Source organism: Streptosporangium subroseum (assembly GCF_900188345.1).
Classification (GTDB): Bacteria; Actinomycetota; Actinomycetes; order Streptosporangiales; family Streptosporangiaceae; genus Streptosporangium; species Streptosporangium subroseum.
Genome location: NZ_FZOD01000015.1, coordinates 115,343 through 173,013, shown reverse-complemented (window position 1 = coordinate 173,013; position 57,671 = coordinate 115,343). Strand labels below are relative to the sequence as shown.

The following is a 57,671-nucleotide window of genomic DNA, read 5'->3' as shown; positions in this document are numbered from 1 at the left end:
CGAAGGGTTGTTGACGCGGGTGATCAGCTCGACGGCGACGTCATGAACGTCTACTACGTGGCACGCAAGAACCGCTTGCAGGCTTCCGGCCAACGGTGAGGCGTCGCCGCGATACGGAAGGGCCTGCGACCATGTCGCACGTAGGCCCGATGCCTCCTTCGCCGCCGGCGGCGGCGCCGCACTCACCTCGGCGCGGCCGGTGCGCTGCGGAGCTGTGGGCCGGGCCGCCTGCGTCTGCTCGGGGATTCTGTTGATCACGCTGGACCAGCCCGGCGGCACATTGTGAGGCCTCGCGAACTTCTTGGAGCCTCGACGGTCGTAGCCTCAGCCGACGTCGGTCGAGTTGTGGTGTTCACTCATTCAGTCAAAGGACGGTTTGCTGTTCCGGCTCCGCTTGAGCTCGAAGAAGCCTTCCGTCCCGGCGACCATGACCAGGCCGTCCCAGAGTCGTCCGGCGGCTTCACCGCGGGGGGCCGGCGTGATCACGGGGCCGAACAGGGCCGTGCCGCCGATACGGAGAACGGGCGTTCCGACATCGAGGCCGACCTCGTTGAACGCCTCGTCGTGTGAGTCCCTGATGAGCTGATCGAACTCCGTGCTTGTGGCGGCTGCGGCCAGCGAATCGGGCAGGCCCGCCTCGGCGAGAGCTTCGGTGATAACGGTGGGATCGTCGCGACGTCCTTGGTTGTGAAGCCGGGTGCCGATGGCGGTGTACAGCGGTCCGAGGACGTCGCGGCCACCGTGCTCAGCGGCTGCCGCGCAGACCCGCACCGGACCCCATGCCTTCGTCATCCGGTCCAGGTAGTCCTCGCTGAGCCCCTTGCCCTCGTGCTGGACGAGGTTCAGGTAAGCCAGCGACATGATCCGCCAGTCGGCGCGCACCGGCCGAACCTGCTCGACCTCCAGGAGCCAGCGCGAGGTGATCCACGCCCAGGGGCACAGCGGATCGAACCAGAACGGGACCTCGTCGCGGTTCGGCTGTTCCTTGATCATCAAAATGAGCACCGTCCTATCTCAGACTGGTTTTGCCTATGCCCTCTCCCGCCGGGAGGCTAAACGTCGAACAATCCGCCTTGGGCGGGCATGTTGCATTTGGCCATGCGTCCCGCGATTTTCACCAGAGCCGCGAGATCGCTGAGCTGAGCATCCTCGTCCGCGGCGCTGACGAGCCGGAAGAACACCTGCGCGGTGACCTCGACGTCGGCGGAGGCCCTGTGGCGATCCGCCGGGTAGCCCGTGGGGCCGTCCGACGTGAAACATGACCGGGACCCCCTGACGCTTTCGTGTCGCGGCCGACTGGCATCTCCCGCCGCAGCCACTGACAATTCGGTCGCTGCTCACTGACGTTCTCAGGCTCGCACGTGGTGGTGCTCCCGGAGAGGGGCGTTGACATCGGCCTGGATCTTCGACACGCTCCTATTTAGAACTTTATTCTAAAATTGGGAGGTCGCATGAGCGGCATCGTGTCGGGGCGGGTGGTCATCGTCACCGGGGCGGCCCGGGGCATCGGGCGCGGCCACGCCCTGGAGTTCGCCCGGCAGGGCGCCAGGGTCGTCGTCAACGACCTCGGCGCGAAGGTGGACGGCACGGGCTCGTCGGAGGGACCCGCCGGAGAGGTCGTCGACGAGATCCGGGCGATGGGCGGGGAGGCCATCGCCAATGGCGAGGACGTCTCCGACTTCGACGGTGCCGGACGGCTCGTCCAGGCGGCGATCGACCACTACGGCGAGCTGGACGTCCTGGTCAACAACGCCGGCATCCTGCGTGACCGGATGCTGGTGAACATGACGATCGACGAGTGGGACGCGGTGATCCGGGTCCATCTGCGCGGCACCTTCGCCCCGATGCGGCACGCCGCCGCCTACTGGCGCGAGCGGTTCAAGAGCGGGGCGGACGTCGACGCGCGGATCATCAACACCACCTCCTCCTCGGGCATCTACGGCAATCCGGGGCAGGGCAACTACGGCGCGGCCAAGGCGGGCATCGCCTCGCTCACCGTCATCGCCTCCCAGGAGTTGGCCAGGTACGGCGTGACCGTCAACGCGCTCGCCCCCACCGCGCTCACCCGGATGACCGAGAACCTGATGTCCGGCAGGCCCCGGCCCGTCTCCACCGACTTCAACGCCTTCCAGGCCGACAACGTGGCACCGCTGGCCGTCTGGCTGGCCAGCGAGGAGGCCAGGGAGATCACCGGCAGGGTCTTCAACGTCAGGGGCGGTGTGATCAGTGTGGCGGAGGGCTGGCAGGCGGGACCGGAGGTCGACAAGGGATCCCGCTGGGATCCCGCCGAGCTCGGCCAGGTGATCCCCGATCTGGTCGGGAAGGCGGCGCCCAACGCGCTGCAGAACGGCAGGCGGCCGTCGCAGGCCACCTGAGGGCCGCTGGGGGCCGCTGAGGGCTACTGCGGCTGCGACGACTCTAGATCGAAACGGTCCGGCCCGCGTTACAGAAGAACGGCCTGGTCCGCGTTCCAGATGGATGACGCGGTCCGCGTTTCAGAAGCAGGACGTGGTCCGCGTTTCAGAAGGAGGACGCGGTGGCCGCTGTCACCCTTGGCTCGGGGCGGGCTCCGAGGCGTTCCCGGCCTGGTTTCGTCGGCTCTGGGCGGGTTCCGAGGCGTTCCCGGGCTGGTTCCGTGGGTCTCGGGGCGGGTGAGGGAGGTCGCGGAGCGGGTCCAGGCGGCGGATGAGCTCGATCGCCGCCTCGGTGATCTGCTCGGCGTCTTCCCTGCTGTCGGAGGTGGCGACCTCACGGCCCGCCTCGCCGATGACCGTCGTCAGGACGGCGACGGTCAGGCGGTCGAGGGGGGAGACCCCGGCTCCCAGCAGGATCGCGTTCTGCCCGACCCACGTGCGGCCCCGAGTGCGGCGCATCAGCTCGAACCCCGGTGGCGCGTCGCCGTCCATGAACAGCCGGGCGAGGTCCCGGCGCTCCCACGCACCCTCAAGGAAGGCGCGGGCGCCGGCGACGAACAGCTCAAGAGGGTCCTGGACGCCCGACTGGCGGGCCTTGGACACGGCCCCGGCCGCGTTCTCCTCGTACTCGGTCTGGTGGTTCTCCCACAGCGCGAGGAACAACTCGGTCTTGCCCCCGAAGTGGTGGTAGAGACTGCCGATGCTCAGGCCCGCGCGTTCGACGACGTCGGCCACCCCCGCGTCGGCGAAGCCGTGCTCGGTGAAGACCTCTCGGGCGGCCTGGAGCATGCTCTTGCGGGTCTGTGCCGTACGGCTCCACTCCCAGGCGCCGGGCTTGCGTGTCATCGCATCCTCTCGGGATGGGTTGTTGTCCCAGTCGCCCTAAGAGTAGACGCATGATTCTAGAATTCTGTTTTAGATGGGTTTTCGATGGATGAACTGCTCTACTTTTGGGAAAAGCTTTCCAGTTTTTGTGATTGGAGCTTTCTGCGAAGCTCGCCGACCCTGACGAGGGTGAACTCGTAGGCGTCACGGCCGAACGACAGCCGGGATGGCGGGTTGTCGGCGTCGGCGGCCCTGATGATCATCATGGCCGCGCGCTGGGGGTCGTCGCACTCCTCGCCGGTGTCCTCGCGGACGGCCGCCCGCCGTGCATCCATCGGGGGCACCTGGTCGGCGATCTCGTCCGCCGGCGTGATCGCCTGCGAACGGCAGATCTTGCCGATGTAGAACTCGCTGGGTTCGATGAGCAGGGCCCTGTCCGACAACCCGAAGACGTTCGGCTCCGCCCCGAGGGGGGCCTGATCGTCGGCGCTCTGTTCGACCGCGGCGAAACAGCCGATGCCGGAGTTGTTGACCAGCACATCGATGTCGCCGAAGGTCTCCACGATCCGGTCGATCGTGGAGATCACCTGCTCGTGGTCGGTGACGTCGAGCTTCAGTGCCAGCGCGCGCCGGCCGCCTTCCTGTGCGATGTCGACGACCTGCTCGGGGTCACGGGCGGCGACGACGACTCTGTGGCCGTGAGCCAGTACGGCCTGGGCGAGTTGACGGCCGAAACCGGTGGAGCAACCGGTGATGAACCAGGTTTTCACTGTGTTCTCCCTGTTGGATGTTCTCCTGATCGATCGCACTGGGCTCTGCTGATCCGGAGTATCCGGCGGTTGTCGTCGCCATGGGCATCCGACGGCCTCGGACCGTCGGCGACCGGCGGTCAGGATGACGGCGAGCCCGTCCATGAGCACGAGGACGCCGGCGGCGACGATCCCGATCAGGCGCGGTCAACGCCCGCTCCAGCTCGGACAGGTTCGACCGCCATCGGTGATGCCGGCCAGAGATCCGGGCCCGGCCGCAGGCATATCGGGGAGGGTGAGCGCCGGGTGGTCCCATGAGATGGTCACGGCTCTCATGGGGTTACGCATCGTTTTGCGGAGAACGACCGTTGTGACCAGTCCATATACCTAGTAACACCGGTTCTGACGTCTTTCGAAGCCCGGGTGGGAGCCCAGTTTGGCCTAGGAGGTAGATGCCTAGGTGTGATACACCCCCCCGGGCGAACCGGACCGGAGAGGGGCGGAGCACCATGGAATGATGACCCAAAACGCTGAACTCGGAGAGTTCCTGCGTAACCGGCGGGCTCAGATCAAGCCCGAGTCGGTCGGGCTGCCCGCGACCTCGCCGTATCGGCGGGTTCCCGGCCTGCGCCGGGAGGAGTTGGCGCATCTGGCAGGGGTGAGCGCGGACTACTACACCCGTCTGGAACAGGGCCGGAGCATCACTCCGTCCGAATCCGTGCTGGAGGCCGTGGCCGCGGCGTTGCGGCTGAACTTCGCCGAGCGGGCGCATCTGTTCGACCTGGCTCGGCCACAGCCCGTGTGCGCCCGCCGGCGGGTGGCCGAGGGACAGCGCGTCCGCAGCGGCATCTACCAGCTCATGAACGCTCTGCCGGGGCAACCCGCATTCGTTCTGGACCGCCGGATGGACGTGCTGGCCTGCAACGGTGTGGGGCGGGTGCTGCTGACCGACTTCGACGCCCTGCCGCCCGCGCATCGCAACCTGGTGCGCTGGATCATCCTGGATGAGTCCGCGCGTGTGCTGTATCGCGACTGGGACGACGTCGCCCGCCAACTCGTTGGAATAATGCGGTTGTGCGCGGGCCGCCACCCCCGTGACAGTCGTATCGTCGAAGTGGTGAGCGAGCTGAGGGCGAAGAGCGAGGACTTCCGCCGCCTGTGGGCCGATCACCACGTCGTCGAGCGCGCCTTCGGCACCAAACGATTCCATCACCCCCTCGTCGGGGATATGGAGCTCGACTACGAAGTGCTGTTGACGGCCATCGACCCCGAGCAGGTGCTGCTCATCTACACGGCCAAGCCCGGCTCTCCCTCGCAGGAGGCCATGAACCTGCTGGCGAGCTGGGCCGTACCGGCTCAAACGCCCCTGGACGCGGCCGGTACGGCGGCCGCCGACGCGGCCAGGCCCCACCAGAGCGGCTGAGCCGGCGCCTTGGGCCGGCTCGGGAACAGCGCGGGTGAAGACAGCGCGGGTGAAGACAGCGCGGGCGGGAGGCGCAGGGCCTCCGGTGTCGCTCCGGATCCGGATCAGGCGGGGCTGGGGATTCCGTTGCCCCGGCGGCCCCTGCCCGCCAGGACGGCGTCGAGGGAGGGGACGGGCTCGGCGTCGCGCGGGCCGGGCTGGGCGAGCTGGATCAGTACGCCGTGAGCCTCCTTGGGGTGCAGGAACACCTCACGCCACCTCGGGTCGCCGAGGTTGAGGCCGTGCAGGCGATAACCGCGCTCGGTGAGGAGGGACACCGCCAGATCGATGTCGTCCACGTGGAAGTTGAGGTGGTGCACGCCGCCCCGGCCGCGGGTGAGCTCGAAGAAGCTGTCGAAGAAGGTGGATCCGGCGAGCGGCTCCATCAGCTCGACCTTGCTGCCGCCCGGGTAGGTGAGCTGCATGGCACGGAATCCGCCGAGCTGGTTGTCGCCGCCGCCGCGGAAGACGCCGCCCAGCAGGTCATGGTAGATCGGCAGGAGATCCCTGATCCGCGGTGCCGCGACGGCGGTGTGGTCGAAGACGGCGCCGAGTTCCCGAAGGTTCGGGAGTCCTGGGAGTTCCGGTGAGGCGTGCACGTGGGCTCCTTGCGCTCCGGACCGGTGAACCGGCCAATCTTAGAATGACATTCTAGGAGCATTGGGACATTATCTGGATCGCGGGGCAACGAATCGTGAATTCAGCTTTTCACCCGTGTCCGGTACACCGGGTTCCCGAAGCCGATCAACGCGGTTAACGTGACGGGACAGGGCTTCGAGCAGAGGGGTGTGGCGTGAGATGCCGACGATCTGCCTGATAGGGACGCTGGACACGAAGGGACAGGAGTACGCCTGGCTCCGTGAGCGCCTGCGCGACCTCGGCTGCGAGGTCGTTCTGGTCGACGCGGGGGTGGGTGAGCCGCGGGTGGCGGCCGACATCGACAACGGCAGGGTCGCCAAGGCCGGGGGAGCCGACATCGAGGCGCTGCGCGCGGCCGGCGACCGGGGCGCGGCGGTCACGGCGATGGGGGAGGGCGCCGCGGCGGTCCTGGCCGAGCTGTACGCCGAGGGTCGTCTCGACGCCGTACTCGCGGTGGGCGGCAGCGGCGGGTCCTCGATCGCGGGGCGAGCCGTCAGGGACCTGCCGATCGGCCTGCCCAAGGTCATCGTGTCGACCATGGCCTCCGGCGACGTCTCCCCCTACGTGGGGGCCAAGGACGTGACGCTGATGTACAGCGTCGTCGACATCGCGGGCATCAACCGGGTCTCCGGGCGCATCCTCGGCAACGCCGCGGCCGCCGTGGCGGGCATGGCGCACGTCGCGGTCCCGGCCGACGCCGACGACCGCCCGCTCGTCGCCGCGTCGATGTTCGGCGTGACCACGCTCGCGGTCGACGCCGCCAGGGAGCGCCTGGAGGAGCTCGGATACGAGGTTCTCGTCTTCCACGCCACCGGATCCGGCGGGCAGGCGCTGGAGGCGCTGGTCGACAGCGGGCTGATCGCGGGAGTGCTCGACCTCACCATCACCGAACTGGCCGACGACCTGGTCGGCGGCGTGCTGTCGGCGGGTCCCGGGAGGCTGACCGCGGCGGGCGCGAGCGGCGTGCCCCAGGTGGTCGCCCCCGGAGCGCTGGACATGGTCAACTTCGGTCCGCGGAACACCGTGCCAGAGCGCTTCGAGGGGCGGCTGTTCCACATCCACAATCCGACCGTGACGCTGATGCGCACCACGGAGGAGGAGATGGGAGAGCTCGGCCGCCGGGTGGCCGGGAAGCTGTGCGGCGCGACCGGCCCGACCACGCTCTTCCTCCCGCGCGGCGGAGTCTCCGCGCTGGATTCCCCCGGACTCGCGTTCCACGACCCGGAGGCCGACCAGGCCTGCTTCGAGGCCGTGTGCGAGGGCCTGCGAGGCTCCGCCGTTCAGGTGGAGGAGCTCGACCTGCACATCAACGACCCCGGCTTCGGCCGGGCGATGGCCGACCGGCTGCACCAGATGATCTCCTCTGGAGCCGCGGGATGAACCGCGCAGTCCTCTCCGCCCGGATGATCCCCTCAGGAGGCGCCCGATGAATCGCGACGACGTTCTTGCCAGGCTCCGCCGTACCGTCGCCGAGGGCAGACCGGTCATCGGGGCGGGCGCCGGCACCGGCCTGTCCGCCAAGTGCGCCGAGGCCGGCGGCGTGGATCTGATCATCATCTACAACTCGGGCCGCTACCGGATGGCGGGCCGCGGCTCGCTCGCCGGGATGCTGCCGTACGGCGACGCCAACCAGATCGTCGTCGAGATGGCGGGGGAGGTGCTTCCCGTCGTCCGCGACACCCCGGTCCTCGCCGGGGTGTGCGGCACCGACCCGTTCCGGCTGATGCCCAGGTTCCTCGACCAGCTGGCCGACATGGGCTTCGCCGGTGTGCAGAACTTCCCGACCGTCGGCCTGTACGACGGGGTCTTCCGCCAGAACCTGGAGGAGACCGGCATGGGCTACGACCTGGAGGTCGAGATGGTACGGCTCGCGCACGAGCGCGACCTGGTCACCGCGCCCTACGTCTTCGACCCCGGCCAGGCGCGGGACATGGCGGAGGCGGGCGCCGACGTCCTGGTCCCGCACGTCGGGCTGACCACCGCGGGCAGCATCGGCGCGGGTACCGCCCTGACCCTGGACGAGGCCGTCGAACGGGTCCAGGCGATGCGCGACGCCGCGGTGGCCGTCCGGCCCGACATCCTCGTCCTCTGCCACGGCGGCCCGATCGCCGAGCCGCCGGACGCGAGCTACGTCCTGGAACACACCGAGGGCGTCGTGGGCTTCTTCGGGGCGTCGTCGGTCGAGCGGCTGCCGACGGAGCGCGCGATCACCGAGCAGGTCAGGGCCTTCAAGTCACTGAAGTTCTAGATCACCGATCCCCCGACCCCGGGGATCCGAACCGTGAAGCTCCGAGGAGATGTCGTGCATGTGAGCCCGGACGCCGTACCCACGATGGCCTTCGACTGGGGGTTCATCAAGTGGTTCGTCACCCCGTCCACCGTCGAGGGAGCGGGCAGCACCTTCGGCGAGGTCATCGTCAACCCGGGCCGCGGGCACGCCCGGCACAATCACCCGGACGCGGAGGAGATCCTCTATGTGATCTCCGGCGAGGCCGTGCAGACGGTCGCCGACGGCGAGCCGTTCGCGATCAAGGAAGGCGACACCGTGCACATTCCCGCGGGCGCCTACCACTCGACCTTCAACGCGACCTGGCGTCCGCTGCGCCTGATCGTCACCTACACCCCCGGTGGTGAGGAGAAGGCGCTGGAGGGCGCACCCGACCTGCGCGTGCATGAGGCCGGCACCGTGGCGGAGTGGCGCCAGGCCTGATCGCTCTTGTTGGCGGGCAGACGGGCGATCAGAATGGGGGAGACGATCGCCCGTTTCGTCCTCGGGGACGGATGACCGGATTCGGCTCGGCCATCCGCGGAGGCCGGGACCGGGCGACCGGACCCGGTGCGGCCATCTGAGGAGAAGAGCATTGGACGTCGAAGTCGTCGGACGCGTGCTGTCGACCCTGCCGCAGGACGACGACCATCCCTACCGCACCGGGCCGTGGCGACCGCAGACCACCGAGTGGCGCGCCGAGGACCTGGAGGTGGTCGAGGGAGAGATACCGGCCGATCTCGACGGGGTCTACCTGCGCAACACCGAGAACCCGGTGCACCCCGCGCTCGAGCGCTACCATCCCTTCGACGGCGACGGCATGGTGCACGTCGTCGGCTTCCGGGACGGCAAGGCCTTCTACCGCAACCGTTTCATCCGCACCGACGGGCTGCTCGCCGAGCGGGAGGCGGGGAAACCGCTCTGGGCCGGGATCGCCGAGCGACCGGCCTCCTCGCCGCGCCAGGACGGCTGGGGCGCCCGGGGCCGGATGAAGGACGCCTCCAGCACCGACGTCGTGGTTCACGCGGGCGTCGCGCTCACCAGCTTCTACCAGTGCGGGGACCTCTACCGGCTGGATCCGCTGACCCTGGACACGCTGGGCAAGGCGGAGTGGGGCGGGGCCTTCCCCTACGACTGCGGGGTCTCGGCGCACACGAAGACCGACCCGCGCACCGGCGAGCTTCTCTTCTTCAACTACGGCACCGACGAGCCCTACATGCACTACGGGGTCGTCGGCGCCGACGACCGGCTCAGCCACTACGTGGAGGTCCCGCTCCCAGGGCCGCGCCTGCCGCACGACATGGCCTTCACCGAGAACTACGCCATCCTCAACGACTGCCCCATGTTCTGGGATCCGGAGCTGATGACGAAGGGCCTGTACGCGGCGCGGTTCCACCCCGAGCTGCCGACCAGGCTGGCCGTCGTCCCCCGTCGCGGCGGCCGGCCGATCCAGTGGTTCGAGGCCGACGCCACCTACGTCCTGCACTGGGTCAACGCCTACGAGGAGGGCGACGAGATCGTCCTGGACGGGTTCTTCCAGGATTCCCCCGAGCCCAAGGACACCGGTGAGGGCGGCCTGTACCGGCGGATGTTCCGCTTCCTGGCGCTCGACCGCATGCAGACCCGGCTCCACCGCTGGCGGCTGAACCTGGTGACGGGGCGGTGCACGGAGGAGCGGCTGACCGACTCCATCACCGAGTTCGGCGTGCTCAACAACGCCTACGGCGGACGCCGCCACCGCTACACCTACGCGGCGACCGGGCTGGAGGGGTGGTTCCTGTTCGACGGGCTGGTCCGTCACGACCTGCTCACCGGGACCGAGGAGCGCTTCGGGCTGCCCACGGGCGTGTACGGCAGCGAGCCCGCGATGGCGCCGCGGGTGGGATCCTCCGCCGAGGACGACGGTTACCTCGTCACGCTGACCACCGACATGAACGACGATCGTTCCGAGTGCCTGATCTTCGACGCGGCCGGGGTGGCCGACGGTCCGCTGGCACGGCTCAGGCTTCCCGAGCGCATCTCCAGCGGCACCCACGCCACCTGGGCGGCGGGCGAGTCGATTCCCGGCTGGCGCGACGCCGAGTCACCCGCCCAGGCTCTAAGGCTGTGACGCGGTGCCTGGCCGGCACCCGGAGTTGTCACCCGGTGTTCGGAGCCGGTACGGAACTCGCCACACCGTCATGCCCGGGGCCCCGTCTCGATTCATGCGGGACGGAGCCGCCAGGCGGGTCCTTCGGCGTCCAGAGCCTCGTCTCGTTCACACGCGGCAGGGCTGCCAGGCGGGCCCCTCGGCACGGGGGTCGACCCGGCCGAAGATGACATCGGCGAAGTGGACGCCGAACCCGATGGTGCCGGGCTCCGCCATCTCGGCGATGAGGCGGCGCCGGGAGTCCTCCGACTGCTTCGGGTCGTAGTCGGGTGCGGCGGACCATTCGGGGTGGTCGATCTGGATCGGTGAGTGCATGGCGTCACCGAACGCGATCAGCCGCAGGTCACCCGAGCCGATGACGTAGGCGGTGTGGCCGGGTGTGTGCCCGGGGGTGGGCATGACGTGCACGCCCGGGAAGATCTCCTCCCCCTCTCCGACCATACGGACGCGGGGTTCGAGGACGTCGAGGGCGCGCGGGGAGATGTGAGCCTTGACGAGGTGGCGTCCGGACCATTCCGGCTCGGCCACCAGGTAGCCGGCATCGGGGAAGGCGAGCCGGTCGGTGCCGGGTACGGGCTGCCAGGCCCAGCCGATGTGATCGGTGTGAAGGTGGGTGATGGCCACGGCCTCGACGTCCTCGGGCCGGCGGCCGAGCGCGGTCAGGTTGTCCAGAAGATCACCGCCGTGGATGGCGCCCAGCGGACGGCCCGCCTCGGCGGAAAGCGAGCAGGGTCCGAACCCGGCGTCTATCAGCAGGGACCGGCCGTCGTGCTCCACCAGGAGCCCGCCGATGCTCGCGACCATGTTTCCGGTGGTGTCGAGATACTCCGGATGGGCGGCCCAGACCTCGTCGGTGGTGGCCGGCAGCCACCGCGGTGTGAGCTGTGCGGCGCCGTCCGGTACGTACGTCACCGTCGTGTCGCCCATCTGGATCGACCGGACCGGCGACGTACGCCGCAGCCGCTCATCGAGACCCGATATCGACTTCGCCATTCTCCGTATCCGTTCTCTTCATGTCCGGGACGGAACCAGGCGCCCCGACCCCCTTCATGGCCGGGACGGAAATCGGGCCGTCTCCGGCCATCGCGGGCTCGCTCACCACGAAATCGGCACACATCGCGGGCGGGACGCCCTCCGGCGGCGCTTCGGCCGGAACGGCGACGAAGGCGGCCGACGACCGTGCCCCCGGTGGCGGACACCGGTTCGACGATCCGGCAACCGGGCCCGGGAGCCGCTCGATACGGCCTTGCATGCCCCGTATCGAAACCCTCACACCGATATGAAGGTCAAATGAATGAGGCGTGAGTCACCCTCGTACCGGGAGGGCACCCGGGGACGTCAGGCTGCGGTCCCGGCGGTCCCGGCGAGCTCGCGGGCGGGGGCCTGCTGGGTGGGACGGGTGGCGAGCTTGATCGCGACCACGAACACCGCCAGACCGGCGAGCGTCAGGGCGGCGCCGGCCCAGATCGTCGAGGCGTATCCGAGGCCGGCGGCGATGGTCAGACCGCCGAGCCAGGCGCCCAGGGCGTTGCCGATGTTGAAGGCGGCGATTGCCGAACTGGAGAGGGCGCTGCAGGCCGGTCACGGCCTGTCGGTGGTCGAATACACGGTTCTGGACGCGTTGTCGCGCCAGGACGGCTGGCACATGCGTATGCAGCAGCTGGCCCGGGCCGCGGCACTGTCCGGCAGCGCCACCACGCGGCTGGTCAACCGGCTCGAAGACCGGGGCCTGCTGACCCGGGTCCTCTGCCAGGACGACCGGCGCGGCATCTACACCGAGCTCACCGACAAGGGCTGGGGGCTGCTGACCCGGGCCCGTCCGACCTACGACGACGTCCTCGCCGACGCTCTGGCCGGAGCGGAGCGGACCCCGGAGCTCGCCCCCCTGGTCGACGCCCTGCACCACCTGCCCGCGAGCACGGGGTAAGCGGCCGTCCGGGGTGCGAAGACCCCATGAAGCCTTCGACGAGTTCGCCGTCGGCCACCCGGGCCGCATCAGGTAAAGCAAGAACGAACACAACGCGGGATCGTTTTTGCACGCCTGAACGTTTCAGGATCGGTTAACCGCCGATTTTCTGTATGCCGCCTGATTCCAGTATTTACAGTCAGGCCATTCTCAGCTTGGTTCTACGACGGCCTCATGAAGACGCATGGTTGGCTTTTTCGGCGATAGACCGGCGTATTTTCCGGCGAAGGCCAGGATATCCGCGGTCAGGTCGCGTTCTATGCTCGCGGGGGAGGCGGCGTGGGCGGTGTCGGGTTCTCGACGCATGAGGATCGGTCGGTCACTGCCGGTGGCGTGTTGGAGGGCCGCGCACATTTTGGTGACGTGTGCCTCTCCGGTCTGCAGATCGGTTACCGCGCCGGTGAGAAGGAATGCAGGATAAAGGGCTCCGGGCTTGATGTTGTGGTAGGGGGAGTATCCGAGTAGCCATTGCAGCTGTTCGGGTTGGGAGGCGGTACCGAATTCGTCCGTCCAGGTGCATCCCAGGCCGAAGTTTTCGTAGCGCACCATGTCACATAGCGGGCCTTCGGCGATGACCGCGGCGTACAGGTCCGGTCGCTGGGTGGCGGCGGCCGTGACCAGTAGCCCGCCGGCGGATTGGCCGAAGCTCACCAGCTGGTCGCGGGTGGTTCGGCCGGTGTTGATGAGCCAGGTCGCGGCGTCGTTGAAGTCGCTGATCGCGCGGTGTTTGTGCGGTCCACGGCCGGCGTCGTGCCAGCTCTGGCCTTCTTCGCCGCCTCCGCGTACACAGGCGACCGCGTAGGTGCCGCCGGCGCTGACCCATGCGGCTGCCGCGGGGAAGAACCAGGGGCGCATCGGCATGCCGAAGCTGCCGTAGCCGTAAAGGAGGGTGGGGCGGGGACCCTGCTGTTCTTCGGCCGGGGTGAACAGGAACAGCGTGATCTCGGTGCCGTCGCCGGCGGGATAGCGAACGCTGCTGCTGCGAATCTCTGGAGTATGTCCGGCTGTCGTGGCGCCGGTTTCCCGCTCCGTCTTCCCGCTGGTGGCGTCGTAGCGATAGATGGTGGGGGGTGTGGTCGCGTCGCAGTAGCTGAACCATGCGCGATGTCCGCGTGGGCTGTTTGCGCGCAGGGATGACACGACGCCCGCGCCGGGAAGGGGCAGATCGGTGAGCGGCCGGCCACTGGCCAGGTCGTGCAGTGTCAGGGTGGAGGTGCCGTGGCGGGAACGCGCCACCAGCAGGAGGGGCCGCGGAAGTGCCGGGTCGTCCAGGACCACACACTCGTCCAAGGGGGCCTGGGGGTCCTCGGCTACCAGCTCACGCCATGCGGCCGGATCGGTATCGTGCCGGTGCGCCATGCAGATGCGGCCGCACGGGGCCTGGTAGTCGGTGACCAGCAGCAGATCGTTGTCCGCGAGGAAGCGGGGAAGAACGCGGGCGCGTGTGGTGTGTCCATCCACGACCTTGATGAAATGCGGAGCTTCCGGATCGACGAGCTCGGCCACGTACACATCGTTGGGTGAGGCGATCCCAGCCATCGCGGTGACCGCCAGATAACGGCCGTCGGCGCTGACCGTGAGACCGTAATAGTGGTCTGGAGCATCGTCGCCGCCGAACACCACCGCGTCGCTCTGCCAGGGCGAACCGATCCGGTGCAACCTCACTCGCCGCTGCAGACGCGTGTCGCCGGGGGCCAGTTCCTCATCGGGAACACGGCTGACGTAGTAGAACGCGTCCCCTCCGGGCAGCCAGGCGAGTGAGGTGTTACGGGCGCGTGGCAACGGCCCGTCCACCGCTTCGCCGGTATGGACGTCCAGCACCAGGATGTCGCTGCCGGGCTGCTCGGCGACCTCCATCTGGACGGCCACACGCTCGCCCTCGCGCGATGGCCACCAGGCATACAGCCCGGTATGACCGGACGGATCGATCTCCACCGGATCGACCAGCACCCGCCTGTTTCCCTCCGCGTCAACGATGAGCAGGCGTCGTTGCTCATCCTCACGGAGCTGCTCGGCGAGGAACATGACCGAACCACGCGCCGTCGGAGGCTCCGACACACCGAAGGACGACACCTGATCCACCAAGGAAGCCCACGATTGCTTCTCACACCATCCGGCGCTGGACGCGCGGAAGAGACGATCCTGGGCAGCGGCCCAGTCCCGCACGCGCGCGTCATTGCCGTCTTCCAGCCAACGGTAGGGATCGGGAACCGGGAATTCGAACAGATCTTCTACCGCATCACTGCGCCAAGCGGCAGGGTAAAACAATCGCGCCATAAACGCCCCCCGAATGCATCGCCCCACCTGCCACAGCTCGAGGTACTGCGGCCTGTACACACCGCAGCACCTCGGCTCACTCAGTTACGACTCGCCGCGGAGAATGTCCGCCTGCCAGCCGCGTACGGCCCCAGTGCGGGCAGATGGGCCGGTTTCACGGTACGGTAGGTATCCGTTCATGTCAGCCTCCAGGATCCGTCGATTCGCCCGGAATGAGCGATTACGACAACAAATGTCCCCGCGCCTGCGATCGATAAACACGGGCATCACTCCCGACGGCGAGCGCCAATCCTCCTGGGTCTTCGGCACCTGCGGGCCGGAAAGCCGGCCGAGCATATTGGCTATCCTCCCGTTAAAATTTTATGCAAGAGAAGAATGCATACCAGAATTCCATATGAGGATTGATCTCGCGCAAAAACAATTCGGATCCTTTCGAGACGGACCCCAGGGCCGACAGAGTTCTCACATGGTGAGGCCGAGAGCGATCAACGGACTGCCGAAGTCGTCGCGGGCCCGCGGGTTCTCTCGGCGATGTCGGTGAAGTTGAGCAGCCGCAGCGCGCCGACCGCATAACTGCGCATGATCGCCGGGATCGCAGGTCAGATCCAGCCGCGCCGGGTGGCCTCCATGGCGATCTGGAACCGGGTCTGCGCCCCGACCCGGTCCATCAGCTTGGTGACGTGTCTCTGCACGGTCCGCTCGCTCCACCCCAGGGCGCGGCTGGCCGCCTTGTCGGTCGCTCCCGAGGCCAGCAGCGTCAGCAGCCTCGACTCCTCCTCGGACAATTCCTCCGTGCCGGAGTCGTCCACGCCGGGTGCGGTCAGCCGGACCGGGACGCTGCGCGCCCACACCGCCTCGAAGAGGGCGACCAGCGCGTCCAGGAGCGGTGAGGGATGGATCAGGTACGACGCCGTGACCGCGTCGTCGCCGAGCCGGAGCAGGGGGATGATGGCCATCCGGTCATCGGAGATCGCCAGCTTCATCGGCAGCTGGGCGGCGATCCTGGCCTGCTCTCCATGCTGCATTCCGGCCGTGACGTCGTCCAGCCAGCCGGGCAGCTCGATGGCGCTCTTGTCGTAGATGACCCGGTACTTCACGCCCCGCCTCAGCAGGGCGAGCTCGACGTGGTTCGGCTCCGTGTGCGCCTCCGGGGCGGCGTAGGGCGGGCAGTCGAACCCGCGGACCTGGGCGCGGGTGTTCTGCTGCATCTGCAGCCAGTGGTGGTTGACCTCGTCGCGTCCCGAGACCACCTCGATCAGCTCACCCGGATGGGCGAACCGGGTGCCCGCGCGATACATCTTCATCAACGTCCGGACATGCGAGCGGACATCGTGCAGCGCGGCTTCGCGCTCGCGCAGGATGGCCTCCAGCCCGCTGTCCGGCGAGACGGCGACGTAGCGGATGGGACGCCCCGTCGAGCGGGTGGCCAGGCCGAGCTCGACGAGCGACCGCAACGTCCGTCTGGCGGCCGCCGCCGGAAGATGGCAATCTCGGACGAGCTCGGACATCGTCGCCTGCGTTCTGCGGACGAGGGCGTCGTACACCGCCTCGTCCTGCTGGCTCAGTCCGATCACTTCAAGCACGCCTGCCTCCTCGCGGCCACGGCGATCGTCCGGCAGCGGGAACGGTGGCCGACCCGGGCTGTCGTATTCCTGTCACCTGACATGAACTCGCCGTCCACTTAGCTTGTCAGCCGACAAGGGCGGATGCCAGCGTTCAGGCGCACTACGCGCGCATATGAACGAAGGAGCCCCCTATGTCGCTGTCCGCCCATAGATCTCGCGGGCAACGCCTGTTACTTGCCACGCTGTTCGTTCTCGGATCGCTCACCGCGATCCTGCCCGCGAATCCGGCCATGGCGAAGGCACCCCCGGAGAAACCCGCCCAACGAGGGAAGATCGCCTCTGAGCTGATCGACCGGATGAAGACCGCCAGGGCGGGTGCCGACGACCGCGTCGAGGCGGTCGTCGTCCTGGGCGCTCGCCCGGACCCGGCGACGTCCTCGCCGAGCGTGGCGCGGACCACCCTGGCCGAGACGGCCCGGTCCGCGCAGACCCCTGTCGTCCAGTTGGTCGAGTCCCGCGGGGACCAGGTGGTCAATACCTTCTGGCTCAAGAACATGGTGCTCGTCCGAGTCAAGCCCGCCACCATGGACGCGCTGGCGGCACTCCCCATGGTCGACCGGGTCATTCCCAACTTCGAGCTCAAGGCCCCGCCCACGCCTCCCGCGTCGCCCGTCGCCTCGCTGCGGGCCGCGAAAGCCGGCGCGTCGACCTGGGGCGTCGAGAAGATCGGCGCCGACCGGGTGCAGAAGGAGCGCGGGCTCACCGGCGACGGCGTGCGCGTGGCGATCCTCGACACCGGTATCGACATCAGCCACCCCGACCTCACCGGGAAGCTCGTCACCGACGACGCGTCGGATCCGTCCCACCCCGGCGGCTGGATCGAGTTCTCGGCGGAGGGAAAGCCGGTCTTCTCCTCGCCGCACGACAGCGCCTTCCACGGCACGCACGTGGCGGGCACGGTCGCCGGTGGTAACGCGTCGGGCACGCAGATCGGCGTGGCGCCCGGCGCCGAGCTGATGGCCGGCCTGGTCATCCCAGGCGGCAGCGGATCCATCGCCCAGATCATCGCCGGCATGCAGTGGGCGGTGGCGCCGTACGCCGCCGACGGCAGCCCCGCGGGCAAGCCCGCCAACGTCGTCAGCATGTCGCTGGGCGGCGAGGGTTACACCGACGAGCTGATCGAGCCTGTCCGCAACCTCCGCCTGGCCGGCGCCTTTCCTGCCTTCGCCATCGGCAACGACTGTCTCCCTGGAGAGTCGAGCAGCCCCGGCAACGTGTACGAGGCCGTGGCCGTCGGCGCCACGAACCCCGATGACAGCGTGCCGGACTTCTCCTGTGGCGGTGTCGTCACCAGGAAGGACTGGTTCGACGCGCCCGCCGAGTGGCCCGACTCCTATGTCGTCCCGGACGTCTCGGCGCCAGGTACGGAGATCCTCTCGTCCGTGCCCGGCGGCGAGTACGGGACGTTGGACGGCACCTCGATGGCGACCCCGCACGTCTCCGGCACGGTCGCGCTGATGCTGCAGGCCCGCCCCGATCTCAGCGTCGACGAGGCCCTGACCATCCTCGAAGGCACGTCGTTCTTCGACAAGCGCTACGGCGAACGTCCCAACACCCGCTACGGCGCCGGCCGGATCGACGCGTACGCCGCCGTCGCCGAGGCGGCGCTGAAGAGCGGCATCCGGGGCACCGTCACCGACGACAAGACCCGTAAGCCGCTCGCCGGCGTGACCGTCACCCTGACGTCCACCGGCCGTACCTTCCAGACCGACGAGCAGGGCCGGTTCGAGATACGGATCGGCGCCGGCACGTACGACCTCAAGCTGGCCCGATTCGGCTACCGGAGTGAGTCGACCCGCGTCCGCGTCACGGCCGACCGCTTCTCCGACGTACGGCTCGCGCTGGAGCAGACCCGCTGGGGCAAGCTCTCCGGAAAGGTGGCGTACGGCCCGACCGGCTCGACGGTGCCGGGCGCGACGGTCACGGTGCTGGGCGTGCCCGACCACCTCACGGCCACGACCGACATCAACGGCGATTACGCGATCGACGACGTGCCCGAGGGCACCTATCAGGCGGTCGCGTCGGCCGTCGGCGTGTCGACCTCGGATCCCCAGCAGGTCGCCGTAAACGGGAAGAAGACGAACGGGAAGGCCGATTTCGCCCTCCCGCGGCCGTCGCCGACCAAGCGCGTCTCGCTGGCCGCCGACGGAGCGCAGGGCGACGACGACGCCTGGTGGCCGAGGCTCAGCGCGGACGGCAGCCTCGTGGCGTGGGCCAGCCCGGCGTCCAACCTCGTCCCGGACGACACCAACAACGACGTCGACGTCTTCGTGACCGACAGGCGCACCGGGGCGATCGAGCGGGTGTCGGTGGCCTCCGACGGCACACAGGCCGATGCCTTCTCGCTGCTCCCGGACATCAGCGCCGACGGCCGCTATGTCGGGTTCAGCAGCGGGGCCACCAACCTGGTGCCCGGGGACACCAACGAGCAGACCGACACGTTCGTCCGTGATCGGCAGACAGGGAAGACCGAGCGCATCTCGTTGGCCTCCGACGGTACCCAGGGGAACGGTCTGTCCACGCAGCCGCTGTTCAGCGTCGACAGCCGCTTCGCCGTCTTCCAGAGCGACGCCACCAACCTGGTGCCCGGGGACACCAACGGCCGGAGCGACGTCTTCGTCCGCGACCGGAGCACCGGGAAGACCGAGCGCGTCTCGGTCGCATCGGGCGCCGTCCAGGCGGACGGGAGCTCGCGCGACCCCTTCATCAGCGCCGACGGCCGCTTCGTCGCGTTCGACAGCGATGGCACCAATCTTGTCCCGGGTGACACCAACGGGCATGTCGACGTCTTCGTCCGGGACCGTCAGACCGGGACCACGGAGATGGTTCCCGCGCCGGAGGGGACGGAGGGCGTCACGCCGTCGATCAGCGCCGACGGGCGGATGGTGGTGTACCTGACGAGCGGCGGGCCGATGGGCTTCCAGATCTTCAGCTACGACCGGCAGACCCGTACGACCGCGCTGGTCTCCGCGGGGCCCGACGGAGGCATCGGCGACAACGCGTCCTACGGCCCGTCGATCGGCGCCGACGGGCGGACGGCGGTGTTCTACAGCTACGCGGGCAACCTCGCCGCCGGCGACACCAACGGGCAGCTGGACGTGTTCGTGCGCGACCTGAAGGCCGGCACCACGGTGCGGGTCTCCACGGGCACGAAGGGCGCGGAGGGCGACGGCATGAGCGAACTGCCGACGATCAGCGACGACGGGCGGTACGTCGCCTTCCAGAGCACCTCCGGCAACCTCGTGGATGACGACACCAACCGGCGCTCCGACATCTTCGTTCACGACCGGACCCCCGGTCCCGAGCCTCGCTTCGTCCTGGCCGACCTCGCCATCAGCCCCCTGGACACCCGCCCCGGCCGCCCCGTGCGGATCACCGCGTCGGTCAAGAACGTGGGGGAGAAGGTGGGCGCGTACGACGCCGTCCTGCGGGTCGACGGCGCGGTCGAACGGCGGCAGACCGTCCAGGTCCGCGCCGACAAGGCGGTGCGGCTCTCGTTCGACGTGCGCCGGAGCTCCTCGGGTACGTACACCGTGGACCTGGGCCCGCTCGCCGGGCGGTTCACGGTGAGCGGCCGCTGAGGGGCCACGGTGACCTGCCATGGCGTCGGCGGGGTGGTTCGGTGAATCCTCGGACGACCTTCGGGAAATCGCCGCCGATGCCGTGACCTAAGGCCGGTCGCCTGCCCGCCCAGCTGGGCGGGCAGGCGACCGGAGCGGTGCCGGTCAGGGTTTCGGCGCGGGCACCGGTGTCCACTGCCGGCACACGTCGCCGGCACACGTCCTCAGGGTCGTGAGACGGCGTCGGTGCGGGCGTGCGGGCGGCTCCTTCGGGGGCGGAGGGCATCGTTGAGCCTGCGAGAACGGGACCGTTCGGTGTGGTTCGGGAGGAGGACGGCGTCAGGCGCCGGAACGCCGGTGCGCTCAGCCGGTGGGACAGCGGGTGGCACCGGCTCGCATCAGATCGACGTACAACCGTCTCGCCAGAACGATCTCGGTCGGCATACAGAAAGCCAAGCATCTCCGGCGGATGCGAACAATACCCACTTAACAGGTAGATTTACATTGTTTTTCCACCTCTCCAGGGCGGCATGGCGCCCGGTCTGTGCGGGGCCTGGTCGGCCTGAAGGCCGTACTGGCGCGTTGACGGGTTCCCCCGGCACTGTCTCCACGGTGCGGGGGGAACCCGAGCCGGAGGGGCGGGCGCGGAGACCCTTCGAGAGGGTTTCCCCTGCAGGATGCGGGCGAGGTCACGTCGAGTGGTGACGCCGAGCTTGGTATAGATCTTCTGCAGATGGTTGTCGACGGTGCGCACCGACAGCACCAGGGTCTGGGCGATGTCCTTGCTGGGGGCGCCACCGGCGGCGAGCAGGGCGATGTCGCGTTCGCGCCCGGTGAGGGAGGAGGTCGCCTGCGCGGTGGCGAGGATGGGCGTGCCCGCGCCCCCGCAGCGTGCCGTCGCCTCCAGAGCCTGTCCGGCCGCGGCGGCGGCCTGCCGGGGGGCGCCGTTCTGCCGCCAGGCGGCGGCAGCGGCGGTGGCGGCCTCGGCGGCCAGCAGGTCCGCGCCGATCTCTTCGAGCATGCCGGCGGCCTCGAGAAGCCGCGACGGGTCGTTCGCGGCGAGGGCGGCGGCCAGGCGCGCCCGAGCCGCCGCGAAGTCGCCATCGCATATCAGGGCGAGCTCCGTGAGACGATCGGTCACCTGCCGGGCACCACCGAGGCGGGCCACGTCGGTGAGCAGCAGCGCCTCGGACGTGAACTGGTCGGCGTCCCGCGCCACTCCGGCGGCGTGAACGAGGATCTCCCGGGCCCCGGCCAGGTGCCCCCGGACCGCCAGCACCCAGGCCTCTCCCAGATATTCCTCACCGGCGAAAAGTCCCGCGCTCGGATAGGCCTTGAGCTCGTCCAGGGCGGCCTGTGCCACGTCGAGGTCGCCGAGGAGACCGGCGGTCGCGGCCAGACCGGAAAGGATGAGACGCAGCGGTTTGATGTGACGGTGAGCGTGGGCCAGGTTCGCCGCCTCCACGTACCAGTGACGCGCGGTGGCCAGCCGTCCCGCCAGCCACTCCACGCGTGCCTGGCTCAACGCGATCCAGGTCTGTCCGTAACCTCTGCCGCGCTCGGTGAGCAGGGCGGCGGTGCCGTGCGTTCCGATCTCGCGAGCCAGGGCCAGCCGGCCGAGCTCCGATGCCACGAGGGTGAGCGGAACCAGACAGGCGAACGGTGGTGGAGGCGGGGCGTGTCCATCGTGCAGACGCGTCAGATAGGTGCGCTCGATCACCTCGGCCAGGGCCTGGGCCTCATGGGTACGGCCCAGCAGCGCCAGCCCCGTCACCTTCGCCGACGCACCCCACAGCCGCGCGTTGACGTTCTGCCCCCGCGGTATTTCGTCCAGGACCTCATCCAGCAGCGCCACCCCCTCCGCGGGCCGGCCGGACATTGTGATCATGGTGGCCTTGGTGATGAGCAGAAGCCCGCGATCGGTGCCGCAGGTGACGTGGGCGAGTGCCTCGTCGTTGAGTTCGACGGCCTCCTCCGCCCGGACGCCCGTCCAGAACAGGTTGAGGGTCCGCATCCTGGTCACGGCCTGGCGTTCCCCTTCGGTGGACGCCTGCCCGTACGCTCCGGCCAGCGCCGCCTCGGCCTCTTCGTACCTGCCCGTCTCCATGAGCGCCTCGCCGTACAGAAGCCAGGACCCGGCGGTGTGATGCCCGGCGGGCACCGCGCCGAGCAGGGAAAGGACCCGGGCGTGGTCATGAGTGTGGCGAGCCGTGGCCGCGGCCCGGATGAGCAGGGCGGGATCGGCGGTGCCGGTGGCCGCGAGCCGCCATGAGGCGATGCGCAGCGCGTCGTCGCGGCGGTGGGCGCCGTGGACCTCGATCCGCTCGGCCTGCCGGAGCAGCAGGGCCCGGCGCCGCATGAGGGGGATCCGCTCGCGGAGCACCTCCCCGTACAGCGGGTGGGCCAGGGTCACGCTGACGCGCCGCCCGTCATCGGTCGCGCGGATCAGCCCGGCCTGTTCCAGATCGATCAGGATCTGTGGGGAGGCGGCGACGTCGGCCATTCCCAGCGGCTCGCACAGCGAGAGCAGTTCCAGAAGCGGCCGTCCCGCGAGACCGGCGGACGCCAGCCGGTTGCCGACCAGCTCGGTCAGCAGCGGCGTACGCGGTAATGAGTCCTTTGAGCCCTTGACCAGTTCCCATACCGCCCCGTCACCGGTCAGCACCCCGGCGTGGAGGGCGCCGAGCACCAGTTCGCGCAGATAGAGCACATTGCCGCGGGACGCGGTGAACAGCTCGTGCAGGGTACGCCGCCCCACGGGTCCGCCGAGTACGGCCTGGAGGAGCTCCTCGGACGTGTCCTGGCCGAATTCGACCAGATCCACCCTGTGCGCCGAATCCCCCCACCGGATCACCTCCGTGGCCTCGGCGGCCTCGGCGGACGGCCCGTCGGTGCGGATCGCGCCGACGAGGAAGATCAGGCCCGCGTCCGCGAGCTGTCTCAGCAGCACCGTCGAGGACGCGTCCAGGAGATGCAGGTCATCGACCACGACCACCCGCCTGCGCCGGTCCGTTCCGGCCAGCGCCTTCGACACGGCGGCGAATCCCGTCCCGGGGCAGGCCGGGTCCACGCCGGGAGGGAGCAGGTGCGCGATCGCGCCCAGCGGGACCTCCGCCACCGCCGCGCTCGCGGCCGCCCACCCCACCTCGAACCCCTCGCCCATGGCCGCGAACATGAACTCCTCCAGCAGCCGCGACCTGCCGACGCCGGATGGACCGCAGACCACGAAGCTCTGGCTCCACGGATCCTTCAGCACCCGGACGAAACGCGCCAGTTCCGCCTGGCGGCCGATGAGGGGCCAGCGCCCCGCCTGCGGATGGGCGTCCGCGGCCGTCCCGCTCTCGACCATGCCGGTCGTACGGTGTGTCGTTCCGCCGATCAACCTGTGGCCTGCCCGGGTATCCGGATGCCGAAGATGTGTGCCCTGGATCATTACGCCTCGTCTTCCGTGCTGAATGACCACATAAGGATGGACAAGGCGTATTGCCGACCGTTTGTTAATCGCTTGGGGCCCGCTCGCAGGCCGCGCGGCGGCGGGGGACAGGGAAGAGCCGCGCTCGTGGGAGGGTCTCCGAGAGCGCGGCGTCCGGATGTGCGATCAGGTGCTCAGAGGCCTTCCGGCCCCTGGCCCGCCATCCAGGACAGACCCCAGAAGGATCGCACCGTGCGGAAGTCGGTGAAGAAGAGCCTGCTCGAGCAGCGGCCGGACCTGAAGGTGCACGTCGCCGAGCGGCCGTCGTCCCCGCCGATGATCACTCCGGCCGCGAGGACGCTGCTGAAGTCGTCGGTGAGGGTGAAGACGGGTCCGCCGCTGTCGCCATTGCCCGAGGCGAGCCGGCCCTGGAGCTGGTCGCCGATGGACACCGCCCGGGAGACGTGCGTTCCCCAGTCCAGGGTCGAACCGGTCTTGGTGATCTTGATGTCGCAGTGGACTCCACTCCACGCACCCGAGGTGCACACCAGCGAACCGGTCCGTGCCGCGGAGGTGCCCACGACCGGCTTGGTGTACTCCGACCCGTCTTCCACGCCGCCGTCCCACATCCAGCCGGTGACGTACTTGCCCGAGTCCACCGCGATGATCGCGGAGTCCAGCTGGGGATAGATCGCCTCGACGTGGCCGATGACGATCGGACCCCCCGTGGCCGAGTTTCCGGTACGCACCTCATCCCCGACCGCCGAGAAGCAGTGCGCCGCGGTGACGAGTTTCGCGGGGAAGTGCCCGTCTCCGGCCATCGGGGCCTGCAGCGTGGCGAAGGCCGCGCTGCAGCCGTTGAGCTGGATACCGCCCTCGAACGGCGAGTTGCCGCCCCATCGGTTGTTGTAGGGCGTGGGCGCCGCCTCCGCCTCGGTGCGGACCACGAGCGGATCGGCCGGGGCGGTCCTGGCGGCCGTTCCCGCCGTCTTCGTGACGCCCAGCTCCAGGCCGCTGCCATCCGCCAGGGGCGTCACACGGTGGACGTCCCCGCCGGCGCCCAGGCCTCGGGTACGGATGATCTCATCCGCCCGCCTCTGCAACTCACCGGCGGAGTACGCCGCCGGATGCACCCGTACCCGGATGCCCCGTGGCGCCTTCGCCGCCGCGACGCCGGTCGCCTTGGGCGCGGTGCCCTTCCAGTACAGGTGGACGACACCACCCGGGACGTCCAGGACCACACCGGCGAAACCGGAGCCGCCGGATCGGTCGGCCGCCTCGAGCTCGTCGGCCAGGGCAAGCATCGGCGCCTGCCGACGAGCCAGCTCGGCGTCGCGGGTCGTGGACGCCGCCGCGTGGACGGGGCCCGGGTCCGCGCTCGCCGACGACGGGACGGAGAGGGCGGTACTGGCGGCGATCAGCACCCCCATCGCCAGTTTTGTGCTTCTGCTCAGGGGGGAAGTGCGACGTGACATCGTTCACCTAACTCGGACGTGGAGATGCCTGCGCGGCATCAACGGCGTCACGAATCATCTCCGGCGACGTGCCGCCGCCGAATGAGCAGTCAGTACTCAACCGGCGTTCCGGCGGGCGCGGGCCGACCGGCGGCGGATCGACCCGGGCACGCACCGAGCCGGCCGATTCGACGGGACTCGGCTCACGAAGACTCGACGGGGCTCAGCCCGCGAAGAGGAGGAGCAGGCCCGTCACGGTGTAGGCCACCATCAGCACCAGCAGGGGGATCTGCCCGAGGACGGCGGTCCGGCGCGGGAACAGGACCAGCGCGCGGTCGTGGGCGAGTACGGTGCCGAGCACGTGACCGATGACGATGACCGTCACCTGGAGCACGGCGATTCCGGCGGGGGTGGTGCCGGCCGCGTGGACGGTCCACCCGGCGGTGCCCAGCCAGTTGGCGCCGGTGTCCAGCGGGTCGGAGAGCAGGGCGAGGGTCCGCTGCCCTTCGAGGAGGAAGAGCGAGTAGTAGTGGGCGATCACGTACCCGACGGCGATCGGCACGATCGCGTGGGCGAGCTCGCCCGCCGTCGTGCCGGGCTCCGCCGCGCCCCATCGGCCGGCCAGCGCGGTCGCGCCGCGGTACGCCGCGAGTACCAGGCCGATGACGACGAACAGACCCGCCGTCCCCACGACCGGTGCCGGCAGCAGGCTCTCCTGCACGAAGCGCACCCAGACCGGGGCGTTGGAGAGGCTGTCGTACATGGTGGATCCGAGGAGCACCACCACCAGCACCGTCAGCCCGGGCGCCGGCCGGAGCCCGGACATCCCGTCGAGTGAGTTACGCCAGGCCACGACGCCGTCGTCACGTCTCTCCACCGGGGCGAGCCTGCCGACGAGGGCGCTGTAGACCTCGAACGCGTCCGCGTGGCCGAACCACCGCGACCCGAAGACCACCGCTCCCGCGAGCATGAGCACGGCGTACGCCGCGAGCCAGATCGTGATGACGGGCAGGGTGGCCCGCTCGGGAGCGACGAGTTCCAGCCACACGAAGGCGAGGAGGCCGACCGTGGCGGGCCAGTGGCCGAGACCCGGCGGCAGCGGCCGCAGTCCGAGACGAGGGTCACGTCCGAGCCCCTTGCAGGCCAGCAGGTGCAGTGTCCGCAACGGGTTGAGGCCACGCCACACCGGGCCGAACAGCAGCGACAGCGGCACCAGGCCGACCCAGAACAGGACGTAGAACACGCCCGCCGTGGGATTCTCGGCCCGGTCGGGACCGAAGATCAGGCCCACGCAGAAGTACGCCGCGGCGACGAGCCCGGCGAGCCGCCAGAACCACGGCCACGCCGGTGAGGACACGGCCCGCTGGACCACGGCGGGCAACGAGCCGCCGCGACGGAGGTCACCGCCCAGCCGCGGCTCGGTCCACAGCGCGCCGAGCGCCACGAACGACACCAGCAGTGCGAGGATCGCGCCGATCAGCGCGGCCGCGAGCGGGATCGGCAGATCCTGGCGACCGCCGATACCGTGAGCCAGTAGCATCCCGCGGGCCTAGCTCACCACGAGCTGGCACAGTTGCAGGCCCGTCTCATGGGTCTCGACCTCGAACAGTCCGTCCTGGTCCGCGACGAACTCGATCGTCGCCGGCGTGCCGGGCTTCAGGTCCGCCGCCTTGTCGTAGCCGTGCACGTGCGCCACGTCGGCCACGTCACCGGTCACCGTGATCCGCACCGTCTGGCCCTTGGCCACCTCGACCCGTCCCGGTGGCGGCGTCACCGTCTTGCCGGCGATGGTCACCGTGATCTCCTTGACCGTCGAGGCGCCGGGAGCGGCGCTCGACGAGCCACAGGCCGAGGCCATCAGCAGCGTCATGCCGAGCGCCAGGACGGCGAGCAACGGGCGGAATCGGGCATGAAGGAACGTCATGGTTGTTCTCCTGGGGGGCGGTGGGGACGGCGGGTCAACGTCGCTTGGGAGCCTTGGTGCGCTGTGCCGGGCGCGGTGCGGTCGTGCGCCGGGCCGGCGGTGTTTTCGACGTATTCGTCGTCTTTGTTGCCTTCGCCCGCGGCCCGGTGGGAGCTCGCCGGTTCGCGCCCTGGGGAGACGGCCGCCGCGCCGCCCGGACCACCATGATGCCCACACCGGCGACGAGGACGGCGGGCAGCAGCCACACCATCACGCCGGTGCCCGAGTCGGCCGGCACCGGCGGGGGAGTGGCCGGCGGCGCGGGCTGGGGTCCGGCCTGGGGGACGGAGGCGGACGGCGACGCGCCCTGAGGTGTGGCGTTCCCGAACGCCCTGGTCGGGGTGGGACCACCCTGACCGAGCGCGGCGAGCAGGGCGGGGTCGGGCTGGTCGGTGGGGGCCTCCCAGCCCTTGGGCGGTCCCGAGGTCTTGCCCGTGTACGTGAACCGGACCTCGCCCTGGACCTCTTCCCCGTCCGAGGCGACCGACTGGTAGCGCACGACGTACGGGCCCTTCTCCGGCCAGTGGGCGACAGGGATCTTCGCCGGGAACCCGGTGTGGAAGAGGTTCGGTTCCCAGACGCCGTCGATGAGCGTGTATTCCTGCACCGGCTCGTCGAGGCGCTTGGGCTGACCGTGTGACCAGCGCCGATCGACCCGGACGCCGCTGGGGGCGGTGATCGTGAAGTACGCGTTCGGGGCGGGCTTCTCGGTGAAGTAGAGCGAGAGCGACTCCATCGGCGCGGACACCGTGCTGTCCTTGGCCGGGGTCGACAGCACGAGCTGGCCGTGCGCGGACGCGGGCGCCGCGAGGCCTGCCAACGCGATGCCGCAGACGATGACCAGCACGAGCAACCGGTCCAGCCACCGACCCATCGCCATCTCTGCTCTCCGTGCTGTACGGCCCACCGGCCAAGGGAACCTAACTACGGAAGAATCCGGTCGGTGGGGACCAAGTCCCGTTGAGAGTAGCGACTTTTGCTTGTTTTGAACAGAACTAAGCCCGTGTATCCCGTTATGGGGAACGGTTTCCGGCTTATCTCGCCGTAGATTTGCCGCCGTCGCGAAAAAGGCCCGTACTCGCGGAGTCCCGCACGCATGGAGCCCAGCGTGTGCACAGTTTTGCATGCAGGGGTGAGGCCGTTGTTGTGAGCCTCGCCACGTCGATCCAGGGAAGGCGTGAGCCCAGCGCCTGAGCTGGGCTCACGCCTTCGCGAGGTCGTGCGGGTCAATCGTCGTGCGGGTCAGTCGTTCCGGATCAGAAGAACTCGTTCTCCTCCGGCACCGGCAGGTTCAGCTGCTGCGGACCCTGCCACCTGGCCGTGTCCTTCGGCACGTCACGGCTGGTGAGAAGGGTGAGCGCCAGTGGGATCTGGACCCTGCTCTGGGACAGGTCGATGGTGACGTTCGCACCGGTGGCGGTCTCGCGGCTGTAGGTCGAGTCGGTGCCGGCGATCACGAGGCCCAGCCTGTGGCCCTTCTTGAAGATGTACTCCTGCGGCAGGGTCTCCCACTTGACCTGGCCGTACGTCCCCGGCGTGAGCGGTGAGGACGTGCTGAGCGACTGGCGGTTCTGCACGTCGATCCAGCCGCGGGCGACGATCTCCAGCGGACGGGTCGCCAGGTTGGTGACGGTCTTCTTGTAGCAGGCGTCGTCGGCGGCCGTGCTCTCGCCGTGGCAGCTCTCCTCGTCGAGGGTGGTGACGCCCTGGTTGCGCCGCCAGTCGACCCGGGTGTCCTCGCCGAAGTCGACGAGGAGCGCGGTCAGGTTCGAGGTGGGCTTGTCGAGCGCGACGCGCAGGTCCACCACGGGCGTGCCGGACAGACGCAGGTCCAGCGGCAGCGCGCCGGTGGTGAAGGACGCCCTCCCCGGCTTGACCGTGCCGACGTCGGCCACCATCGCGTCCTCGGACTGACGGACGTCGGTGAACGTGGTGGTCTGTCCCTTCTTGGCGGGGATGAGGCCGAACGAGCCGTCGGCCGCGGGGCGGAAGGGGATCTTCAGGGCGAGCGGTGCCGGCCAGTCGCGCTGGGTGATCCAGCTGTTGAGGCTGGTCTGCACGTCGGCGCGGGGCTCGCGCATGATCTCGTTCTTCACGCCGAGCAGCCAGTAGTCGAACCAGCCGTGCAGCGTGTCGACCCAGAGGTCGCGGCGTCCCTCGAAGTCGAAGGGGTCCACGTGCTGGTACTGCCCGACCCAGATCTTGCGGGGCACGTTCCTGTCGGCCAGGGCCTGCCACCACTTGGAGAAGTTGTCGGGCTTGACGTTGAGGTCGTTGACCGTGTGCACGGCGAAGACGCTGGCGTGCACCTTGGAGACATCGGCCAGCGAGCCGGAGATGTAGTCACGCTCGGCCCAGAAGGCGTTGTAGTTGCCGGTGTCGTCGCCGTCCTCGGCGTCCATGCGCGCCCGTACGGCGGCGCACTTGGCGTCGGGGTCGGTGTCGACGGTGTTTCCCAGCCCCGACATGTAGTTGAAGTTGTAGACCACGCCGTTGGAGCGCTGGTACTTGTACCAGGAGCTGATCGCCGAGATCGGGACGATCGTCTCCAGTCCCTTCACGCCGGTCGCCGCGACGGCGTTGGCCAGCGTGCCGTCGTAGGACTTGCCGATCATCGCGGCCTTGCCGGTGGTCCAGTCCGCGACCGCGGGCGTGCCGTCCTCGTGATAGGCGGTGGCGCGGCCGTTCAGCCAGTCGATGACGGCCTTGCCGCCGAGCACATCGGCCGGTCCGCCGACGTCGGGGCAGCCCTCGGACTTGGTGGTGCCGAGCATGTCGACGTTGAGGACCGCGTAACCACGCGGCACGAAGTAGTTGTCATAGAACAGAGGGAATTTCGTGATATTTCCGTCTGCGTCGTAGACCTTCCGCTCAGCCTCGTTGCCACGACCGGAGTTGTCGTAGTACGGACTCTCGTCGATGATCACCGGCACCTTGAGCCTGGGGCTCGACTCCTTGGGCCTGATGATGTCGACGCGGACCCGGTCCAGCTTCCCGTCGGAGTCACTGTCGACGGTCGACTCGACGTAGACGTGCTCGCGGACGGCGTCGGCATAGGAGAAGACCGGCTGGGTCCGCCCTTGCTTGACGGTGATGGAGGGTGCGGTGCTCGCGTGAGCCGGGGTGACGCCCGCCGCGACCACGGCGAAGGCGATGAGGACTGCTCGTAACTTTGGCAAGCGGAGCCTCCAGGGTAGCTAGGGAAACATCCGTAATATTCACGAGTGTCCGTATCGACGACAAGATCCTTTATGCGTTCGACATCAGCCTGGTCCTGGTATGTGACATAGCGCTGGATCCCCGGCCCCGCCGGGGATCGCCGGCGCGGCCGGGGTCGTGTTGACGAAGGTGAAACCGCGGTGGCGATCGATCCACGCGTCAGTCGTCGGCGAGTACCGCGTGGACGGAGGAGACCGCGCTCGCGCCATCGCCGACGGCGGTGGCCACGCGTTTTGTCGAACCCGAGCGGAGGTCGCCGACCGCGAAGACCCGGGGTGCGCTCGTCTGGAACGGCAGGGGCTTGTCGGACGATCCGGCGGGCAGCCGGCCGTCCGTGAGGATGAAGCCGTCGTCGGCCTTGGCCACGTCGGCGAGCCAGCCCGACACCGGGTCGGCGCCGACGAAGCAGAACAGTGCGTGGCAGGCCAGCCGGTCGTGCCGCCCACCCGGCCTCTCGACGACGATCGAGGTGAGAGTGTCGTCGCCGGCCAGCTCGCGGACGGTGCTGCCGGTGTGGACCCGGATCCGGGAGTGCGCACGGATTCGGTCGGTCAGGTAGGACGACATCCGCGTTCCGAGGTCGTGGCCGCGGATGATCAAATCCACCGCCGCACCGCGGGCGGCAAGGGACAGGGCCGCCTGCCCGGCCGAGTTGGCGCCCCCGACGACCGTCACCGGCTGATCCTCATAGCCGCGGACGTCCATCTCGGTCGCCGCGTACCGGATGCAGCCGGCCTGCTCGAACGTCGCCCATCGCGGGATGTCGAGACGCCGGTAGCGCGCCCCGGTAGCGGCGATCACCGCGCGGCACCGAATGCGCACGCCGTCCTCCAGCAGGACGACCGGCCGTCGATCGTCGGAGAGATCGAGGCCCGCCACCGCACAGGGCGAGTGGATCCGTACGCCGAACTTGAGCGCCTGGACCATCGCCAGACGGGTCAGGTCCGCGCCGCTGACCCCCTGCGGGAAGCCCAGGTAGTTCTCGATGCGGGCGCTCTTGGCGGCCTGGCCGCCGAGCCCGCTCTGGTCCAGGAGCACGGTGACGAGGCCCTCGGACGCCCCGTACACGGCGGCGGCCAGACCCGCCGGGCCGGCGCCCACCACGACGAGGTCGACCGGACGCCCGTCGGCCCGGTAGGTGAGGCCGAGCGTCTTCGCGACCGTTCCTGGCGTCGCGCGCCGCAGCACCGAACCGTGGACGATCGCCGCCGGAAGGTCGTCCACCGTGAGCCCGGTCGCCGCCATCAGCGATCGCCCGGGGTGCGAGGTCGCGCTGCGCCAGGAATGCGGCAGGAGCATCTGCGTCAGGTAGGTGCGCAGTTCGAGGGTCTCCGCGGCGTCCGGCCGGCCGATGATCTCCAAGGCGCTGCCGGCAGCCGAGCGGATGACCTCGCGCCGTTCCCGGAACGCCGCGAGCAACAGGTCGGCGATGTCGTCCTGTTCGGCGAGGACCCGGCGCAGGTTCACCGCCCCGATCCGGACGACCGTCCCGGCGGACACCACCCGAGCGGTCAGGTAGACATGCTGGCCGGTCAGCAGGTTGAGCTCGCCGAGGAAGTCTCCGGGGCCACCCCGGTAGACCAGACGCTCCGGCTCGATCGCCGTCGCGTCCCGGACGATGTCCACGGTCGCCGTCAGGAGCAGGAAGAAGTCGTAGAAGTCGTCGCCGGACGCGTACAGATCCCGGCCGGTCCCGGCGTGCTCCACCTCGCCGTACTCGGCGAGCCGGCGGAACTGCTCGTCGTCCAGGACCGGCCCGCGCCGCGCCGCACCGTCGTTCACGTGGTTCCTCCGTGGCACCGGACCAGAATGGATCTTCCGCTACAACGCTGGTCGAGCGGCGCTCAGATGGGAAGCGGGATTGGACGCGGGCTTCACCCGGGCGACGGTCACGCCGTACAGGAGCAGACCGGCGGTGGTGAGAGCGAAACCGGCCCAGACGGTGGACAGGGTTCCCCAGCCGGCCTCGATGGTGACCGCGCCGCCGATCGCGCCGAGAGAGTTGGCCAGGTTGAGGGCGGCGAGGTTGAGCGCGCCCATCAGGGTCGGGGCATCCGGCGCGAAACCGGTCAACCGGACCTGGATGGTGGGGATCGCGAACATCATGGTCACGCCGACGCCGAACAGGCAGGGCAGCAGGACCAGCAGGTTGCCGCCGGCCACACCGATCAGCGCCAGGAGCACCAGGACACCGCCATAACCCCAGGTCAGACCGCGGTGCTCGTATCGGTCGGCGACGCGTCCGCCGAGATGGTTGCCGACTGCCATGCCGAGGCCGAAGACGGCGAGTGCGATCGGGATGAACGCGGCGTCCCGCAGCGCCGCGTCGGTGACGAAGGGGCCGATGAACGTGTAGACGGCGAAGATGCTGGAGATGCCGAGCGCTGCGACGGTGACCATCAGCCAGACGTTGAGCCGGCGGAGGCCGTTCAGCTCGTTCCTGATGGAGCTGCCGTGCAGGTCGTCGGTGCGGGGCAGCCAGGTCACCAGGGCGGCGCCGGCGAGCAGGCCGACGGCGACCACGGTCCAGTACATGGAGCGCCAGCCGGTGTGCTGGCCGATGAGGGTGCCGAGCGGTGACCCGGCGATGGTGGCGACGGTGAGTCCTCCCATCACCGTGGCGAACGCCTTTCCACCCTTGCCCGGGCCGTACACATACGCGGCGACGACGGCCCCGGCGCCGAAGAACGCACCCTGCACGCTGCCGGCGACGAACCGGAAGACGACGAGCAGCGCGATGTTCGGCGCCAGCGCGGAGAGCCCGTTGCCGACCAGGAAGAGCACGATCAGGCCGAGCAGCAGCGTGCGCCGGTTGACCCGGGCGGCGAGCAGGATGATCGCCGGAGAGCCGATCACCACCCCGAAGGCGTACGCGGTGATCGCGTATGTGGCGACCGGGATCGACACGTTCAGGTCGGACGCGAACAGCTGGATGATGCCGTTGCTCCCGAACTCGCCGGTGCCGATCGCGAAGGTACCCAGCGCCAGTGCGAACAATGTCAGCTTCGGATTGCTGATGGGCGTCCGCGAGGAGGTGTGCCGTTTCTCCTCGGCAGTGCACTGGCCTTCGTATGCACGCTGATGCATCGTCCTGTTCCTTTGGAGAATCAGCCGAACGGCGTACGTGCCGGTGCGGGACCGAACACCGCCGTCTGCTTCGTGGTGTCAGCGCGCGGCGCGCTTGATGAGGTCGGCCGTCACGGCGGGCTGCGAGATCATCGCGACGTGTGAGGCGCCGACCTCGCGGACCTGCGACCCGGCCCGCCGCGCCATGAACCGCTGCGCCGCGGCGGGGAGCACCTGGTCGTCGCGGGCGACGAGGTAGTAGGAGGGAACGGTCTTCCACGCCGGGGCACCGGACGGCTCCCCGAGCGTGCGCGCGTCAGCGGGACGCTGGCCGGCCCACATCAGGTCGGTGGTCGCCTTCGGCACGTCGCCGGCGAAGACGCCGCGGAAGACCTCCTTCTTGATGTATCCGTCGACGAGGTTCTCACCGTAGGGACGGAAGTCCAGCGCCGCCTCATTGAGCTTGCTTCCCGGGTACTTCGTCTGCAGGCCCAGCAGCGTCTCACCCTCGTCGGGGGCGAACGCGGCCACGTAGACCAGCGCTTTCACGTTCGGGTTGCCGGTCGCGGCGTTCGTGACGACGATCCCGCCGTAGGAGTGCGCGGCGAGCACGATCGGGCCGCTGAGCGTGGCGAGGATGCCGGCCAGGTAGGCGGAGTCGGTGGCCACGCTGCGCAACGGGTTCGCCGGGGCGATGACCGGGTAGCCCTCTCGGATGAGCCGGGCGGCGACGTCGTTCCAGCCGGAGGCGTCGGCGAACGCGCCGTGCACGAGCACCACGGTGGGTTTGGGCTCGGCTTCCGGCCGGGGGTGTGCCTGCGCCGCGGGGGTTCCGAGCAGAGCGCCGGTCACGACTGCGGCGGATCCGGCCAGCACCGCTCTACGAGTCGTCATCAATGTCAACCTTTCAACGTACGGTGTTCGAACCTCGATTGCGGGTTCAATGTAGAGCGCGGGCACTTGACGATCACTGAACCAACGATTCACTCGTCATCAAGTGCGTCGATCTAGCCTGCGAGAATGAAATCGCCGAGGAGTGAAAGCGCCAAAAAATGGGGCCTGCGAATACACCTGTTCTGGTATGTCGTGGCCAATCTGATCCAGGTCGTGGTGTGGTGGGTCTACGACCAGGAACACCATTTCTGGCCTGTGTGGTCGATAGTCTTCTGGGGCATCGGGCTGGCCTTCCACGCCTGGGCGGTCTTATCGCCGTCCACATCGAATGCCAGGCGATGAGCTGTGGCGTTCTTCCGGTGATTGGTGCGCGATCCCATGACGGTCGGCGCGGTCGCACCGAGCGGCCCGGCGCCGGTGAGGCGCTTCCACGTTCGCCATGGCCTCCATGAAAGCGACGACCCGCCCACGCCGGCACATGACCTGCCTTTTGCGCCAGCCCATGCGTACCCCAGAGCCATAAGGAGCATTGGATGCCAACTCGAGTGAACCGGCAGACCGTCGACCTGTCCGCCTACCCGGACCTCATCGTCCTGTACCTCGGCATGCGCGTGAACCGGCTGTACGGGATCCGGACCTTCTTCAGTTTCGGCCGGAAGATCAGTGAGTCGGTCGAGGGCAAGCCGGACGGGTTGCTGCTGCACGAGCCCGTGTACTACTCGTTCTTCCCGATGAACATGGGGATGCGCCAGTACTGGCGGGACCTGCCCTCGCTGCTCGCCTTCGCCCGGTCTGAGCCGCATCGGCAGTGGTGGCTGGACTTCCTGCGGGACTCGGGCGGCACCGGTTTCTGGCACGAGACGTACTCGGTCAGGGGTGGCATGGAAGCCGTCTACGACGACGTGCCCAAGCCGCTCGGATTCGGACGGTTCGCCGGCATCCAGCGCGCCCGTGGACCCATGTTCGGTTCCGCGTCCCGTCTGGGACGCTCCGACGACGGCAGCCCGGTCCTGAACGAGAAGGACCTCTACGAGTCCTAACCGCGCCGGGCCATCGTCGACGGCCACAGGGGTGCCCGCCCGGCGATACGAAGCGGGATGGTCGCAGTTCGCGGCCATGCTGGAATACAAGGCGACCCGGTGTGGCAGGTACTTCGGCACGATCGACCGCTGGTTCCCATCGTCGAAGCTGGGCTCGGCGTGCGGCACCATCGCCACCTCGATGCCGTCGAACGTCCGGTCGTGGATGCGTGGATGCGGTGCCACCCACGACCGGGACGTCAACGCCGCGATCGATATCCTCGCCGCCGGGCAGGCTGAACGACCGTGGAGCGCGGGTAGGACCGGGACTCATTCCGGCACCGCGCGAAGAAGCGGTAACCCACCCGAAGCCACCTGCGCGGCAGACGGGAACCTCCGTCCTTCAGGACGGAGCGGGTGTCATTCGGACACGCAGTATTCGAAGGGGCTGTCGTAGGTGGAGGAGCCGATCTTGCCTCCCCACTTGACGCACTTGTCGAGTGCGTAGGCTCGGATGGGGCCCGCGTAGTGGGCGACGTTGCCTGACTGGGTGACCCGCTTCTTCCCCTGCACCTCGAGGTAGGCGGTGGCGGCGGTGGCCGTGCCGAGGGACGTGGCCTTCATGGTGGCCACGCAGTTGTTGTCGTTGGCGGTGTTGTAGAGCAGGTAGACGGTTCCGGCGGAGCCCAGGGCCGCGCTGTCGACCATCTTGTAGCCGCTGCCGCAGACCTTCTGCGCGGTGTACGGGTTGCCGCCGCCGGTGACGTACTGCATGTATCGGGTCCAGTCCCACTTGGGTCCGGGGTCGGTGTGGTCGGCCCCGGGGACCTGGTTGTGCCCGACGATGTGGGCGCGGTCCTTGGGGATGCCGTACCGGTCGGCGATGCTGCGGGTCAGCGCGGCCGACGCGCGGTACATCGGGTCGGTGAACCAGGAGGCGTTGTTGATGTAGCCCTCGTGCTCGATGCCGACCGACCGGCTGTTGTAGTTTCCGGCGTGCCAGGCCCGGTCCTTCTCGCGGACCATCTGGGTGACGGCGCCGTCGGAGGAACGGACGACGTAGTGGGCCGAGACCTGGGCGGCGGGGTTCTGGAACCAGGAGATCGTGCCCGCGTAGGAGCCCTGTGCCACGTGGATGACGATCCGGTCGATCTTGGCGCTGGACGGGCGCTTGGCGACGGTGTAATTGGCGGACTTGGCCGCCACCCAGCGGGCCGACGGGAAGTCCACGGCCGCGGCCGCCATGGTCCCGTCCAGATCACGTGCCGCGGAGTAGGCGCCACGGTCGAGTTGCAACATCCTCGACATCACGATCACGGTCTCACCGCTCGGGGTGACGGCGTGCACGCCCCCGGCCATCAGGTCGTAGACGGTGTCGGCGTACAGCCGGGCCACCTCGGAGGTCGAGGCGTTGCCGTATTCGGCCACCGCCGCGTACCACTTCCCGGGATCCTTGCGGGCGGTGGCGTCCAGCCCGAGCTCGTCGGCGTAGGCGCGCAGCACCGCCGCGCCGCCCGCGATGTTGGCGGCGTCGCCGGTCTTCAGGGTCGCGACCGGCTGTTTTGTCAGCGTCGCCGCGCGTTCCAAGGTGTGAACGGTGGGATTGCTGACCAGGTGCATGACCCCGTAGCCGCCACTCGCGCTGGGCGCGCCGCCATGGCCGTCGAGATGGGTCTCGGCGTATCCGAGCGCGACCAGCAGGTCGCGGGGCACCTCGTAGGTCGCGGCGGCGCGGGTGAAGGCCTCGGCCAGGGTGCCCGCCGGGGCGGTGGTCCTGGCCGGGGGGGTCGCCGGGGCGGCGGTCCTGACCGGAGGAGTCGCCGGGGCGGTGCTCGTGGGCGGAGGAGTCGCCGGGGCTGTGCTCGCGGGCGGTCCCGTCAGGTTCGCAAGGGGGATGAGCGAGCCTGCCAGCAGCACGGCTAAACGGCGGAGTCGGGGCATCGGGGGTTCTCCTAGGAGGTGGGGTTCATTGCAGGGGCCGCCTCCGTCGTCGGCCGATGCGTCGGCCGACGACGGAGGCGGCCCTCGTTGGTGTCAGTCGCGGTGTTCGAAGGCCGCGGTTTCGGCGGGCAAGGCCTTGACCGGCACCGTGCACTGTCTGTTGGATCTCTCCGAAGAGCTCTTACGGGAGTTAAGGCTGGGGTGGTTAAGGCTGGAGATAAGTCGCACATGGGACATCCAAAGTCGATACAAAGATCTATAAGGGTCAAATGACATAACCCGCATGAATGGTTGCAACGCCTCCTCGGGAGGAGTAAGCGCGGTCATGGTGGTTGATCAGCCCACATTCAGCCTGCTCGGTCCGCTGGACGTCCGGGTCTCGGGACGTCCTCTCCACCTCGGGGGCACCAAGCCCCGTGTCCTGCTGGCCACCCTGCTGCTCGACGCGAACCAGGTGGTCACCGCGGACTTCCTCCTCGAGGTGCTCTGGCCACGACACCGTCCCCGGTCCGCCCACGCGAACCTCCGCACCTACGTGAGCTCGCTGCGCGGCGGCCTCGGGGCCGCGGGCGTCGGTATCCGGGCGCATCCGCACGGCTACGCGATCGAGGTGCCGGTCGAGCAGCTCGACGTACTGCTCTTCGAGGACCTGATCGCCGGAGCGCGGGCGGCGGGCCGTACGGAGGAGGCCTTCGACCGGTTGTGCCGGGCTCTCGCGCTGTGGCGCGGCACCCCGCTGGCGGATCTGCCGAACAGCGTGCTCTGGGAGCGCCGCCTGCGGTCGCTCACGGAAGTACGGCTCGGCGCCGCCGAAGAGCTGATCGACCTGAGAACGGCCCGGGGCCAGTACGCCGGTGCGATCGGCGAGCTACGCGGGCTGCTGGCCGAACACCCCTTCCGGGAGGATCTCGCGCAACGCCTGATGCTCGCCCTGCACCGCAGCGGGCGGCAGGCCGAGGCGCTTCACACCTATACCGTGCTCAGGCAGCGGCTGGTCGCCGAGCTCGGCGTCGAACCCGGCGCGGAACTGCGCCGGACGCACGCGATCGTCCTGGCGGAGGAGCCCCCGCCGTCCGCCGTCCTTCACACCCCTCATCAGCTTCCCGCGGACATTCCGGACTTCACCGGCCGGGCCGACGCGGTCGCCGCGCTCAAACAGGCGCTCTCGCCCCGGGAACGGCCGCCGGACGGGCCGCCCTCGGTTGTCGTGGTGGCGGGGCCGCCGGGAGTGGGCAAGTCGGCGCTGGCCGTGCACTGCGCGCATGCCCTACGGGCCGACTATCCCGGCGGGCAGATCTACCTGAATCTCGGCGGCACCGCCCGCGAGCCGGCCGGCCCCGGCGAGCTGCTGGCCCAGGCGTTGCGGGCACTGGGAGCCGGCGAGAACGGCCTGCCGCACACCGTGCACGAACGATCCGCGCTGTACAGGTCCCTGCTGGCCGAACGCCCGATGCTCGTGCTCCTCGACGACGCCGCCGGTGCCGCACAGGTGCGCCCGCTGCTGCCGGGCAGCGGTTGCGCGGTGCTCGTGACGAGCCGGCGGCGGCTCACGGAGCTTCCCGGCGCGGTGCGCCTGGAGCTGGACGTGCTGCCCCGGGAAGAGGCGGAGGAGTTTCTCGGCAGGATCGTGGGCGTCGAGCGGCTGGCCGGGGAGAGGGAGGCCGCCGCGGCGATCGTGCGCCACTGCGACTACCTGCCGCTGGCCGTCAGGATCGCCGGAGCGCGGCTGGCCGGACGGCCGGACTGGTCGCTGCGCGTGCTGCGGCAGCGGCTGGACGACGAGCCGGGCAGGCTCGGCGAGCTGTACGCGGGAGATCTGGGGGTGCGGGTCAGCTTCAACCGGAGCTACCGGCTGCTGCCCGCCGACGCCGCCCTGACCTTCCGCGTGCTCGGTCTCCTCGGCCCGGACTCCCTCCCCGGCTGGGTGGTCGACGCGGTGCTGGACCGGCACAGGGCCGACGACGTGATGGACATCCTGGTCGACGCGAACCTGTTGCGGCTCGCCGGGACCGACCAGATCGGCCAGTCCCGCTTCCGGCTGCACGATCTGCTCCGCTGCGCGGCCAGGGAGAAGGCCGGCGGCGAACCCGAACGGCATGCGCTCACCAGGGTGCTCGGAGCGTGGATGGCCATCGCCGAGAACGCCACGGCACGGCTGCCGACCACGGTCTTCGGCATGACGTCGGAGAAGGCCGTCCGCTGGAACCTGGCGGGCGACACCGTCGGGCGGCTGACCGCGGACCCGCTGTCGTGGTTCGACGCCGAGCACGACGCACTGGTGGGCGCCGTACGCCTGGCCGCCGACGCGGGGCTGGCCCAGGCGGCATGGGGTCTCGCCGCGGCCTTCGTCCCCTACTTCGACCTGCGATGCCACTTCGACGCGTGGCAGCACACGCATCGGATCGCCCTGGCCGCCGCCCGCCTCGCCGAGGACCTCGACGGCGAGGCGGCCATGCTTCGCGGCCTGGCTCAGGTCTGCCTCTACCAGGACCGTTACGCCGAGTCGGCGAGGATGTTCCGGCGATCTCGCGCGATCTTCCGCGAGCTGGGCGACACGCGGGGTGAGGCGACCTCGATCTGCGGGCTGGGGGCGGTGAACCAGTTCTGCGGCGGGCATCCGGCGGCCCTCGAATACTTCCGCAAGGCCCTCGCCATGTTTCTCGCCATAGGCGATCAGGGCGGCGAGGCGTACGCGAGGCAGGCGATCGGGCGGGTCTGCCTGGAGTCGGGGGACCCGGCCCAGGCCTCGAAGTGGCTCGGCCAGGCGCTCCGCCTGGCCAGGGAGCTGGGTGACCCCCATCGGGAGGGGGCGGTGTCCATGCAGTTCGGGCGGCTGCACGATCTGGCCGCCGACGCGGACCAGGCGATGCGCTTCCAGGGGCACGCCCTGGACATCTTCGAGAGCCTCGGCGACCGTCACTGCGGGGCCTACGCCATGCGGGGCCTGGGCAGGCTCCAGATGGTCCGCGGTGACAGGTCGGACGCCTCGGCCCAGCTGGAGCGATCTCTGACGATCTTCCAGCAGCTCGGCGACCGGAGCGGGGAGGCCGCCGCGATCCAGACGCTCGGCGAGCTGCACCGATCCGCCGGCCGCGCCCACCTGGCCAGGGACTGCCTGCGCCACGCCCGCATGCTACGGCGCGAGCTGCGCGGAGGCGCCGACCTCGCGGTGAGACCCACGACCGGTCACTGATCGCCGATGACCACCACGTCGTGCTTCAAGGTCACGGAGTCGACGGACCCGAACGGAGCCGGATTCGCCGCGCCCCGAGGGGACGGCCTCGCCGTCTGGCGCATTCCGGGCCTTGCCCGCAGCATGCGCGCCCGCCCGCCCGCCGGAACGGCCGGCGAGCGGGCGCGCATGATCAGATGATCAGGTGGAGCGGCAGGTCACCGCGGGCGCGGTGCCGGGTGTGCCGGAAACGAGGAAGCCGAACGTCGTCGCGGCCCCGGCACCGAGCGAGCCGTTGTACGCGACGTTGCGGGCCGTCACGGCGGATCCGCTGCTCGTCACCGTCGCGTTCCACGACGAGTTGATCGTCTGCCCGCCGGTGAACGTCCAGTTGACCGTCCAGCCGGAGATCGGGGCCGAACCGGCGACGACGCTGACCTCGGCCTGGAAGCCGCCGCCCCACGAGGACGCGACCCGGTAGGTGGCCGAGCAGCCCTGGCCGGGGCTGGGCGTGGGGGTCGCCGTGGGAGTCGGGGTCGGGGTCGGGGTCGGTGTGGGGGTCGGGGTCGGTGTGGGGGTGGGTGAGGGGTTCGAGCCCGTGAAGTTCACGTCACTGCAGAAGTAGTACGACTGGTCCAGGTGACTGGCCTGCCAGACCGTGTACACGATGTGGTGGCCGGAGCGGCCCGGGGCATTCACCTCGACGGGAGTCGTGGCGCCCGTGGGAACGCGGCCCGTCTGGCCGACCAGTTCCAGATCGCTCCAGCGCAGACGCTGCGTCTTGGGGTTGAAGCCCTGTTTGGTCGCGTACACGCGAATGTAGTCCGCGCCGTGCAGGGCCTGGTCGAGGAGGTTCAGCGTGAAGCGGGCGGGCTTGTCGACCGTCTTCCACGCCCCGGGGACGTCCATCGCCGCGTAGCGGCCGTCCCAGGTGTTGCCGGCGCTACAGAGCTGGCCGTCGGGGATGGCCGCCTGGTGGTTGCCGGCCACGCCTTCGCGGTACAGGCCGTTCCAGTTCCACATGGCCTGCGGGTCGTCCTGCCAGGCCTGCCAGCACATGGGGTCCTGGGTGGCCATCTGCGGGTTCTGGAAGTCGCCGCCCCAGCGCTGCCAGCAGCCGTAGTTGCGGGATGGGGGGTCGCTCACCGAGCCGTGCGCCTGCGCGGGCACGACCAGCGCGGTGATGAGCAGCACCATGGCGCCTGCGGCCGCGAGCAAACTTCGGAGCAATGTGCGGGGGAGCGTCTGCACGGGTCTCCTCCTGGGATTCAGGGTGCTTCGGGGCCCCCACCATCTCCGAACTGCCAATGGGGAACAACGGTGATGCACGGCCGAGGGCGGGTGAACTGGACGTTCGCCGTCAGGAGGATGAAAGGTTCACATTCCGCGGCGGCTCACCGCGGGTTCTGGCGGGTGAGCAGATCCTCACCCCAGAGAAGAGCGACGTCCTCGTCGACAGCGCCGCCGGGGCCCGTGCCACCGGCTCTCATCGGCTCATCCTCCGGTCGTCTCGTGGCCCTTGACCCCGAGGAGATCCTGGAGGAGGGCCAGAAGCTCGGAGGTGGTCGCTCCGGCGAGGTGCTCGAAGACCCCGGCATGACGGCTGAGGATGACGCCGATGAAGGCGGCGAGGAGCAGTTCGGCGCGGAGATTCGCCTGCTCGTCGCCTTCGCGGGCCAGGCGTTCGCGCAGCGGTGCGACCATGCGGCGCTGGAGTTCCTCGCGGGCGGCGGCCTGGGCCTCGGCGTCGCCGTAGGGCCGGATGCCGGCCTGGATGACCGGGCCGGGACCGTGGCGGTCCATACGGTCGAGCAGGGTGGTCAGCCGATCGGGGTCGAGAAGGTCGGCGGGCCTGTCCGCCTCGGCGCGGAGAACCGCGATGAAGAGCTGGGCCTTCCCGCCGAAGTATCGGGCGATCATCGTGGGGTCGACGCCGGCGCGTTCGCCGATCTCACGTGCCGAGGTCCGGTCGAACCCGCGATCGGCGAACAGTTCGCCCGCCGCGCTCAACAGCCGGTCGCGGCTGGCCGCCGAGTCGCGGCGCCGAGGAGTCGTTTCCCTGGCCGGCGGAGTCGTTTCCTTGGTCATGAGCCCATCCTCGTGCCTGGTGACGCATCGTCGTTCACGTTGGGCACCGTGTGGACGATGTTCTTGATCTGCCGGGGGCCGGTCCCCGTCTCCTCCTCCCGGACGGCGTGCACGGGCTCCTCCCGGACGGCTTGTGCGGGCGTACGGGTTCGCAGGCGGGGCAGCACGAGGGTCACGGCGGCGGTGAGGACCCAGACACCACAGGAGGTGAGCCCGGCGACCGTGTAACCGTCCCCCTCGGGCAGGGCCCGGCCGGGCGCGGTGTGGGCTTGGAGCACCACGGCGCTCAGCGTGCTGCCGACGGCGAAACCGATGTAGCGGAGCACCTGGTTGAAGCTCAGGGCGCTTCCGGTCTCGTGGGCGGGCACCGAACCGACGATGAACCCGGGAAGAACGGCGAGGATGCAGCCGACCCCGAGCCCGGCGATCCCCATGATGACGATGATCTCCCACAGGCTGTCGCGCGCGTAGGTGAACATCAGCATGCTGAGCACCATCACCCCCGATCCGATGGGCGGTACGGCACCGGCCGAGACACGCCGGACCAGGACGGGCGCGATTTTTGAGGCGGCGAGGCTGGCGGCGGAGAACGGCAGCAGGACCAGCCCGGCCACGGTGGTGGAGGCGCCGAGCCCGTAGCCGCTGCTGAGCGGTGTCTGGACGAACCTCGTCATCAGCGAGACCAGGAGATAGAACCCGACCCCGGTCAGCAGCACGGTCACGTCCGCGGTGAACACCGTCCGCAGGCGCAGCAACCGCACCTCGACGAGCGGATGCGTGCGGCGCAGCTCCAGCAGGACCCAGCCGGCGAGCCCGGCGAGCGACAGGGCGCCGACGACGACCAGCCGGGCAGAAGTCCACCCCCAGCTCCCGCCCTCGCTGATGGCGAGCAGCAGACCGGCCAGCGCCGCGCCCAGCAGGACCGCGCCGGAGGCGTCGAGGCGCCGGGACGGGTGGTGAGCCGAGGACGGGATCACGAGCGTCGCGACGACAAACGCCAGGGCGCTCACCGCCGCACCGAACCAGAACGCCGCGTGCAGACCGCCGTACTGGGCGATCAGCCCGGTGATCGGATAGCCGAGGCCGATTCCGGCGGCGGTGGTGATCGACAGCGTCGCCACGGCCGGACGGGCACGTTCCGCCGGGAGCGCGTCACGGGCCACGGCCATGCCCAGCGGGACGAGCCCGAGGCCGACTCCCTGAAGGCCGCGTCCCGTCAGGAGAGAGGCGAACCCCAGCGGAAGAGCCGCCAGCACCCCGCCGACGGTAACGATCCCGAGGCCGGCCAGGATCACCGCCCGGCGGTGCGGCCCGTCGCCGAGACGGCCCATCAGCGGTGTGGCCACCGCGCTGACCAGGAATGAGATGGTCAGAGACCACTGCGCGTCGCTCAGGGAGACGTGGTCGGCGGCGGCGACCGCCGGGATGAGCGGCGCCCCCAGACTGCTGATGACGGCGACCACCATCCCGACGAACACCAGGCTCGGGACGAGAATGCGCCCGGACGCCGCCCGGACCCGGTGGTGCCTGATCATGTCTGTCCCTCTAAGTCTACGGCTGATGTCTACGTACGATGACACACCTCACTTCGCAGGTCAAAACACATACAGACACTGACATTCCGGACAAGATTGCATTCTCGATCGCGCTCAACGGTCCGGGTGAGAGCATGATCGAGCGCCGGGCCGGTCACCTGCGCGGCGTGCGGAGCGGACGTGGCCGAGGCCGCCGGGGCCAGGTGGGCCGACGTGAATGTAGTCGAGGCGTCCGGGCGGTTCGTGGACCTGCGCGGCATAGGGATTGGCGGGGTCCCAGGTGGCCGCAGGCGCACTCGCTCCTGTCGCCACGTCTGCCTCGGCGGCCCGCTGAAAAGTTCGATCTTCGCGTCGGCGAAGGCGGCTCATTCCGTGAGCTGTGCGATCTTCGCTGCGGCGTCGCGGAGCACACCGGGTATCAGCCGGCGATGGACGGCGGACAAGGGAGGCCACACGCTATGGCCCAGAGGCCGGTCATAGCGCAGGAAGGTCCCCAGCGACACCTGACCATCGGTCGCCTGTACGAGGAGATTGCCGGTCAGAAACCAGGAGGCGGCCTCGAGCCGGATCCAGCCTTCGCCACGTTCGCCGATCTGCCATCCGCCCACGGTGTCCGGCGATCGTCCTCGGCTGAGCCGGAGACCGAGGAGACCGCGCCAGATCAACTGCTCCGCGACCGTGGGGACGTGGCCGAACATCGCCCGTGCCCACTGTTCCGGTGTCGCGTCCGCGTTCGTGGAGAGGGTGAAGCGGTCGGCGTAGTCGATGTCGGGCAAGGAGCTGAGCGCTCGGACGGATTCGGGGATGTTGTGCGTCCCCACGGCGCTGTCAATGAAGCCGACGGTCATCTCGCTGTCTCCGTTCATGTGTACGCCACCGTATAAACTGAGGTTAGCTCGTTTATACGGTGGCGTATATACGGTGGCGTACAAACGGTGGAGAAGCGAGGTGGGACACATCGTGGGCGCGACTCGCACGCCGCGTGACAGGTGGATCGAGGAGGGGCTGCAGGCGCTGGCCGCCGACGGCCCAGATGCCGTCCGCGTCGAGGCGCTGGCGAAGAGGCTCGGCGTCACGAAAGGCGGGTTCTACGGGTTCTTCGCCGACCGAGACGCGCTGCTGAAGGCGATGCTGGACGTCTGGGAGCGGGAGAGCACCGACGAGGTGCTCGAACGCATCGAGCGTGAGGGCGGCGACCCGAAGGCCAAAATCCAACGCGCGGGCGTGCTCACCTTCTCCAGCGACCGCCTGCTGCCCATCGACCTCGCGATCCGGGACTGGGCCCGGCGCGACGAGGCGGTCGCCGAGCGCCTGCGACGGGTGGACAACCGGCGCATGGCGCTGCTACGCGAGATGATCGGCACCTTCTGCTCCGATGCCGACGAGGTCGAGGCCCGCAGCATACTCGCCTTCTGCTTGGCGATCGGCGAGCATTTCCTCGCCGCCGACCACGGCGACCGCACCCGAGCCCAGGTCCTTGCCCGCGCCGCCGACCTGCTGTTCAACCGCCCCCGCAAAGACCATAGCCACTGACCACCTCGGCCGGACGGCCCGCCGGGACCGTTTGACAGATGCCACGCCAATGGAGATCGTTTCCCGGGAGTGGACCAACTCTCCCTCGGACCTGTGGCGGAAGGGTGCGGCGAAGTTGATCTTTCGTGGGCTGCTTGCCGGTGTTCTCGTACTGATCGTGGGGGCGCTTTCCCCGCCGACCGGCAGCTGGGCGGGCCGGCGCTATAGCCGTGGGCGAAGGGGCAGGTGAGGAAGGCAGGACGGTGAGGTTTCGACTTCTCGGCCCGCTGCTGGTCCAGGCCGGTGACTTCCCCGTACGGATCGCGGCGCCGAAACAGCGCACGGTTCTCGCCCTGCTGCTCGCACGCGCCGGCCACGTCGTGCCGGTCCGGTCGCTGGTGGCGGAGGTGTGGGACGAGCGGCCCCCCCGCTCCGCGGTGGCGAACCTGCGCACCTATCTCATGCAACTGCGCAAGCTGCTGCCCCCCGCCGCCGATCCGGCCGCCGAGCGCCTGGTCACCCTGGACGCCGGCTATCTGCTGCGGGTCGAGCCGGCCGAGTTCGACCTGTTCGCCTTCGAGGCGCTGTCCGCACGAGGTCGCCAGGCACTGGCCCGGCGGGACCTCGACACGGCGCAGGACGCCTACACCCGGGCGCTGGCGCTGTGGCGAGGGCCGGCGGCCGAGGACGTGCCCGCGGGGCCTGCCCTGCGCGAGGTGGTCGCCCGTCTCACCGATCAGTACCTGAGCGCGGTGGAGGAGCACACGGAGATCCAGCTCGCGCAGGGCAGGCCCATGGCGACGGTCAAGCGGCTGCGTGAGCTGATCGGGCGGTATCCCCTGCGGGAGCGGCTGTACGGCCAGCTCATGGTGGCGCTGTACCGGTGCGGCGACGTGGTCGGCGCGCTGGACGTGTTCGGCGCGGCCCGCCGGGTCCTGGCCGAGGAGCTCGGACTCGACCCCGGCCCCGAGCTGCGCCGCCTGCACCAGGCGGTCCTGCGCCGGGACACGGATCTGATGTCGCCGGTCGGGCCGCGGACCGGCGAGGACGCCGTGAGCATGCGGGCCGGTGCGGATGGCGAGGACACTGCGGCCGTGCGGGCCGACGAGGACGCTGCGGCGGTGCAGGATGGCAAGGACAGGGACGGCGAGGACGGCGAGGACGGCGAGGACGCTGCGGCCGTACGAGTCGGCGAGGACGTCGCGGTCGTGCGGACCGGCGACGAACGTCCCCGCCCCCGCCAGCTTCCCCGCGAGCCCGTGGCATTCGTGGGCCGGTCGGCCGAGCTCGCCCGGATGCTCACCGTGCTGTGCGGCGGCCCGGAGCAGGGCACCGGGCCGCGCGTGCTGGCGTTGCACGGCCTGGGCGGGGTCGGCAAGTCGGCGCTGGCGCTGCGGGCGGCGTACGCGGTGATCGACCGTTACGCCGACGGCCAGCTCTACGTCGACCTGCAGGGATCGAGCCCGGGCCTGCTGCCCCTGCGTCCCGCCGAGGTGCTCGGCCGTTTCCTGAGGGCGCTGGGAATGCCTCACGGGGAAGTGCCCGCGGCGCCGGCGGAGGCGGCGACCCAGTACCAGTCGCTGCTGGCCGACCGGCGGTTCCTGGTCGTCCTCGACAACGCCGTCGATGCGGCCCAGGTGGCTCCGTTGCTGCCGGCGGGCGGCGGCTGCGCGGCGCTGGTCACCAGCCGGGTGGCGCTGACCACCATGGACGCCGAGCCGATCGCCGTCGACGTGTTCGACGAGGCGGACTCGGTGCGGATGCTCACGCTGCTGGCGGGCCGGGCCAGAGTGGACGCCGAGGCCGAGACGGCGGCCGACATCGCGCGCTGGTGCGGCTACCACCCGCTGGCGCTGCGCATCGCCGGCGCCCGTCTCGCCGGTCGTCCCGACTGGTCGCTCACGCGGTTCGGCGAGCGCCTGCGCGACCAGCGGCGACGGCTGGACGAACTGCGGGCGGCGGACCTGGGCGTCCGCTCCTGTTTCGAGGTCGGCTACGCGGCGCTGACGAGCGGCTCGGGCCGGGCCACCGACGCCGCCGCACGCGCCTTCCGGCTGTTCGGCGTGCTCGCCGTGCCCGAGGTCAGCGTCGGGCACGTCGCCGCGCTCCTCGACACCGGCCCGGACGTGGCCGAGGACGCCCTCGATGAGCTGACGGAGGCCCGTCTGATCGAGCCGGTCGGCGACGGGCGGTTCCGCATGCACGACCTGCTGAGGCTGTTCGCGGCGGAGCTGGCCGTCATCCACGACCCGCCGGCCGAGCGCGCACAGGCCGTCCGGCGCGCGCTGGACCGTTACCTCGACCTCTGCCATCAGGTGAACGACCTGCTCCAGCCGCACCGGCGATTCGGCGACGGGTACCGGCCGAGCCGGCAGGGCAGCGGCGTGGATCTTCGCAGCCCCGCCGAGGCGGTGCGATGGTTTGAGACCGAGATGCCGTGTCTGATCGCGGCCGCCGTCCAGGTGGCGGAGAGGGAGCCCGCGATCGCGTGCTTCGTCACCCAGCTGATGCCGCTGATCAGGGCGCTGGCGACCAAGGGGGGCCACTGGCGCGAGCTTGAGATCGTCGCGCAACTCGCCATCGAGGTGGCGCGGAGGCACGACGACCAGGTGGGGGAGGCGTCCGCGCTCGCGATGCTGGGGCTGGTGGACTGGAGGGCCGGTCGGCCCGGTGCGGCCCACGGCCACATGCACCGTGCGCTTCAGCTCTGGCGCGAGCTGGGCGATCGGGAAGCCGAGGGGATGGCGCTGCACAATCTCGGCTGGCTGAACATGCAAACTGACGACCTCGACGCGGCCCTCGGTCACATCACCGCCGGTCTGCAGCTGCTTGAGACGCACGCGTCGAACCGGGTCGGAGTGGTCATGCACAATCTGGGCGAGGTTCTGCTCCGGCTCGGCCGCTTCACCGAGGCGGCGGAGTGTTTTGAAAGGTGCCTGACCATCCGCAGGTCGGACCGTGACCCGCTTGGGGAGAGCATCACCCTGGCCGCGCTCGGCCGCGCCTACTGCCTGCTCGGCCGCAGGGGCGAGGCACTGGCCACGCTCGGGGACGCGCTGCGCCGCTGCAGAGAGACCGGTAACCGGGAGGACGAGTGGGAGGTGCTGCTCAGCAGGTCCGAGATCTGGCTCCGGCACGGCGATGCGGCTTCGGCCTCAGCCGATCTGGTCCGAGTCCAGGAGTTGACCGCCCAGGTCGGTAACGCCTACGGTCAGGCCGCCGCCGCCCGCCAGCTCGCCAGGGCCCGCGCCGCGCTAGGGGATCCCGCTGCAGCGGAGGACGCCCGTCGGGCCGAGGAGCTCTTCGCGTCGCCCGCCATGCGCATCGATCCGGTGCTGGAGAGGTTGCTCACCTCTCGGTTGTAGCTCCGCTGTATCGGTGGCTGTATCTCCTCAAATTAGCGTTTCGGCCAGACCACATCGCACACTGATCTGAAGGAGACACAGATGCGTCTACGTGCGGCACTTCTGGCCGTGGGCATGGCCGTCCTGGCGGTCGGCACGCTCGGCGCTCCCGCTCAGGCGGCCGGTCCGATACACATCGGCTACTACAACAAGGCCAGATGCGTTGAACTCGGCACGCAGTACGTGCGTGAGGGTTTCAAGAAGTACGAGTGCAGGTGGATCGCCGCCCAGGGCATGTACAGCCTCTGGGTGGGGTAGTTCCGGCACGGACGGCGCCACCCACCCGGGCGGCGCTGTTTCCGTTGCTTCGCCGCTGTGACCGGCATATTCGGGGGCATGGCCGGTCACGGCGGCATCAGCGTGGCGGAGGACCCGAGCTCTCGCGCACCACGAGGTCGGTCGACAGCTCGACCCTGCGGGGCTCGGGGGTCTCGCCGCGGGAGATGCCCAGCGCCATGCGGGTGGCGAGGAAGGCCATCTCCTCCAGGGGCTGGCGGACCGTGGTGAGCGGCGGCCAGGCGGACTTGGACAGGGGCAGGTCGTCGAAGCCGACGACGCTCAGGTCGTCGGGCACGCGGAGCCCGCGCTGCCTCGCGGCCTCGAAGACGCCGAAGGCCTGCATGTCGCAGCCCGCGAAGATGGCGGTGGGACGGTCGGGGAGCGAGAGCAGGGCGTGGCCGTGGTCGTGGCCCGATCCGACGAGGAAGTCGCCGTTCAGGATCAGCGACGGATCGACCTCGACCCCCGCGGTCTCCAGCGCGGCCCGGTAGCCGTCTATGCGGGCGCGGCTGCACAGCATATCGGGCGGTCCGCCGATCATGCCGATCCGGCGGTGGCCGAGCTCCAGGAGATGACGGGTGGCGGTCAGGCCGCCCTGCCAGTTGGTGGCGCCCACGGAGGCCACGTCGGGGGCGGGCTCGCCATCGGGGTCGATGACCACGAAGGGAATCGAGCGCGCGTTGAGCTGGCCGTACTGCTGGCTGGAGAGCCGGGAGCTGACGATGATCACGCCGTCGGTGCGGCGGGCGGCCAGGCGTTCGAGCCAGTCGCGGCCGGGGCCGGCGTGGGTGTGCAGTACGGAGATCACGATGCTGGCCTCCGCCTCCCTGGCCGCGCTCTCGGCACCGCGGATGAGCTCCATCGCCCATGGGCTCTCCAGCTCGGCGAAGATCAGGTCGATCATGCCCACGGGCCCGTCCGCGCTCGCGGTGCGGCGGATGTAGCCGTGTTCGTGGAGCAGTTGCTCGACCCGCTTGCGGGTCTGGGGCGAGACCTCGGATCTACCGTTGATCACTTTGGAGACCGTGGGAGAGGAGACGCCCGCCTCCTCGGCGATGTGGGCGATCGTCACCCGGCGCTTACCTGACATGCCACGCAGCATATCCGAAAACTTTCGGAGTGTCGCTCGATGGCTCACCGCGGAGCACATCCCCTCGTGAGGGCCTCCCTATCCGGGGCGCCGAGAGGCGGAGGGTAATCCGCATTCTCTCCGGTTATTGAAACTTTTTGTGATCTTATGAAAGATTCGGTCCCTCATGCATGAGGAGGTCGGTCATGTATGACGGTTCGATCCCGTCCGCACCCCTCCGATGCCTCAGTCTGCCCGGTGGGGATTGCCCGGTCCACCGGAGGGGAGAGCGCCGCCGTCTCCGGCCCGGGTACATGGGTCGACCTTTGGGCGGATATGAAACTTTCACGAGAATCCCGGGCGGCCCGCGTGGTGGATGCCGTCCCGTAAGGGCGGCTGTCATGGCCCGGCAGCTGCCACCTCACGCCTATTGACGTGGGATGGAAGACCTATCTAATGTCACGGGCACGAAATATTCGGATTAAGCCCGAAATATTTTAGCCGTTCGGCGAGCCGTGCTCCCCAGCGGGCGGTTCCCGGCAAGTGGCTGAGGAGATTTGATGCCTGACAACCAGACACCCCTGCGCGTGAACGGATCCCGGCTCGTCGATCCCTCGGGAGATCCGGTGCGGCTGCGCGGGGTGGGCCTCGGGGGCTGGATGAACATGGAGAACTTCATCACCGGCCACCCCGCCAACGAGTCGTCGATGCGCACCGCGGTGGGCGACGTGCTCGGGGAGGAGCGTGCCGCGTTCTTCTTCGACCGGCTGCTGACCTCGTTCTTCGGTCCGCAGGACGCCGCGCTGCTCAGCGCGATGGGGGTCAACTGCGTCCGGATCCCGGTGAACTACCGGCACTTCGAGTCCGACGACCGGCCGATGGAGATGCGGGAGGAGGGGTTCCGCCGGCTGGACCGGGTCATCGGGCTGCTGGGCGCGCACGGGATCTACAGCGTGATCGACCTGCACGCCCTGCCCGGTTCGCAGAACCAGCACTGGCACTCCGACAACCCCACCCATGTGGCGGCGTTCTGGCAGCACCGGCACTTCCAGGACCGGGTCGTGCACCTGTGGGAGTTCATGGCCGACCGCTACAGGGACAACCCGTGGGTGGCCGGGTACAACCCGGTGAACGAGCCGGGCGACGTGGCCGGCCGGGTCGTCGGGCCGTTCTACGACCGCCTGGTCAAGGCGGTCCGCGCCGTCGACCCCGCGCACGTGCTCTTCCTCGACGGCAACACCTACTCCACCGACTTCACGATCTTCCGCGAGGTCTACGAGAACACCGTCTTCGTCTGTCACGACTACGCCCTCGCCGGATTCGCGCACGGCGGGCCGTACCCCGGCTACACCCGCGGGGAGTGGGTCGACCGCGAGCACCTGGAGCGGGCCTTCGACAGAAGGACCCTCTTCCAGCGGGAGACCGGCACGCCGCTGTGGGTGGGGGAGTTCGGGCCCGTCTACACCGGAGACCCGGAGATCGACGCCCAGCGCTACCAGATCCTCCGCGACCAGCTCGCCATCTACGACGCCCACGACGCCGGATGGTCGCTCTGGACCTACAAGGACGTCGGCCTGCAGGGGGTGGTGCACGCCGACCCGGCGGGGCCGTACCTGAACCGCTTCGGCGCCTTCATCGACAAGAAGCAGCGCCTCGGCGCCGACCGGTGGGGCTCGACGATGGAGGAGACGGCCGACGACCTCGCGCCCCTGCACCGGCTGATGGACACCGAGGCCCCGTCCTGGAATCCGTACCCGTGGGGGGCGCGCTACCAGGTCGACGACCTGATCCGGCACATCCTCATCGCGCAGGCGCTCGTCCCCGAGTACGCGGAGCTCTTCCGCGGCCTGTCCGAGGAGGAGCTGGCCGCGCTCGCCGACTCCTTCGCGCTGGCCGGTTGCGTACGGCGGGAACCGCTGGTCGAACTGCTGACCGCCAGTCTCGCGGGCCAGGCGGGATCCGGCTCCGGAGCCGCCTCATGAACGCTCCGCGCAACCGCCTCGTAACAGCTCGACAACGGCCGTTGATCCAGCTGTAAAGCCGCTGTAATCTCACGGCACCAGCAGAAACTATCGGATATTAGTCGAAAGTTTTCAATCCGGATCTGAGCGGCGGTGATCCGTCAGCAGGCTCCGCGAAGTGGGAGAGCGAGCATCACAGGTCCGCTCCCGCACCCGGCCGGAGGCCACCCGGCGCCAATGAGGGTTACCGGAACACCGCGGACATCTCCATCGAAAGGAAGGGATCATCGTGATCTCGTTAGGTCGACGGAGCGTGGCGCTGCTGGCAGCGGCCTCGCTGCTTCTGGGGGGCTGCGCAAGCGAGGACGGGGGCGACACCGGAAAGGCCGCCTCCAAGACGATCGAATGGTGGCACATCCAGAACATCGAACCGATGCTGCCCGTATGGCAGGCGCTGGCCACCGAGTACCAGAAGGCGCACCCCGGCATCACCATCAAGGTCACACCCCTGGAGAACGAGGCGTACAAGGCCAAGCTGACCACGCTCACCCAGTCGGGGTCGATCCCCGACATCTTCAACACATGGGGCGGAGGCGTGCTGCAGCAGCAGATCGAGGCGGGGCTGGCCAAGGACATCACCGCCGACATCGCCCCCTGGGCCGACACGCTCACGCCGGCCTCCGTGCAGCCCTACCAGTTCGACGGCAAGACCTACGCGGTGCCGTTCGACGTCGGCATGGTGGGCTTCTGGTACAACAAGGCGCTGTTCGCCAAGGCGGGTGTCTCCGAGCCGCCGACCACGTGGACCGGATTCCTCGACACCGTCAAGAAGCTCAAGGCGGCGGGGATCACCCCGATCGCCCTCGGGGGCAAGGACAAGTGGCCGGGCCACTACTACTGGGCCTATCTCGCCATGCGCGTGGCGGGCCTGCCGGCGCTCAAGCAGGCGGGCGCCGACGCCACCTTCACCGCGCCCGAGTTCGTCCAGGCGGGCGAGCGTCTCAAGGAGCTCGTCGACCTCGACCCGTTCCAGAAGGGCTTCCTCGGCGCCGGGTACGGCACGCCCGACGGGCAGGCCGCGCTGATGGGCAGCGGAAAGGCCGCCATGGAACTGATGGGTCAGTGGGCGCCGACGGTCCAGCGCGACTCGTCGGGCACCCCCGACGGCATCGGCGACGACCTGGCCTTCTTCCCCTTCCCCGCGGTCGAGGGCGGCAAGGGCGACGCGACGGACGCCTTCGGAGGCGGCGGCGGGTTCGCCGTCGGCAAGGACGCGCCGCCCGAGGCGATCGACTTCCTGAAGTTCATCTCCAACCTCGACAACCAGCGCAGGGCGGTGGCGACGGGGGCGTTCCTTCCGGTCGTCAAGGGAGCGGAAGACGCCATCAAGGACGCGAAGCTCGCCTCGGTGTCCGAGGCGCTCGGGAAGGCTGCCGGATTCCAGCTCTACCTCGACCAGGCCTACGCGCCCGCCGTCGGACAGCAGGTGAACGACAGTGTGGCCGAGCTCATCGCCGGGACGCTGGGAGCCAAGGAGGTCACCGAGGCCATCACCGAGACGGCGAAGAACGAGTGACGAGAAACCCGGCGGAGAACGAGTAGAGGACGAGCGCGAACGATGAGTGCACCGAAGGGCGTGTCCGAGCTTTCCGTCCCGGCCGATGAGCGGCCGAAAGACGCGGCGGCGTCCCGCGCGGCCACGAAGGAGGAGGGCACGCCCGATCGGCGCCGGCGTCGCGGCTGGGTGACGATCACACTGTTCCTGCTCCCGGCGATGGTGCTGTTCTTCCTACTGGTCCTCGTGCCGATCGCCATCGCGATCTACACCAGCCTGTTCAAGTGGAACGGCCTGGGCGGCCCGCCGACCAACTTCCTGGGGCTGGACAACTTCGTCCGGCTGTTCGAGGACAAGATCTTCCTCGGCGACCTGCAGCGCGGCCTGATCCTGATCGGCCTCTCCCTGGTGATCCAGCTGCCGCTGGCCCTCGCCATCGCGATGCTGCTCAACCAGCGCATGCGCGGCCGGGCGCTGTACCGGGTCGTGTTCTTCGTGCCCTACGTCCTCTCCGAGGTCATCACCGGCGTCCTGTTCACGATGGTCTTCTCGCCCACCCGGGGACTGGCGAACCAGGTCCTGGACCTGGTCGGGCTGGGCAATCTGGCGACGACCTGGCTCGCGGACCCGTCGATGGTCCTGTACTCGCTGTTCCTCGTCATGACCTGGAAGTACTTCGGCTTCCACATGATCCTTTACCTGGCGGGGCGGCAGGGCATCCCCAGGGAGCTGACCGAGGCGGCCGAGATCGACGGGGCCGGCGGCTGGAAGGCGTTCTGGTACATCACCCTGCCGCTGCTCGGGCCGACGATCCGCATCAGCGTCTTCCTGGCCGTCATCGGCGCGGTCCAGCTGTTCGACCTGGTGTGGGTGCTCACCGAGGGAGGACCCATCCACGGCTCCGAGACCATGGCCGTGACGATGTTCCAGCAGGGTTTCAAGCGCTACCAGGTCGGCTACGCCAACGCGATCAGCGTGGCGATGTTCCTCATCAGCCTCGTCTTCGCACTGGGCTACCAGCGATACGTCCTGCGCCGTGACACCGAAGGAGCGATCACCGTTATGCGAGACCAGCGATGACCGGGCGGAGCGCTCGCGCGACGGCGCCCGGCCGGCGGCCGGGCGCGCGGCTCCGGACCCTCCTCCTGCACGCGACCGTCATCGTGCTCGGGGCGTTCATCGTCGTGCCGATAGTCTACGGAGTGCTCGGCGGCTTCAAGGACAACGCCCAGCTGGCGACCAGCCCCTTCGGGCTGCCCTCACCGTGGGTCTTCTCGAACTACGCCGACCTCCTGGTCTCCGCGTCCTTCTGGCGTCCGCTCGGCAACAGCGCGCTCATCGGGGTGGCCACGACGCTCCTCGTCGTCGGCGTCTCGGCGCTGGCGGCGTTCGTCTTCGCCCGGTTCGCCTTCAGGGGAAGGGAGCTGATCTTCACGCTCTTCTCCGTCGGGCTGATGTTCCCCTTCGCGGTGGCGATCCTGCCCCTGTTCATCCTGCTGCGGACCTTCGGCCTGCTGGACAACCCCCTCGGCGTGATCCTGCCCCAGGCCGCCTTCGGCCTGCCGGTGACGATCATTGTTCTGCGCACCTTCTTCAGGAACATCCCGAGGGAGATCGAGGAGGCGGCGACGCTCGACGGGTGCACCGCCTACGGGTTCTTCTGGCGGATCCTCCTGCCGATGGCCCGGCCGGCGCTCGCCACGGTGTCCGTGCTCGCGATCGTGGCCAGCTGGAACAACTTCATGCTGCCGCTGGTCGTCTTCAACGACCCCAACTGGTGGACCATCCCGGTCGGGCTCCGGCAGTTCCAAGGCCAGTACTCCACCGACACGGCTCGCGTCCTGGCCTACGTCGTCCTCGCGATGCTGCCCGCCCTCGGGTTCTACTCGATCGCCGAGAGGCACCTCATCGGCGGCCTTACGGCCGGGGCGACAAAGGGCTGACCCGCCTCCTGCCCGGCCTCCCTCGGGGGTAGTTCTTTATTTGCCACAAGTTAGAGGGGATTATTTATATATAGTTTCGTACAGTCCGCGAGGGGAGAGCCGGCATGGCAGGGGATGAGATCGCATGGCTGCGTGCCCAGCGGGCGGAGATGACCGGCACCGACCGTGAGCCCGAATGGCGCCGGGACCTCGTTGACGCGATCCTGCGGCGGTGCACGAGCGAAGACGTCCCCGGTGGTGCGAGCCGGGCGGATCTCGACGAGGCGGCCGACCACGCGGGCTGGCTCCTCGCCCATGACTGCGGCCAGTGGTCCTTCTCCCTGGTGGGCCGGGCGCACGAGGTGCGCTGGGAGGCCTTCGGCGATCCCGCCGACCGGGACGTCGCCATCACCATGCTCTCCGAGGCCGACGACCTCCGTTCGGAGAACGCCTGGTTCAGCGCGGCCGATCACGCGGCCCTCGGCGAACTGCTGCTGAGCCGGCACGCGGACCGCGGAGTGCCCTACGACCTGGATCTCGCGATCGACCGGCTGCGGGCCGCCCTCGACGGGTGCGACGACGACGAGCGGGCCGCCCTGTATCTGCGCTACCGGCTCGGCACGGCGCTGGCCCTGCGTGCCGGCCGCCGGAACACCGCCGGCACCGACCGTCGTGACGCCGCGAACCTGCTCGCGCGGGCACTTCCGCATCTCCCCGAGGGGGATCCGGCCACGCAGGAGACCGCGCTCACCCTGGGAAGGCTTCTCCAGGGGATGGAGGTCGACGACGGCGGTGCCGGCGACCTCGACGAGACCGTCGAGTGGACCCGCCGGGTGCTCGGCGAGCACGGGTTCGCCATCCTGCGGGCACACTCCGCCGAGGCGGTCATTTGGACCGTTCCAGAGGATCCGCTCCACCCGTCGGGAGAATCCCAATGACCGTCTTTCTGCCCCGCTGACCTGCTCCTGGACGCGTTGACGACCAGGAACCCCGGGTGGTGACGGGCATGCTCAGCCGTCTTCTCGAAGACAGTCCTTCAGCACGCTCAGCCGTTCTCCCAGAGGCGATCCTCCGGCGTGATCGAGGGAGACCCTCCCGCGCGGATCGCCACGGATCTCGCCGCGGCCAGGAGGGGATACCCGTCGCCCAGGGGCGCGCGGCCGTGAGCCAGCGGGCGACGGTCGAGCAGCGGCGCGAGCAGCGAGGAGACCTCTTCCACCCGGCCCGCGCCCACCCGCAGGAGCGCGAGGTCCAGCCGTCCCGCCAGGACGACGGGATGGCAGGCGTCCAAGGACTCCCCGCCCATCGACAGGAGCGCGGCGCTCGCCGCCTCCGCCTCGCCGTCGCGCCCCAGCGCGTGCGCGGCCCTGGCGGTCAGGAGCAACCTCTCCGCCTGGCCGGGGAAGTCGTCGCCGTGGTCGCGTTCGGCCTTCGCGAGGGCCGCGAGCGTCCGCGCGGCGGCGGTCGCGTCGCCGAGGGCCAGCTGGGCGGCGGCCTGGGCGCGTCGTACCGCCCGGTCGGGGGGCAGCGCCCGAAGGCCGGCGAGTGCCTGGGCCGGCTCTCCCGACGCGGTGAGCGCCAGGCAGCGGACCAGTGACGCCTCGGCGTGGAGCCGCGGGGAGACCCGCCGCGCGAACCACTCGCCGGTGACGGCGACATCGGTGAGCAGCCGTACGGCCTGCGCGGGGAACCCCGCCGCCAGCTCGATCTCCGCCAGGCGCACGGTGTCGTACTGGGGCCAGTAACCCTCGGGCGTCAGCTGCTGCGCGCGGAGCCGGAGCGCCTCGGTCAGGTGGTGCCGCGCCTGCGCCGGGTGGCCCGCGGCGAGCAGGGCCTCGGCGAACGTCACCCTGGCCGAGGCCGTGTTGACGTTGTCCCGGCCGAGACGTTCTTCCCGATCGGCCAGCGCCGCCTCGGCGAGGGCCACGCCGGTGACCGTCCGCCCCGCCCTGGAGGCGGCCCTGGCCATCGCCTGCCGGATGAGGGTGAGGCGCCGCCAGGCCGGGGCGGTCCCCGTCGCGGGGAGGTCCCCGGCCTGCTCGTCGTACAGGTCTTCGAGCTTGCGCAACCCCTCGCTCGGACGGCCGGTCTCCACCAGTACCTCGGCCAGATTGTGCTCGGCCCGCGAGCCGCAGGACTTCGCGTCGGCGGGCACGGGAAGCTCGCCCGCGACCCGCAGGGAGTGCTCGAAGCAGGCTCTCGCGGCCGGTAGGTCACCCAGGCGCAGCCACGCGAGGCCCTGCCTGCCGGTCACGTCGCACAGGGCCCGCAGCT

At 69.6% G+C, this 57,671-nt stretch carries 44 protein-coding genes (1 of these 44 cut by a window edge); 21 read left to right on the top strand and 23 right to left on the bottom strand.

Annotated features, from left to right (window positions below):
• Positions 1–360: 360 nt before the first annotated feature.
• On the bottom strand, positions 361–993 hold the full coding sequence (locus CHC08_RS17755; RefSeq protein WP_089208402.1) for a DsbA family oxidoreductase: 633 nt from the start codon (positions 991–993) through the stop codon (positions 361–363).
• 458 nt (positions 994–1,451) lie between these two features.
• Here CHC08_RS17755 and CHC08_RS17745 point away from each other — a divergent pair, with 458 nt between their 5' ends.
• A complete protein-coding gene (locus CHC08_RS17745; protein ID WP_089208401.1) occupies positions 1,452–2,375 on the top strand; it encodes an SDR family oxidoreductase in 924 nt (307 codons plus the stop codon).
• Between the two features lie 171 nt (positions 2,376–2,546).
• On the opposite strand, the gene CHC08_RS17740 is transcribed toward CHC08_RS17745, so the two are convergent.
• Together CHC08_RS17740 and CHC08_RS17735 are read right to left on the bottom strand one after the other, a co-directional pair.
• The gene (locus tag CHC08_RS17740; protein WP_089208400.1) at positions 2,547–3,260 is read right to left on the bottom strand and encodes a TetR/AcrR family transcriptional regulator; all 714 of its coding nucleotides are present in this window, start codon (positions 3,258–3,260) and stop codon (positions 2,547–2,549) included.
• Positions 3,261–3,358: 98 nt separating this feature from the next.
• Complete coding sequence (locus CHC08_RS17735) at positions 3,359–4,009, bottom strand: SDR family NAD(P)-dependent oxidoreductase (protein WP_179282091.1); 651 nt, start codon at positions 4,007–4,009, stop codon at positions 3,359–3,361.
• A gap of 496 nt (positions 4,010–4,505) precedes the next feature.
• Between CHC08_RS17735 and CHC08_RS17730 the strand changes: the two genes are divergently transcribed.
• Positions 4,506–5,411: a helix-turn-helix transcriptional regulator gene (locus CHC08_RS17730; protein WP_089208398.1), complete on the top strand. Its 906-nt coding sequence runs from the start codon at positions 4,506–4,508 to the stop codon at positions 5,409–5,411.
• A 104-nt stretch (positions 5,412–5,515) separates the two neighbouring features.
• Here the strand turns inward: CHC08_RS17730 and CHC08_RS17725 are convergent, their stop codons facing one another.
• Positions 5,516–6,049, bottom strand: coding sequence for a VOC family protein (locus CHC08_RS17725; RefSeq protein ID WP_089208397.1), 534 nt, complete (start codon positions 6,047–6,049; stop codon positions 5,516–5,518).
• A 199-nt stretch (positions 6,050–6,248) separates the two neighbouring features.
• Between CHC08_RS17725 and CHC08_RS17720 the strand changes: the two genes are divergently transcribed.
• The 4 genes from CHC08_RS17720 (at position 6,249) to CHC08_RS17705 (ending at position 10,465) form a co-directional block, all read left to right on the top strand.
• Entirely contained in the window at positions 6,249–7,469 is a 1,221-nt protein-coding gene (locus CHC08_RS17720; RefSeq protein WP_089208423.1) for a Tm-1-like ATP-binding domain-containing protein, read from the top strand.
• 46 nt (positions 7,470–7,515) lie between these two features.
• Positions 7,516–8,337, top strand: coding sequence for a phosphoenolpyruvate hydrolase family protein (locus CHC08_RS17715; protein WP_089208396.1), 822 nt, complete (start codon positions 7,516–7,518; stop codon positions 8,335–8,337).
• A 54-nt stretch (positions 8,338–8,391) separates the two neighbouring features.
• Positions 8,392–8,799 (top strand): cupin domain-containing protein, encoded by a 408-nt coding sequence (locus CHC08_RS17710; protein ID WP_218825348.1) that lies wholly within the window; start codon positions 8,392–8,394, stop codon positions 8,797–8,799.
• Positions 8,800–8,950: 151 nt separating this feature from the next.
• The gene (locus tag CHC08_RS17705; RefSeq protein WP_089208395.1) at positions 8,951–10,465 is read left to right on the top strand and encodes a carotenoid oxygenase family protein; all 1,515 of its coding nucleotides are present in this window, start codon (positions 8,951–8,953) and stop codon (positions 10,463–10,465) included.
• 147 nt (positions 10,466–10,612) lie between these two features.
• Here CHC08_RS17705 and CHC08_RS17700 read toward each other — a convergent pair whose 3' ends face one another.
• Positions 10,613–11,497 carry an MBL fold metallo-hydrolase gene (locus CHC08_RS17700; RefSeq protein WP_179282090.1) on the bottom strand — a complete coding sequence of 295 codons (885 nt, stop codon included), beginning with the start codon at positions 11,495–11,497 and terminating at the stop codon, positions 10,613–10,615.
• 541 nt (positions 11,498–12,038) lie between these two features.
• Between CHC08_RS17700 and CHC08_RS17695 the strand changes: the two genes are divergently transcribed.
• Entirely contained in the window at positions 12,039–12,431 is a 393-nt protein-coding gene (locus CHC08_RS17695; protein WP_245878386.1) for a MarR family winged helix-turn-helix transcriptional regulator, read from the top strand.
• Between the two features lie 189 nt (positions 12,432–12,620).
• Here the strand turns inward: CHC08_RS17695 and CHC08_RS17690 are convergent, their stop codons facing one another.
• Both CHC08_RS17690 and CHC08_RS17685 read right to left on the bottom strand, forming a co-directional pair.
• Positions 12,621–14,747: a prolyl oligopeptidase family serine peptidase gene (locus tag CHC08_RS17690; protein WP_089208394.1), complete on the bottom strand. Its 2,127-nt coding sequence runs from the start codon at positions 14,745–14,747 to the stop codon at positions 12,621–12,623.
• A 599-nt stretch (positions 14,748–15,346) separates the two neighbouring features.
• Positions 15,347–16,330 (bottom strand): helix-turn-helix domain-containing protein, encoded by a 984-nt coding sequence (locus CHC08_RS17685; RefSeq protein ID WP_089208393.1) that lies wholly within the window; start codon positions 16,328–16,330, stop codon positions 15,347–15,349.
• A 173-nt stretch (positions 16,331–16,503) separates the two neighbouring features.
• Between CHC08_RS17685 and CHC08_RS17680 the strand changes: the two genes are divergently transcribed.
• A complete protein-coding gene (locus CHC08_RS17680) occupies positions 16,504–19,953 on the top strand; it encodes a S8 family serine peptidase (RefSeq protein WP_089208392.1) in 3,450 nt (1,149 codons plus the stop codon).
• Positions 19,954–20,431: 478 nt separating this feature from the next.
• On the opposite strand, the gene CHC08_RS52420 is transcribed toward CHC08_RS17680, so the two are convergent.
• From CHC08_RS52420 to CHC08_RS17635, 9 genes are all read right to left on the bottom strand, one after another.
• Positions 20,432–23,281: a helix-turn-helix transcriptional regulator gene (locus CHC08_RS52420; RefSeq protein ID WP_089208391.1), complete on the bottom strand. Its 2,850-nt coding sequence runs from the start codon at positions 23,279–23,281 to the stop codon at positions 20,432–20,434.
• Between the two features lie 257 nt (positions 23,282–23,538).
• Positions 23,539–24,819: a chymotrypsin family serine protease gene (locus tag CHC08_RS17670; protein ID WP_143653253.1), complete on the bottom strand. Its 1,281-nt coding sequence runs from the start codon at positions 24,817–24,819 to the stop codon at positions 23,539–23,541.
• 202 nt (positions 24,820–25,021) lie between these two features.
• Entirely contained in the window at positions 25,022–26,338 is a 1,317-nt protein-coding gene (locus tag CHC08_RS17665) for a hypothetical protein (RefSeq protein ID WP_089208389.1), read from the bottom strand.
• A gap of 9 nt (positions 26,339–26,347) precedes the next feature.
• Positions 26,348–26,722: a cupredoxin domain-containing protein gene (locus CHC08_RS17660; RefSeq protein ID WP_089208388.1), complete on the bottom strand. Its 375-nt coding sequence runs from the start codon at positions 26,720–26,722 to the stop codon at positions 26,348–26,350.
• A gap of 34 nt (positions 26,723–26,756) precedes the next feature.
• On the bottom strand, positions 26,757–27,641 hold the full coding sequence (locus tag CHC08_RS17655; RefSeq protein ID WP_179282089.1) for a copper resistance CopC family protein: 885 nt from the start codon (positions 27,639–27,641) through the stop codon (positions 26,757–26,759).
• 376 nt (positions 27,642–28,017) lie between these two features.
• Positions 28,018–29,940 carry a Xaa-Pro dipeptidyl-peptidase gene (locus CHC08_RS17650; protein WP_089208386.1) on the bottom strand — a complete coding sequence of 641 codons (1,923 nt, stop codon included), beginning with the start codon at positions 29,938–29,940 and terminating at the stop codon, positions 28,018–28,020.
• Positions 29,941–30,139: 199 nt separating this feature from the next.
• Positions 30,140–31,762 carry an FAD-dependent oxidoreductase gene (locus CHC08_RS17645; RefSeq protein ID WP_089208385.1) on the bottom strand — a complete coding sequence of 541 codons (1,623 nt, stop codon included), beginning with the start codon at positions 31,760–31,762 and terminating at the stop codon, positions 30,140–30,142.
• Positions 31,763–31,801: 39 nt separating this feature from the next.
• A complete protein-coding gene (locus tag CHC08_RS17640) occupies positions 31,802–33,067 on the bottom strand; it encodes an MFS transporter (protein WP_089208384.1) in 1,266 nt (421 codons plus the stop codon).
• Between the two features lie 78 nt (positions 33,068–33,145).
• Complete coding sequence (locus CHC08_RS17635; protein WP_179282088.1) at positions 33,146–33,940, bottom strand: alpha/beta fold hydrolase; 795 nt, start codon at positions 33,938–33,940, stop codon at positions 33,146–33,148.
• 126 nt (positions 33,941–34,066) lie between these two features.
• Between CHC08_RS17635 and CHC08_RS52930 the strand changes: the two genes are divergently transcribed.
• From CHC08_RS52930 to CHC08_RS51530, 3 genes are all read left to right on the top strand, one after another.
• Complete coding sequence (locus CHC08_RS52930) at positions 34,067–34,282, top strand: 2TM domain-containing protein (RefSeq protein ID WP_089208382.1); 216 nt, start codon at positions 34,067–34,069, stop codon at positions 34,280–34,282.
• Between the two features lie 191 nt (positions 34,283–34,473).
• On the top strand, positions 34,474–34,980 hold the full coding sequence (locus CHC08_RS17625) for a monooxygenase family protein (RefSeq protein WP_089208381.1): 507 nt from the start codon (positions 34,474–34,476) through the stop codon (positions 34,978–34,980).
• Between the two features lie 31 nt (positions 34,981–35,011).
• Complete coding sequence (locus CHC08_RS51530) at positions 35,012–35,416, top strand: zinc ribbon domain-containing protein (protein WP_420823571.1); 405 nt, start codon at positions 35,012–35,014, stop codon at positions 35,414–35,416.
• Here the strand turns inward: CHC08_RS51530 and CHC08_RS17615 are convergent.
• The gene (locus tag CHC08_RS17615) at positions 35,380–36,900 is read right to left on the bottom strand and encodes an N-acetylmuramoyl-L-alanine amidase (RefSeq protein ID WP_089208380.1); all 1,521 of its coding nucleotides are present in this window, start codon (positions 36,898–36,900) and stop codon (positions 35,380–35,382) included. The two genes, CHC08_RS51530 and CHC08_RS17615, sit on opposite strands and share 37 nt — an antisense overlap.
• A 325-nt stretch (positions 36,901–37,225) precedes the next feature.
• Here CHC08_RS17615 and CHC08_RS17610 point away from each other — a divergent pair, with 325 nt between their 5' ends.
• Together CHC08_RS17610 and CHC08_RS49620 are read left to right on the top strand one after the other, a co-directional pair.
• Positions 37,226–40,093, top strand: a complete 2,868-nt coding sequence (locus CHC08_RS17610; RefSeq protein ID WP_089208379.1) for an AfsR/SARP family transcriptional regulator — start codon at positions 37,226–37,228, stop codon at positions 40,091–40,093.
• A gap of 6 nt (positions 40,094–40,099) precedes the next feature.
• Positions 40,100–40,273 (top strand): hypothetical protein, encoded by a 174-nt coding sequence (locus CHC08_RS49620; protein WP_179282087.1) that lies wholly within the window; start codon positions 40,100–40,102, stop codon positions 40,271–40,273.
• Here CHC08_RS49620 and CHC08_RS17605 read toward each other — a convergent pair whose 3' ends face one another.
• The 4 genes from CHC08_RS17605 to CHC08_RS17585 all read right to left on the bottom strand — a co-directional run bounded on the left by CHC08_RS17605 (position 40,274) and on the right by CHC08_RS17585 (position 44,561).
• Positions 40,274–41,323 carry a lytic polysaccharide monooxygenase auxiliary activity family 9 protein gene (locus CHC08_RS17605; protein WP_218825347.1) on the bottom strand — a complete coding sequence of 350 codons (1,050 nt, stop codon included), beginning with the start codon at positions 41,321–41,323 and terminating at the stop codon, positions 40,274–40,276. It abuts the gene before it with no gap.
• Positions 41,324–41,566: 243 nt separating this feature from the next.
• A complete protein-coding gene (locus CHC08_RS17600) occupies positions 41,567–42,160 on the bottom strand; it encodes a TetR/AcrR family transcriptional regulator (protein ID WP_089208377.1) in 594 nt (197 codons plus the stop codon).
• Entirely contained in the window at positions 42,157–43,695 is a 1,539-nt protein-coding gene (locus tag CHC08_RS17595; RefSeq protein WP_089208376.1) for an MFS transporter, read from the bottom strand. The genes CHC08_RS17600 and CHC08_RS17595 overlap by 4 nt, the downstream gene beginning before the upstream one ends.
• A 365-nt stretch (positions 43,696–44,060) precedes the next feature.
• Positions 44,061–44,561, bottom strand: a complete 501-nt coding sequence (locus tag CHC08_RS17585; RefSeq protein WP_245878384.1) for a hypothetical protein — start codon at positions 44,559–44,561, stop codon at positions 44,061–44,063.
• Positions 44,562–44,643: 82 nt separating this feature from the next.
• On the opposite strand from CHC08_RS17585, the gene CHC08_RS17580 reads away from it, so the two are divergent.
• The 3 genes from CHC08_RS17580 (at position 44,644) to CHC08_RS17570 (ending at position 48,869) form a co-directional block, all read left to right on the top strand.
• A complete protein-coding gene (locus CHC08_RS17580) occupies positions 44,644–45,228 on the top strand; it encodes a TetR/AcrR family transcriptional regulator (protein ID WP_089208375.1) in 585 nt (194 codons plus the stop codon).
• A gap of 242 nt (positions 45,229–45,470) precedes the next feature.
• Entirely contained in the window at positions 45,471–48,572 is a 3,102-nt protein-coding gene (locus tag CHC08_RS17575) for an AfsR/SARP family transcriptional regulator (protein ID WP_143653252.1), read from the top strand.
• Between the two features lie 81 nt (positions 48,573–48,653).
• Positions 48,654–48,869 carry a hypothetical protein gene (locus tag CHC08_RS17570; RefSeq protein WP_089208373.1) on the top strand — a complete coding sequence of 72 codons (216 nt, stop codon included), beginning with the start codon at positions 48,654–48,656 and terminating at the stop codon, positions 48,867–48,869.
• Positions 48,870–48,966: 97 nt separating this feature from the next.
• Here CHC08_RS17570 and CHC08_RS17565 read toward each other — a convergent pair whose 3' ends face one another.
• Positions 48,967–49,980, bottom strand: a complete 1,014-nt coding sequence (locus CHC08_RS17565) for a LacI family DNA-binding transcriptional regulator (RefSeq protein WP_089208418.1) — start codon at positions 49,978–49,980, stop codon at positions 48,967–48,969.
• Positions 49,981–50,519: 539 nt separating this feature from the next.
• Here CHC08_RS17565 and CHC08_RS17560 point away from each other — a divergent pair.
• The 5 genes from CHC08_RS17560 (at position 50,520) to CHC08_RS17540 (ending at position 56,335) form a co-directional block, all read left to right on the top strand.
• On the top strand, positions 50,520–51,941 hold the full coding sequence (locus tag CHC08_RS17560) for a glycoside hydrolase family 5 protein (RefSeq protein ID WP_089208372.1): 1,422 nt from the start codon (positions 50,520–50,522) through the stop codon (positions 51,939–51,941).
• Between the two features lie 268 nt (positions 51,942–52,209).
• Positions 52,210–53,496 carry an extracellular solute-binding protein gene (locus tag CHC08_RS17555; RefSeq protein ID WP_245878383.1) on the top strand — a complete coding sequence of 429 codons (1,287 nt, stop codon included), beginning with the start codon at positions 52,210–52,212 and terminating at the stop codon, positions 53,494–53,496.
• A 42-nt stretch (positions 53,497–53,538) separates the two neighbouring features.
• On the top strand, positions 53,539–54,555 hold the full coding sequence (locus tag CHC08_RS17550) for a carbohydrate ABC transporter permease (RefSeq protein WP_089208371.1): 1,017 nt from the start codon (positions 53,539–53,541) through the stop codon (positions 54,553–54,555).
• Positions 54,552–55,418 carry a carbohydrate ABC transporter permease gene (locus CHC08_RS17545; RefSeq protein ID WP_089208370.1) on the top strand — a complete coding sequence of 289 codons (867 nt, stop codon included), beginning with the start codon at positions 54,552–54,554 and terminating at the stop codon, positions 55,416–55,418. The genes CHC08_RS17550 and CHC08_RS17545 overlap by 4 nt, the downstream gene beginning before the upstream one ends.
• 104 nt (positions 55,419–55,522) lie before the next feature.
• Positions 55,523–56,335 carry a hypothetical protein gene (locus CHC08_RS17540; RefSeq protein ID WP_089208369.1) on the top strand — a complete coding sequence of 271 codons (813 nt, stop codon included), beginning with the start codon at positions 55,523–55,525 and terminating at the stop codon, positions 56,333–56,335.
• A gap of 107 nt (positions 56,336–56,442) precedes the next feature.
• Here the strand turns inward: CHC08_RS17540 and CHC08_RS17535 are convergent, their stop codons facing one another.
• Positions 56,443–57,671: the 3' portion of a tetratricopeptide repeat protein gene (locus CHC08_RS17535; protein WP_089208368.1), read on the bottom strand. 958 nt of this gene lie beyond the right edge of the window; 1,229 of the gene's 2,187 nt are visible here — the last part of the coding sequence; the start codon falls outside the window, past its right edge — the gene reads right to left on this strand; it ends in the stop codon at positions 56,443–56,445.

Coding starts and splice junctions, on each gene's coding strand:
- CHC08_RS17755 (WP_089208402.1), bottom strand. CDS start 993: ATGATCAAGGAACAGCCGAACCGCGACGAGGTCCCGTTCTGGTTCGAT.
- CHC08_RS17745 (WP_089208401.1), top strand. CDS start 1,452: ATGAGCGGCATCGTGTCGGGGCGGGTGGTCATCGTCACCGGGGCGGCC.
- CHC08_RS17740 (WP_089208400.1), bottom strand. CDS start 3,260: ATGACACGCAAGCCCGGCGCCTGGGAGTGGAGCCGTACGGCACAGACC.
- CHC08_RS17730 (WP_089208398.1), top strand. CDS start 4,506: ATGACCCAAAACGCTGAACTCGGAGAGTTCCTGCGTAACCGGCGGGCT.
- CHC08_RS17720 (WP_089208423.1), top strand. CDS start 6,249: ATGCCGACGATCTGCCTGATAGGGACGCTGGACACGAAGGGACAGGAG.
- CHC08_RS17715 (WP_089208396.1), top strand. CDS start 7,516: ATGAATCGCGACGACGTTCTTGCCAGGCTCCGCCGTACCGTCGCCGAG.
- CHC08_RS17700 (WP_179282090.1), bottom strand. CDS start 11,497: ATGGCGAAGTCGATATCGGGTCTCGATGAGCGGCTGCGGCGTACGTCG.
- CHC08_RS17695 (WP_245878386.1), top strand. CDS start 12,039: ATGTTGAAGGCGGCGATTGCCGAACTGGAGAGGGCGCTGCAGGCCGGT.
- CHC08_RS17690 (WP_089208394.1), bottom strand. CDS start 14,747: ATGGCGCGATTGTTTTACCCTGCCGCTTGGCGCAGTGATGCGGTAGAA.
- CHC08_RS17680 (WP_089208392.1), top strand. CDS start 16,504: ATGTCGCTGTCCGCCCATAGATCTCGCGGGCAACGCCTGTTACTTGCC.
- CHC08_RS52420 (WP_089208391.1), bottom strand. CDS start 23,281: ATGGTCGAGAGCGGGACGGCCGCGGACGCCCATCCGCAGGCGGGGCGC.
- CHC08_RS17670 (WP_143653253.1), bottom strand. CDS start 24,819: ATGTCACGTCGCACTTCCCCCCTGAGCAGAAGCACAAAACTGGCGATG.
- CHC08_RS17665 (WP_089208389.1), bottom strand. CDS start 26,338: ATGCTACTGGCTCACGGTATCGGCGGTCGCCAGGATCTGCCGATCCCG.
- CHC08_RS17660 (WP_089208388.1), bottom strand. CDS start 26,722: ATGACGTTCCTTCATGCCCGATTCCGCCCGTTGCTCGCCGTCCTGGCG.
- CHC08_RS17655 (WP_179282089.1), bottom strand. CDS start 27,641: ATGGCGATGGGTCGGTGGCTGGACCGGTTGCTCGTGCTGGTCATCGTC.
- CHC08_RS17640 (WP_089208384.1), bottom strand. CDS start 33,067: ATGCATCAGCGTGCATACGAAGGCCAGTGCACTGCCGAGGAGAAACGG.
- CHC08_RS17635 (WP_179282088.1), bottom strand. CDS start 33,940: ATGACGACTCGTAGAGCGGTGCTGGCCGGATCCGCCGCAGTCGTGACC.
- CHC08_RS52930 (WP_089208382.1), top strand. CDS start 34,067: ATGAAATCGCCGAGGAGTGAAAGCGCCAAAAAATGGGGCCTGCGAATA.
- CHC08_RS17625 (WP_089208381.1), top strand. CDS start 34,474: ATGCCAACTCGAGTGAACCGGCAGACCGTCGACCTGTCCGCCTACCCG.
- CHC08_RS17615 (WP_089208380.1), bottom strand. CDS start 36,900: ATGCCCCGACTCCGCCGTTTAGCCGTGCTGCTGGCAGGCTCGCTCATC.
- CHC08_RS17610 (WP_089208379.1), top strand. CDS start 37,226: ATGGTGGTTGATCAGCCCACATTCAGCCTGCTCGGTCCGCTGGACGTC.
- CHC08_RS49620 (WP_179282087.1), top strand. CDS start 40,100: ATGACCACCACGTCGTGCTTCAAGGTCACGGAGTCGACGGACCCGAAC.
- CHC08_RS17600 (WP_089208377.1), bottom strand. CDS start 42,160: ATGACCAAGGAAACGACTCCGCCGGCCAGGGAAACGACTCCTCGGCGC.
- CHC08_RS17595 (WP_089208376.1), bottom strand. CDS start 43,695: ATGATCAGGCACCACCGGGTCCGGGCGGCGTCCGGGCGCATTCTCGTC.
- CHC08_RS17585 (WP_245878384.1), bottom strand. CDS start 44,561: ATGAACGGAGACAGCGAGATGACCGTCGGCTTCATTGACAGCGCCGTG.
- CHC08_RS17570 (WP_089208373.1), top strand. CDS start 48,654: ATGCGTCTACGTGCGGCACTTCTGGCCGTGGGCATGGCCGTCCTGGCG.
- CHC08_RS17565 (WP_089208418.1), bottom strand. CDS start 49,980: ATGTCAGGTAAGCGCCGGGTGACGATCGCCCACATCGCCGAGGAGGCG.
- CHC08_RS17560 (WP_089208372.1), top strand. CDS start 50,520: ATGCCTGACAACCAGACACCCCTGCGCGTGAACGGATCCCGGCTCGTC.
- CHC08_RS17550 (WP_089208371.1), top strand. CDS start 53,539: ATGAGTGCACCGAAGGGCGTGTCCGAGCTTTCCGTCCCGGCCGATGAG.
- CHC08_RS17545 (WP_089208370.1), top strand. CDS start 54,552: ATGACCGGGCGGAGCGCTCGCGCGACGGCGCCCGGCCGGCGGCCGGGC.
- CHC08_RS17540 (WP_089208369.1), top strand. CDS start 55,523: ATGGCAGGGGATGAGATCGCATGGCTGCGTGCCCAGCGGGCGGAGATG.